Below are 57,671 nucleotides of genomic sequence, written 5' to 3' on the forward strand. Positions count from 1 at the left end.
GATAATGACCGTTTCTTGATTTTTTTGTGATGGCATAAAAAAGTGAGAATAACCAGCAAACCCAATTCCTATTAAAATAAGTATAAAAAAACCTTTAATGAAAGTTTTACCAAAAATAAAACTTTTTAAGGGAGGAGGAGCTGATGGATGCGTGGGAACCTCATCTGAGCTTGTGTATGATGAATTCTCGCTAAAAGAGGGAAAATTATATTCCATATTGGCAGAAGAAAAATAGTCGGAGTTTTGTTCTTTAGAGTTTATATAAACACCTTCTTTTGAATTTTGCATAGACTGATGAAAAATTTCACTAAAAACCTCATTTTGCTGTTGTTTTTGAGAAAAATTATCCGTTGGGACATTCCCTACATTGAGTACATCAGCAAATTCTTCTTCTAAACCACCATTAGTTGGCACATCATATTCTGGCGCTTCATACGGAACTTCTGGAACCATAATAGGGCCAGTTTTTTCTACGATTTCCTCTGAAAATTTATAAGTATCAACATTGGGAGGGGGAGTATCTCTGTGCGTATAGTTATGGGTAAAAAAGTCATCCGTTTGTTTTGTATTTAAAGAGGGGGATGAGGAAAGAAACTCATCTAAATTATTTTCATTATATGAAATTTCTCTATTTGGGTTAGACGCACCTTCGGCGTTATTGATGTATTGGGCTCGAGCCTCATCATATATCGGAACTTTTTCGCTATAAGTTTCTTGTTGTGAGGGGTTTTCTTCAAAAAAATGGGGATAATTGGTTTTATGATCTTCTTGTGAAGCTCCCTTTAAATAAGATTGTCTATCAACTGGTGGAGAATCTAAAGGTGAGGAGAAGGTACTTGTTGTTTGATTTCTTGTAGTGTTTTGTCTTTCTGACACAAGATTAGAAGATGAGAAAAACTCATTTTCCTCTGTAGAAGAGGAGGAATCAGGATAATCTTTTTTAATCCAATTTTCTTGATCAGCTGAAATTTTATAGGGATGGTTTATAGGAGTGTCATAGAGGTTTTGATTGTCATCATAAGTTTTTTGTATATTCGTAGCCTCAGGTTTTTGTGAATTTATTTGTGAAAAACGATTGGTTTGTTCAACATCTTCTGGTGTCTCTCTCTTATTTTCACGCCTTTCAGATTTATCAAAAAAGAAATTTTCTGATTCTGATTGTGACATAAAATTACTTTTTTCAAGAAAAGGATCAGCACTGGTTGCTGTTGTTTTCTGTTGATGTGATTGATTTTTGGGGATTGGTAATGGAGAAAGCGCATCTAAAATTTGTTCTTCATCATGATTGTTAGATGAAGAATATTTCTCTTCAGATAAATTATTTTGTTTTGAATGGTTGAAAGAAGCAGCTTGTGCAATATCTGAGGCTTTTGCGTTGCTGGTTGCATGCAAGCCCCATTGTTTTTTTTGATCATCAAACGGTAAGTCATGTGCTAAATTATTTTCAAGTTCCTCTTCTAGAAAGGACAAATCAAAATCATCATCATGGGATGATATTTCGGGGTGAGATGTTGATCGATCTGTTTTTAAAGAAGATTGCTCATTTTGGTTTCCGCTTTGTTTGTGCGGATTAAAAATGCGCGTAAGCCTTTCTAAAGGATCATGGTGTTCATGATCGTGTTTTGTTTCGTGTAGATTTTTGCGATCGTTATCGCTCATAGCTTTTCTCACATGATAGTTTGCACTTACGTGCAATCAATGGTTGATTTTGATTTGTTATATTAAAATTATAAATTTTCCCCCTTTCATGCAAGGATACATGAAAAAGTTTATCAATAGAGTACCTATTGTATGTATTTATAGAACTTTTTCAACGCATTTCTATGGGGGCCTCAACTCCTATGATGGTAAGCCCTGATGATAAAATATTGATAACAGCTTGTATCAATCCTAATCTTGCAAAGGATAACTCTTTATCATCGGGTTGAATAAAGCGTAAATTGAGATTTTCACTCCCTTTATTCCAATGGGTGTGAAAGCTGGAGGCAAGGTCATAAAGATAAAACGCTAATCGATGCGGTTCCTTATGAACTACGGCCTGTTCAATGATACGTGGATATTCAGAAAGTTTGCGTATTAACAATATTTCATGGTCATCTGTTAATCGATGAAGATAGGCAATCAATGTATCATTTGAAAAGCTTTCAATATGAAGCGCTTCTCGTGCTTGACGAAAGACTGAGTGACAACGTGCACTTGCATATTGTACATAAAAGATGGGGTTATCTTTTGATTGTTCTGTTACTTTTGCAAAATCAAAATCAAGAGGCGCTTCACACTTACGGTATAACATCATAAAACGCACAGGATCACGACCAACTTCTTCGACAACATCCCGTAGAGTGACAAATGATCCTGCTCTTTTTGACATGCGGACAGGTTGACCGTTGCGAAAGAGTTTTACCAATTGACATAAGAAAACACTTAATTTGGCTTTATCACCAGAAATCGCTTTTGCCATTGCCTCTAGTCGTTTTACATAGCCAGCATGGTCTGCGCCTAAAATATAAATCATTTCATCAAAATGACGATTAAATTTATCCCGAAAATAAGCAACATCAGCAGCAAAATAAGTGTAAGAACCGTCAGATTTGACTAAAACACGGTCTTGGTCATCACCGACATTTGTTGAACGGAACAAAGTTTGTTCGCTTGGTTCCCAGTCTTCTGTGTTTTGTCCTTTGGGAGGGGGGAGTTTTCCTTTGTAGATATAACCATTTAAAGTGAGGTCGTTGATAGTGTTACGAATGGCGCGTGCATTATCTGCATAAAGCATTCGCTCAGAGAAAAAGATATCATGATAAATATTAAGAGCAGCCAAATCTTCGCGAATCATGGACATCATTGCATGAATTGCACGTTCTTTCACAAGAGATAAGGCTTCATCTTTATCCATTGTGAGGAGTTGGTCACCAAACTCTTGAGCAAGCGATTGACCCAATGGTATCAAGTATTCTCCAGGATAGAGTCCTTCTGGAATTTCATTAATTTTTTGCCCAAGAGCTTCACGATAGCGCAATAGTACCGAATGGGCGAGGACTTCGATTTGTTGACCCGCATCATTGATATAATACTCTTTTGTAATGTTATAGCCCGTAAATTGTAGCAAATTGGAGAGAACATCCCCAACAACCGCTCCGCGGCAATGTCCTACATGCATTGGTCCTGTCGGATTTGCTGAGACATATTCAACATTGACGCATTTTCCTTGTCCCATTGGAATACGACCATAAGAAGTGCCTAATTCAAGCATAGATTTTATAGCATCTTGCCAAAATAATTTTGTAAGCTTTATGTTTATAAAACCAGGACCGGCAACATCTATATTTTCGATAGAGGAATCATTTTTAAGAAGTTCTATGATTTTATCTGCAAGTGCACGTGGATTGATTCCAATAGATTTTGCAAGCACCATAGCAGCATTGGTTGATAAATGACCATGGGAGGAATCACGCGGAGGATCAACAGTGATTTTTGATAAATCTAGATCTTCTCCATTTTTTCCTTTTATATCAGATAATTCAATTGATCTCTTAATTTTTTTTTCGAAGTTTTTAAAGATATTCATATTTAGCTTCCATGATGATGCCAAAAGCCATTAAACGAAATTATCTGTATGGTCAAATAAACGCTGATATTCACGTAGAGCGTAGTGATCCGTCATGCCTGAAAGAAAGTCAGCAATCAAACGTGCTAACTCTTGATTTTTTAAGTGCACTGCTTTGCTCTGCCAACTTTCAGGCATTGTATTTGGATTTTCATAATAACAATTGAATAATTTTTGTACAATGCATTTTGCTGCATTGCGACGACTAAGAACCTGTTCATGGTAGTAAAGATTTTTAAATAAAAAGTTTTTTAGTTCTTTTTCATAAACGGTCATTGTCGGTGAAAAGGTAACAATGGTTTGTTTTGCTTGGTGAATATCGTTTATGCTTGTTGGTTTGATGCGTGCTAAATTTTTTTGTGACTGTTTGATAACATCTTCAACCATGGTTGTTATTTGTCTTCGTACAAGTGTGTAACCGCGACGCGTTTGGTCGAGGTGGGGATGCTCATCTGTTATATCTTTTAATATTGCTGCTGTTAGTGAAACATGTTCAAATTGATCGAGTGTTAAAAATTGCGAACGTAGACCATCATCAATATCATGCGCATTGTATGCGATATCATCTGCAATAGCAGCACATTGCGCTTCTAATCCTGCAAAACAATCGAGTGCAAGATCTTGCTTTACATTGTATTGTAAAATATCGATAGGAACCTCCTTATTCTTCGCGTAAGGCCCTAAAAGGGGACCATTGTGCTTTACAAGTCCTTCGAGGGTTTCCCATGTAAGGTTAAGTCCATCAAAATTTGCATAGCGCTGTTCTAGTTTTGTTACAATGCGTAATGCTTGTGCATTATGATCAAAGCCGCCATAATATACCATGGCTTCATTAAGAGCATCTTCTCCAGCATGGCCAAAGGGTGTGTGTCCAAAGTCGTGAACAAGGGCAATGGCTTCGGCAAGGTCTTCATCAAGACACAGGGCACGGGCTAATGTTCTTGCAATTTGAGAAACCTCTATGGAATGGGTTAGGCGAGTACGATAATGATCGCTTTCATCAGCAATAAACACTTGCGTTTTATGTTTAAGACGTCGAAATGCATTAGAATGGATAATACGATCTCTATCTCGTTGAAAAGGTGAGCGTGTGGTGCTCATCGTTTCATGGTATAATCGACCACGGCTTGTTTGTGGATGAGCACTGTATACTGCTCGAGATTGGTAATTGAAGTCGATATTTCCTATATCCATTGCAAGCTGTCTATTATCATCTTAAAATTGAGAGTGGTTTATGACAAATAAACTGCTCTTTGAGTGTAGGATACTCTTTCTTGATGGTTTAATGCAAGGATATATAAAATGAATGTGAAAATTTCAGATGTTGCTGCCAAAAAAATTGCACAGATACTTTTGCGTGAACCCGATAAAATAGCATTACGTATTTCTGTTGAAGGTGGTGGGTGTTCTGGTTTTTCTTATAAATATGACTTGGTTTCTGAAATGTGTGAAGATGACCTCGTTCTCAAAAAAGACGGGGCAGTTGTGTTTATTGATTTACTATCACTTCCTTTTATGGAAGGAGCTGAGATTGATTTTGTTGATGATCTTATGGGGCAGTCTTTTCAAGTCCACAATCCCAATGCTGTTTCATCATGTGGTTGTGGTGTAAGTTTCTCAATTTAAAATGATGGCTGTGTGATATTGTTTCTTGAAAAAAAGATCATGTTGGTCAACAATGCAAAAATGGGTATTCTTATAAAAATAGTGCACCGATGTGTATGGTTGTGCGTGGTGCTTGCTTTATTGACTTGGAGTCACTGTGCTTTTTCTGAAGCAGGAGAAGGGCAAGATCAGCAGCAGAGACAATCAAGGAGTTTTATTGTAAAGACTCAAGAGCAGGAAAATGAAAACTTAGCATCTCAAACACAACTCATTTTGAATGCTCGATTAACAAATAGTCATCCGGATATTGAAAAAGGGCTTGTCTGGCGGGTTTATGCCCCTATTCTAGGGATTGATAATAAATTACCATTAGTGGCAACCTATAAGGGGGGAAGTGCACGTTTTAATCTCGAACCAGGAAATTATCTTGTTCATGTCTCATTTGGTCACACGAGTGCTGTGCGCCATATTCGTTTAGAAAATGGGCAAAGTCTTGTAAAAAACTTTAATCTTAAGGCTGGTGGTGTTATTTTAAATGCAACACTGCTCAATGGCGTAATGAATGAAAAGGAACTCCGTTTTACCATTTATGAGGATGAAAAAGAAAATGATGATACGGGAGTGATTATATCAAATGTTAAACCCCACTCAGTTGTGCGTTTAAAAGCTGGCCGCTACCATGTTGCTTCCCATTATGGTTCTATTAATGCGACGGCTCGTTCGGATATTCAAGTGGATGCTGGTAAAATAACAGAAGCTACTCTTGAACATCAGGCCGCTCAAATTGTCTTAAAGCTGGTCCGACAAGAAGGAGGAGAAGCACTTGCAGATACAAGTTGGTCTCTTGCCAATGATTCTGGTGATATCGTTTATGAAACAGTTGGTGCGTATGTTTCACTCGTGTTAGCGGAGGGAGAGTATATTGCAATTGCTAAAAATAAAGATAAAATTTATCAAAAAGTTTTTTCAGTCGTTTCTGGTCATGATGAAGATATAAGTGTGGTGGCGAATGAACAAAATATGCAACGAATTGATGAAGATGTGGATTGATCGTTGTTCATGGGGGTAAACTATGATGAGAGATGGGGTATGAATTTTGATTGAAGTTTCAACAGTTGGTGTGTTTTTTGCTGGGGCACTCTCTTTTTTGTCACCATGCGTTTTGCCGTTAGTTCCTCCCTATTTGTGTTATATGGCAGGGATTGGTATTGATGATTTTCGTTCAGAAAATCGTGATGAGAAAGTCTTTATACGGTGGACTTTATTGTCTTCTGTTATTGCTTTTGTTCTTGGGTTTACGACTGTTTTTGTTGCTTTAGGTGCCAGTGCTAGCACAATTGGGAAATTCATCGGTTATTATCGTGATTGGTTTGCACTTGCTGCTGGAATTGTCATTATTATTTTTGGTTTAAATTTTTTGGGGATTTTCAAGATCGCTTTTTTATTTCGTGAAGCGCGTTTTCAGACCCATAAAACACCTGCTGGTCCTTTAGGCGCGTATATTATTGGTTTAGCTTTTGCCTTTGGTTGGACACCGTGTATTGGCCCCATTTTAGGGCCTATTATAACGCTTGCTGGAACAAAAGAGACGGTGGGCGAGGGAGCTATTCTCTTAGCAGTTTATGCATTAGGTCTTGCTGTCCCTTTTGTGTTGGCAGCTTTATTTTCGAGCAGTTTTATGCGATTTTTAGGCGCTTTTCGTATTCATTTAGGAAAAGTTGAAAAAATTATTGGTATTTTTCTTCTTCTTACAGGGATTTTGTTTTTAACAGGTTCTATGCAGGATATTTCATTTTGGCTTTTAGAACATTATCCTTCGTTGAGTTATATTGAAGATATTCGTTGGCACAATATTATGAATTTTTTTGGATTTTCTCGTTAGTCTTATGTGTTTTTATGGTTAGAAGTTGTCTTTCTATTGTTCTTGCTGCAGGTGAGGGGACGCGCATGAAATCGTCTCTGCCTAAGGTACTTCATAAAATTGCTGGATTGCCTCTTATATGCCATGTTCTAAAACAAATAGAATTGGCAGGCTCTTCGCAATTAGCCGTTGTTGTGGGATGTGGTGCTAAGGAGGTTACGCACGTTGTTCAGTCATTTGTAAAAGATGTAATGATTTTTGAACAAAAAGAACGTTTAGGAACTGCCCATGCTGTTTTGTCTGCTCGTTTAGCTTTGCAAAAGGAAGTGGATGATGTTCTCATTGTTTTTGGGGATACGCCTCTCATTCAGCAAGATTCATTGCACCAAATGCGTGCACAGCTTGTTGATGGAGCAGATGTTGTTTTTGCAGGTTTTCATACCCAAAACCCAACAGGTTATGGGCGTCTTCTCGAGAAAAATGGTAAATTGATCGCAATTGTAGAAGAAAAAGACGCTAGCGATAAAGAAAAAAAGATTTCTTTTTGTAATGGTGGAATACTCGCTATGCGTGGAAAACATGCGCTTTCTCTTTTAGAGAAGGTTGATAATAACAATATAAAAAAAGAATATTACTTAACAGATGTTGCTTCTCTTGCAACACGTGAAGGATTAGATGTACGCGTTGTTGAAGTTCCTTTTGAAGATATTGTAGGAATTAATAATTGTTTTGAGCTATCGAGGGCTGATTCTTTATGGCAGAAACGTAAAGCACACGATTTAATGTTATCAGGTGTTACACTCTTAAAACCAGAAACAGTCTATTTTTCTTATGATACAGAAATTGAACCAGGCGTGGTGATAGAACCAAATGTTTATTTTGGGTTAGGCGTAAAAATACACTCTGGTGCTGTTGTTCACGCATTTAGTTATCTCGAAGGTGCTGTGGTTGGTAGAGATGCACAGATTGGTCCCTATGCACGTTTGCGTCCTGGAACAGAGTTGGCGAAGGCTGTAAAGGTTGGAAATTTTTGTGAAGTTAAACAAGCTAAGGTAGGAGAAGCTTCTAAAATTAATCATTTGAGTTATATTGGTGATGCCGAAATTGGTGCACATACCAATATTGGAGCCGGTACGATTACTTGCAATTATGATGGATTTAACAAATATAAAACGATGATTGGTGATCATGCTTTTGTTGGGTCTAATACGGCGCTTGTTTCTCCATTGGTGATAGGGGATGGTTCTTATGTTGCTTCAGGAAGTGTTATTACTGAAAATATTCCTATGAATAGTATGGCTTTTGGGCGTGCACGACAGGTTATAAAAGAGGGCTATGCGACAAAATTTCGTACGCGCTTGTTAGAGAAAAAATTGTCAGAAAACAAACAAAAAAAATGATCTTTTTCAGTCTATTTCTTTGTTTAGTGCTGATCGAACGATGGAGAGGCGGTTTATTTTTAAAGATTGCCGTACTCCATGTTTGAATTATTTTATTATTTACAGTTTTAAATAAAGGTTGTTGGATTGTTTTATAAGATTTAAATCTTAAGATGTGGGTTGGAGCTTTTTAATGTGTGGAATTATTGGAATTCTTGGAAAGAGGTGTGTTACGTCTTCTCTGGTTGAGGGTTTAAAACGTCTTGAATATAGAGGGTATGATTCATCTGGGGTGGCGACAGTCCATAATGGGCATCTTTATCGTGTACGTGCTGAAGGAAAACTTGTTCGTTTAGAAGAAAAATTAAAAAAAATACCTCTGGAGGGAAGTTTAGGGATTGGCCATACCCGTTGGGCTACGCATGGAATTGCTGTTGAACGCAATGCGCATCCCCATGTAACTAAAAAACTTGCAGTTGTTCATAATGGTATTATTGAAAATTTTATAGAATTACGAAAGGAACTCATTGAGGATGGTTATATCTTTGAAACAGAGACAGATACAGAAGTTATTGCACATTTAATAACGCGTGCATTAAAAAGTGGTCTTTCTCCGCAAGAAGCCATGCGTACAAGTTGGAAACGGTTGCAGGGGGCTTTTGCTATTGCTCTTATTTTTGAAGGTGAAGATAATCTTATGATTGCGGCTTGTTCTGGTCCACCGCTGGCAATCGGTTATGGAAAAGATGAATTTTTTGTGGGATCAGATGCCATTGCTTTAGCGCCATTCGTTGATCATATTAGCTATATGGAAGATGGGGATTGGGCTGTTATCACACGGGAGGGTGTCACAATTTACGATGCCAACAACCAACTGATAAAACGTCCTGTGACACCATTACTTGAAGGGGCTTTATTGATCTCTAAGGGTAATCATCGTCATTTTATGCACAAGGAAATGTTTGAACAACCTGAAGTGATTTCTCATAATTTGGCGCATTATCTTGATCTTGGGAATTATGCAGTTCGACCACTTGAGAATTTGATTGATTGGAAAAATATTCATCGGCTTCTTTTTGCGAGTTGTGGAACGGCTTATTACTCAACCTTAGTTGCGCGCTATTGGTTTGAAAAATTTGCCGCTTTAAGTGTTGATAATGATGTCGCTTCGGAATTTCGTTATCGCGAACCTCCTATAACGTCTGATGCGTTATCATTGTTTGTTTCTCAATCTGGTGAAACAGCGGATACATTGGCTTCTTTGCGTTATTGTCGTGAACGAGGTATAAAAACAGCCACAATTGTGAATGTTGAACAATCAACAATGGCAAGGGAGGCTGATTTTATTCTCCCAACACTTGCCGGACCAGAAATTGGTGTTGCTTCAACAAAAGCCTTTACCTGTCAATTGGCAACGCTTGCTTCACTTGCTCTTAGTGCTGCTAAACAACGTGGTTATCTTACAGTTCAAATGGAACAGCAATTGGTTCAGCAGTTGGCAGAAGTTCCTCGTATTTTAAATGAGGTCTTAAAATTAGAAGGCAAAATTGAATCTATTTGTCGTGATTTGGTGAATGCAAAAAGTGTTCTTTATTTAGGACGTGGAACTTCTTATCCGATTGCTTTGGAGGGAGCTCTTAAATTGAAAGAGCTTTCTTATATTCATGCTGAAGGTTATGCGGCGGGTGAGTTGAAGCATGGGCCAATTGCGTTGGTAGATGAGACAATACCCGTTATTGTTGTGGCGCCTTATGATCGATGGTTTGAAAAGACTTTTTCTAATATGCAAGAAGTAGTAGCGCGCAATGGTCGTATTATTTTAATAACCGATAAAAAAGGAGCAGAGGTAGCGTGTCTTAAGACTTTATCAACGATTACTTTGCCAGATGTTTCAGAATTTATTGCTCCTATTATTTATGCTCTCCCCATTCAGTTAATTGCTTATCATACGGCTGTTTTATTAGGAACAGATGTTGATCAACCCCGTAATTTAGCAAAATCAGTTACGGTTGAATAAAAGTATATTTCTGAATATTTTGGAGAATAATCAAATGTAAGAAATTGATTTATAATGAAATTTATTTTTTCATTTTTCTCTGTTGAACGAGAATACTGAAGAAAGTTTTTTCTTTCTCAATCTTTACAATAAAACAAAAAATATCTTCTTACCTATCAAAAAGAGATCAGTTATGTGAATATAATAGTAAAAAAAGACGCAATATTGCTTCTACTGTTTTAATACAAGAATAATTCAGATTGAGAGAGAAGATAGTGCTGTTGATTTATTATTCGTTCATGAAGCATAAAGATGGTAAGAGACTGCGTAGATCATTTATGGGTAATTCTAAGAGAAAAAACCATATTTGAGCAGAGAGATAGTTAAGTTTTTTATTAGAGGGTCTTTGTTATCCTGCTCGTAAGAGGCGTGTAGCGTCATTGTGTCCGAAAAGATAAAGTAGCAATCGTAAAGCTTGTCCTTGCTCAGAAGAAAGATGAGGATCGCGTTGTAAAAATAAATGAGCATCTTTTCTTGCCATTGACAAAAGATCGCTATGAATTGCAAGGTTTGCTATATGAAATTCAGGGACTCCTGATTGTTTTGTACCTAAAAGCTCTCCTTCGCCTCGTAGGCGCCAATCTTCTTCAGCGATTTCAAAACCATCTTCTGTATTGCGGATAATATTAAGGCGTGTTGCTGCTGTTTTAGTCAGTGGATCTTTATAGAGCAAAATGCAGGAAGATTTTTTATCGCCTCGTCCTACACGTCCACGTAATTGGTGCAATTGAGAAAGACCAAAATGTTCCGCGTGTTCGATGATAATGATCGAAGCATCTGGAATATCTACTCCCACTTCAATGACGGTGGTTGCAACTAAAATACGTGTATTTCCACATTTAAAAGATGCCATAGCGGCTTCTTTTTCTGCTGTAGACATTTTTCCATGGATCATACCAACGTGTGCTCCAAAGCGCTCATAAAGAAATACAAAGCGGTTTTCAATTGAAGTGAGATCAAGAGCTGTCGATTCCTCCACTAAAGGACAAATCCAATAGAGCTTTTCTCCTTTTTCTAATGCAAATGCGATTCGCTCTATAAGTTCATGAAGACGTTTTAAAGAAAGGGTTGCTGTTGTAATGGGTTGTCGCCCAATTGGTTTTTCTGTAATTTTAGAGACATCCATATCACCAAAAGCTGTTAAGACAAGTGTGCGCGGAATGGGCGTGGCGGTCATAACCAGCATATCAGCTTTATTGCCTTTTTCTGTAAGAGCGATACGTTGATGGACACCAAAACGGTGTTGTTCATCGATAATGGTTAAAGCGAGATTATTATAAGTAACGCTGTTTTGTATGAGAGCATGAGTTCCGATAACAATAGAAACTTGACCTGACAGAATATCATTTAAGATATTTGTCCGCAATTTTCCTTTTTCTCGTCCTGTTAAAAGCGTTGTTTGTAATCCGATTTTTTCGGCAAGAGGGGCAATAGTGGCAAAATGTTGCCTGGCAAGCACTTCGGTTGGTGCCATTAAAGCTGATTGTCCTGAATTTTCAGCAATTTGTGCCATTGCCATTAATGCAACGACAGTTTTTCCTGCGCCTACATCACCTTGGAGTAGTCTTAGCATCGGTTCTGGTGAAGCAAGATCATTTGCGATATCTTCTACTGCTTTTTTTTGTCCGGTTGTGAGTTGAAAGGGGAGGATATTGAGCAATTTGTTAGTATAAATTCCTGTTGCTGGTCGAGAAGTGCCAACAAGAGATTTAGTTTTCAAACGCACGAGTCCTAGCGCCAATTGACAAGCAAACAATTCATCATAGGCAAGGCGTTTGCGTGCTGTACTTTCTAAGGATAGATCATCGGGGATAATGGGCGCATGGATGCGGCGTAAAGCAACAGAAAAAGAAGGAAAATTTTGCTGCTTTTTTACATTTTCATCTATCCATTCCGGTAGAAGAGGAATAAAATCAAGAGCGTTTTGTATGGCGCGTCTTAGTGTCTTGGCCGCTAGTCCTGCAGTAGATGGATAAATCGGTTCGATGAGAGGTATCTGATTTGATTGTTCGCTTGGGGCAATATAGTCTGGATGCGCCATTGAAAGCTGTCCATTAAACCATTCAACTTTTCCTGATATAATGACTTTTTTTCCTTCGGGAAGTTGTTTTTTTAGCCAAAGAGGTTGAGCATGAAAAAAGACTAAATTTATTTTTCCTGTTTGATCATGCGCAATAACACGATAGGGAATTCGGTTATGACCACGTGGGGGTGGTTGATGTTTATCGATGACAATTTCAAGTGTAATAGTATCTCCTTCTTTTGCACAAGCAATGCTGGGACGCATTCTGCGGTCTATAACGGAATGGGGCATTAATTGAAGGAGATCAATAAGGGTTGCTTCCCGTTGTGTAGGATTAACATTTAAGAGTTTGGTCAGTAAGCCATAGACTTTAGGTGTAATACCAGAAAGGGTTCGAATAGAGTTGAAAAGAGGGGCAAGAAGACTTGGAGGCATGAGAAAATTTAACCTGCTCTTTTTGTTTTTTCTAGACCTTTAGAAGAGCTTTTTGGGGATAAAGTCATTAAAGAAGATGATATTTTATTTACACATTGCGTTGTAAAAAGAGAAATTATCTTTAAAAGAGAAATAAAATAAAAAAATGAAAGTGCTTATGGCATATTTTGCTTCTTTTTATTTTAGGTATTTATTTGCTGTGAATAGAGGTACTTTCTTGATAGAACTCTCTTATAAATATCAATAAAATTAGGGCATTTTTTCTATGTGGGATGATAAAATTTATAGCTTTAAAGTTATGCTAGCCTGAATTTTTTTCTTTAAGGGGGCTGTTTGGCATTTAGTTTATAGTAGGAAATTGTGAGAGTGGTTAAAGATAAAAATAAAATGCAAGAGTACAAAAATTCTCTTCCTCGCTTTATTCATTTGAGAGTGCATTCAGCTTATTCCTTGCTCGAAGGAGCTTTAAAAATCCCACAAATTATTCAACAGACGATTGTAGATCATGCTCCAGCGGTTGCTATTACCGATACCAATAATTTATTTGGTGCTTTGGAGTTTTCGCAGTATTGTCTTTCTCATGGGGTTCAACCCATTATTGGTTGTCAGCTTACCGTTGATTTTTGTGATGAAAATGATCATTCACATTTGGTTAAAGGACGTAATGCTTCTGATTTCTGCTCTATTGTTCTGTTCGCTTCTAGCGAAACCGGTTATGCTCATTTGGTTCGTCTTGTAAGCCGTGCTTATCTTGATAAATGTGATACTGATCCTCCTCATATTAAAGCTGATTGGTTGTCAGAACACAGTGAAGGTATAATCGCTTTAACGGGTGGAAAGGGAGGACCTATTAATCGTTCTTTGTTAGAAGAAAAAAAAGAACGCGCTGTTGAGCGCTTAATTTATTTAAAAAAAATTTTTTCTGATCGTCTTTATGTGGAATTACAGCGACATGGCTCTTATGACCGAAGAGTAGAAGCAGACCTTATTGAATTGGCTTATGCACATGAAATTCCTCTTGTTGCAACGAATGAAGCCTTTTTTCTGAAGAGAGAGGGGTATGAAGCGCATGATGCATTGATGGCTGTTTCAGAAGGACAAATCGTCTCTAATCCAGATCGCAAGCGAGTGACGCCAGATCATTACTTGAAGTCACAAGATGAAATGGTTGCGCTGTTTTTTGATCTTCCAGAAGCTTTAGAAAATAGTGTTGAAATTGCATTGCGTTGTCATATTGCCACGCCTCTTCGAAAACCGATATTGCCTCGTTTTATAGAACAATCTTCTAATTCAGAAAATACTTTAGAAGCAGAAGATAGTGAATTGTTAAATCAAGCTAAAGCTGGTTTGAAGATGCGCCTTGAAACAATTGGATTGGCTGAAGGGTATACGATTGCAGATTATGAGCAGCGATTAGATTATGAGATTTCAGTTATTACGCGTATGCAATTTTCTGGATATTTTCTTATCGTTTCAGATTTCATAAAATGGGCGAAGATTCATGATATTCCTGTTGGTCCAGGGCGGGGATCTGGTGCTGGTTCACTTGTTGCTTATGCATTAACGATTACCGATGTTGATCCATTGCGTTTTTCCCTTCTTTTTGAACGTTTTCTCAATCCAGATCGTGTTTCGATGCCAGATTTTGATATCGATTTTTGTCAAGAGCGGCGTGAAGAAGTTATTCAATATGTTCAAAAAAAATATGGACGTGATCAAGTTGCTCAAATTATTACCTTTGGTAAGTTACAGGCACGTGCAGTTTTGCGTGATGTGGGGCGTGTTTTAGAAGTTCCTTATCGTCAGGTGGATTATCTTACAAAATTAATTCCTGCCACCCCAGGAAGTCAGGTAGAATTAGCGGATGCTATTAAGGATGAACCTAAATTTGAAGAGGAAAAGAAAAAAGATCCCGTCATTGGACGCGCATTAGATATAGCACTTCAGTTGGAAGGGCTTTATCGTCACGCTTCAACGCATGCTGCTGGGATTGTTATCGGAGATCGGCCGCTTTGGGAGCTTGTCCCGATGTATCGTGATCCTCGTTCTGATATGCCTGTTACACAATTTAACATGAAATATGTAGAACAGGCAGGGTTGGTAAAATTTGATTTTCTTGGACTAAAAACACTGACTGTTTTGAAAATGGCTGTTGATTTTGTTGCCAGAAAGAAGATCAAAATAGATTTGTCAAATATCCCTCTAAATGATGAAGCAACCTACGCTATGATGGCATGTGGTGAAACGGTTGGTGTGTTTCAGGTGGAAAGTTCTGGTATGCGCAAGGCGCTGATTGGAATGAAGCCAGACCGTATTGAAGATATTATTGCGCTGGTTGCGCTTTATCGTCCTGGTCCAATGGAGAATATACCAACCTATAATGCACGTAAACACGGGGAAGAGGAGATAGCTTCTATTCATCCTAAAATAGATCATCTGATTAAAGAAACACAAGGTGTTATAGTCTATCAAGAACAGGTGATGCAGATTGCTCAGGTGCTGGCTGGTTACTCGCTTGGAGAAGCTGATTTATTACGGCGCGCTATGGGGAAAAAAATTCATGCAGAAATGCAAAAACAGCGTACACGTTTTGTCAATGGTGCTGTTGCTGGTGGTGTTGATAAAGAGCAAGCTGATATTATATTTGATCTTTTAGCAAAATTTGCCGATTACGGTTTTAATAAATCACACGCTGCTGCTTATGCGATTGTTTCTTATCAAACAGCGTATATGAAAGCCAATTATCCCGTTGAGTTTTTAGCTGCTTCAATGACGTATGATATGACGAATACCGATAAGCTCAATGATTTTCGGCGTGAAGCGTTAAGGCTGGGTATTGAAGTTATTGCACCTTCTATACAAACATCTCATCGTATTTTTGAGGTTGGTGATAACTGTATTTATTATTCTCTTGCGGCCATTAAAGGTGTGGGAGAAACGGTTGTAGATCATATTGTCACTTGTCGTGGAAATGAGATTTTTAAGGATTTGGAAGATTTTTGTGCGCGTGTTGATCCTCGTATTGTTAATAAGCGTGCGATGGAAAGTTTAGTTTGTGCTGGCGCTTTTGATTGTTTTAACATTGCACGCGAAGTTTTATTAGCGAATCTTGGAACCCTTCATGCGCGAGCGCTTCGTATTCTCGATGACAATTCTAGCGGGCAGGTTGACATATTTGGAATGGCAGGCGGATTAAAAGAGCCCTTGATTTTATCGCAAACGACCCCTTGGTTGTTGGCTGAAAAACTTTATCGAGAATTTCAAGCTATAGGTTTTTACTTTTCAGCTCATCCATTGGATGAGTATCAAGCCATTCTCGCTAAAAAACGCGTTCAGACTTGGGGTAATTTTTCCAATGCCGTTAAAGGAGGAGCAACGGCTGCACGGCTTGCTGGAACTGTTGTGGCAAAAAACGTGCGCAAAACAAAATCTGGTAAAAAAATGGGAATTATTCATTTTTCTGATACAAGTGGACAATATGAAGCAGTTCTCTTTTCTGAGGCACTCTCGGATTATGAAGAGATGCTAGAACCCGGAAAATCTTTTATTATTACGGTGAGCGCAGAAAATCGCTCTGAAGGAGTTAGTTTGCGAATTGAGACAATTCAGTCTTTGGAAAAAGAAGCGTTACAGCAGCATAAAATGATGCGTCTTTTTATAAAAACAGTTGATATGCTTCCACAAATTGAACAAAATTTAAATCTTGGGGGAAATGGAGAGGTTGGACTTATTTTAATTCAAGAGGATGGATTGCGAGAAGTTGAAATTGCGCTTCCTAAGCGATATAAGGTAAATTCACATGTCGCAAATGCTATGAAATTAATTCAGGGTGTTGTTGATGTAGAATTGAGTTAAAGAAAGATTAAAGATGGGAGCTGATTTTGAGTGGTGTTTTTGCTTTTAGGAGAGTTAAAAATTGAGCTTTTAAAATCGGATTGTAGGTTTAGAAAAATATTGCTTTTATTTGAGTAAATTATGATATTTTTTTAGTGTCATAGAGTCAAAAAATCTCTTTCTTTCATAATATTCAAAGTACGGGAAGAATTTTATAAGTTTTTATCACGATTTTTTATAGAATTCATCGCATCATACATATAAAGCCAATTGAGATTTGACATAATACTCTCTGGTGTACGAATTTTCATCATGAGATTACGTGCAATTGCTATGGGCCCCGTTGCATGATAGGTTAATCTATTGAAATCTCCGCGTTTTTTTACTGCTGCAATACGGGTGGTACGTGTTTTTTCGTAAAGCGAAAGTGCTTTCGTTAATGAAAGATTTTTCAATGAAAGTACTTCTGCTAATGTAGCAGCATCTTCGATTGCCATAGCGGCACCTTGTGCTGCAAAAGGTAAGGCAGCGTGTGCGCAATCGCCAACAAATACTTGTCTCTCTAGGCCTAGAAAACGATTTTGTTTCATCTGAAAGAGTGGCCAATATCTCCATTCATCAATATGATCAAAGATTTGTAAGATTTTTGAATTCCAAGCTTTAAAAAGAGATTTAAGTTTTTCTTTATCTCCTTTATAGGCCCATCCCTCTTTTGAATTATCCCCATGTGTAATAGCGACAAAATTTACAATTTTTTCTGACGATTTAATGGGATAAACAACAAGATGATTTTGAGGCCCCATCCAAGCCGTAATTGTCTTCATATTTTGCAATGAAGAACGAAAGTCTTGAGGAAGATTATCAAGTACTGTTGTTGCTCGCCAAGCAATAAAACCACTAAAATTTGCTCTTTCATGAAAAGGAAATTGTTGCCGTAGTGTTGACCAAACGCCATCACATCCGATCAGGAGAGGGGTTGAATAAAGCTGTTGTTGTGTTGCTGTATCTGTTTTTATTGTGGTTATTTTAATGTTGGTTGCCGATTGGGTAGAAGATACAATCGTTTCGCCTGCTTTGTATTTGATCAAAGGATTTGCAATCACTGCATTATATAAAATTTTTTGTAAAGCCGCGCGGTGAATCGTCATATAAGGGGCTTTCCAGTATTTTTCTGTTAGAGTGATAAGATGAGCACGTAGACGTATTTTTAAAGATATTCCATCTTTTAACTCAAGAAAATGTGGGATTGTCGCAACTTCAGTGAGTTTGTTAAGAAGTTCCCAGCGAGCAAGAATAGATGTTGCATTTGGTGTCAGTTGAATACCAGCGCCTATCGTTTCAAGTTTTTTACACTTTTCAATAATGATGCTTGCAATTCCTTTATGAGCGAGTGCTAAAGCGGTACTTAAACCAGCGATTCCTCCTCCAACGATGATGGGTGATTGTTCTACAAACGATTTCATATTAAACAAGCAGAATTAAAAGAGTAGTTATTTAAGAAAGCCCTAGAACACATTATAATAGCTTGTCTGGATGATATAAACATCCTGTTGGGTTTGTTTGATCGTACGATAACGAGGGAACATAACGATAAAGGGTTGAGCAGTAAGGGCAAATTTTCTCATCAGCAGCGCCCATATCAATAAAAATATGAGGGTGATCGAATGGTTGTGTAGCGCCTACACACATAAACTCTTTCACACCAATTTCGATTGTTTTATATCCAAGGTCATTTTGAAAATGGGGAATATTGTGATCAGCCATGGCGTACAAACTCCAGAATAAATTGTCTCATTAGTTATGATAAGGCTCTTCTATTTTATAAGTGTGAGTTTGTAATAAAGCGTATCATAATGCAAGATGCTTTTTAAGACAAACTACTCCTCTTTTATGCTATAATCAGAATAGTTGTCTTACTTTTAGCGCTTTGCGCATAGAACCTCGTTCCAAGTATTTTAAAATATTAAATGGAAACATGACAAGAAAAATGGGGCATTGATGTATTATTATGATGATAACATATTATAAAATATTATGTGAGATATTTCGTCAAGGATTTTAGAAAATATAAAAGAAGCTTAGTTAGAATATATGGAAAAGAGGGTGAAAGATAAAATTTCTATATCAAATATAACAATGAAAAATCCGGTACGGTTTATTAATCGAGAGTTTTCATGGCTACAATTTAATAATCGTGTTTTGATGGAAGCAGCTAATTCGAAACATCCTTTATTAGAACGTCTACAATTTCTTTCTATTTCAGCTGCAAATCTTGATGAGTTTTTTATGGTTCGTGTTGCAGGACTAGCAGCTCAAATTCGTGCTCGCGTTACAGCGTGCAGTGCAGATGGGCACACTCCACAGGAACAACTTGATATTGTGCTCGCTGAGATTTCAAAGCTGCAGGCTCACCAACTACGAGAATTGAATGTTTTACGTGATGAATTAAAAAAGAATGATATTGAAATTATTTGTTCTGATGATCTTTCAGAAATTGAAAAATCATGGCTTGAAAAATATTTTCTTGAGACAATTTTTCCTGTTTTAAAACCTTTGCCTGTTGATGCTACTCATCCTTTTCCATTTATTCCTAATTTAGGGCTTTCTATTGGGCTTCAATTGTCTGGAGAAGCTGATCAGAATTCACACACAGTGTTGTTGTCTATTTCAATGCTTTTAAGGCGTTTCATTCTTCTTCCTCAAGAAGGTAATCATTTTCGTTTTATCGCATCTGAAGATGTTATTTGCCTTTTTATTAAACATGTATTTCCTAACTATGAGATTAAAGGAATTGGTACATTTAGAATAATCCGAGATAGTGATATTGAAGTAGAAGAGGAAGCTGAAGATCTTGTTCATTTTTTTGAAACTGCTCTTAAAAGGCGGCGCCGTGGACAGGTTATTCGAATTGAATTTGACGCAAAAATGCCAGAGAGTTTACGCCAATTTATAGCGAATAGTCTTGCTGTTCCTGATCATTGTATTAATGTTCTTGATGGATTTTTGGCGCTTAATATGGTATCAGAGATTGTTTCTATTCCCCGTGATGATCTCAAATTTATTCCTTATATTTCTCGTGTTCCGAAATGTATTCGTGAACATCATGGGGATTGTTTTGCAGCTATTCGTGAAAATGATATTGTGATTCATCACCCCTATGAGACATTTGATGTTGTTGTCCAATTTTTACGTCAAGCTGCTTGCGATCCTGATGTTGTAGAAATAAAACAAACACTTTATCGTACATCAAATGATAGTCCAATTGTTGGCGCTTTGATTGAAGCAGCTGAACAGGGAAAGTCTGTGACTGCTTTGGTAGAACTTAAAGCACGTTTTGATGAGGAAGCAAATATTCGTTGGGCCCGGGATCTTGAATGTGCTGGGGTTCAAGTTATTTTTGGTTTTATTGCATTAAAAACACATGCTAAGATGTCATTGGTTGTGAGACGTGAGGGAAAACGTCTTCGCTCTTATGTTCATCTTGGAACAGGAAACTACCATCCCATTAACGCTAAAACTTATACCGATCTTTCTTTTTTTTCCACGGATGATGTTATTGCTCATGATGTTGCGTTATTGTTCAATTATATTGCGCAATATGAGCATCCAAATGAAACAATAAAGATTGCTTTTTCACCTTTAACATTGCGTGGTCGTATCTTAGAGCATATTGAGGGAGAAATTGTTCATGCACAACAGGGAAGATTTGCTGCTATTTGGATGAAAGTTAATGCATTGGTTGATCCTGAAATTATTGATGCTTTATATCGTGCCAGTCAAGCAGGGGTGCAAATTGATTTGGTTGTGCGGGGGATATGTTGTTTACGTCCTGGTATTCTAGGAATTTCGGATAATATTCGTGTAAAATCAATCGTCGGGCGTTTTCTTGAACATAGTCGCATTTTTTGTTTTGGGAATGGTCAAGATTTGCCTAATGAAAATGCACTCGTTTACTTAGGCTCTGCTGATATGATGCCTCGTAATTTGGACTATCGTATTGAAATATTGGTTCCAGTTTTTAATAAAATAGTGCGTCAAAAAATTCTTTTACAGATTATGTTAGCTAATATCATTGATAATCAACAAAGCTTTGATATACTTAAGGATGGAACATCAAAACGTATTACACCGCAGAGAGGTGAAAGTCTATTTAATGCGCAGGAGTATTTTATGGCCAATACAAGTTTTGCGGGGGAAAATGAGTCTTTTGAGTCTTCTGTTTCGCGCTTGGTTGCGTTGCATCGGCAACAAGCCGAAATACATAAAGACTAAAATCCAATGACATATAGAGATGCTCAAGGTCGGTTAAAAGGGCGTAAGCCTGTTGCTGTTATTGATATTGGCTCAAATTCTGTTCGGTTGGTTATTTATGAGGGGCTTGTTCGATCACCAACGGTTTTATTTAATGAAAAGATTCTTTGTGGTCTCGGGCATGGTGTGGCGAAAACGGGATTTTTAGAAGAAAAATCGATGAAAATGGCGTTGCAAACACTGAAACGGTTTCGTACGCTTTGTCGACAGATTGGGGCAGATGAGGTCTATACTTTAGCAACAGCAGCAGCACGAGATGCACAGAATGGCGTAGCATTTATTCAGCATGCTGAAGATATTTTGCAAAATAAAATATATCTTCTTTCAGGAAGTGAAGAAGCTATGTATTCAGCCTATGGAGTTGTGTCTACCTTTTATCAACCAAAAGGTATTTCTGGGGATCTTGGTGGTGGAAGTCTTGAGCTGATTGATATTGATCATTCTGATGTTGGTGAAGGGATAACGCTCCCATTGGGTGGTTTAAGGCTACAGTATATATCAAATAATGATAGTGCTGTAGCTACAAAAATTGTACATGAGCAATTTTATAAATCGTCTGTTGTTCGTGCTCGTAAAGGTATAGCACGTTATTTTTATGCAGTAGGGGGGACATGGCGTAATTTGGCAAAACTCCATATGGCAATGAAACACTATCGGCTTCCTGTTATGCATGGCTATGAAGTTGATGCTGTTGAAATGGAGAACTTTTTACGTCTTGTAGCGCGTGGCAATATTGATAATATGAGAGGGATTGCAGCGGTTTCTCAGAACCGTCGAAAACTTTTATCTTATGGGGCAATAGTTCTTATTGAACTCATTCAGTGTATGGAGTTTGAAAAGATAATCTTTTCTGGTGCTGGCGTTCGTGAAGGTTTTCTTTATTCACGATTGCCGCAGGCGATTCGACTTTCTGATCCTCTCATTGCAGCATGCACAGAAATGGCTATTTTACGGGCACGTTCACCAAAACAAGCAGAAGAACTCATTGATTTTACGACGAATGCTTTTGAAGTTTTTGGAATTTCAGAAACTGAAAATGAATGCCGTTATCGTCAAGCCGCTTGTCTTCTTGCGGATATTGGTTGGCGTATACATCCAGATTATCGAGGCAATGAAGCAGCAAATCAAATAGCTTTAGGATCTTATCCAGGAATTTCTCATGAAGGGCGCCTTTATGCGGCGCTTTCTGTTTTTTTTCGCAATACGAGTTTATTGGTTGATAAAGAATCTCTTCCCATTTTTCAATTAGCAACTCAAAATATAATTGATAAAGCACGTATTCTTGGTGAAACTATGCGTCTTGCTCATCTTTTTAGTGCTTCTGTTGCAGGAATTTTACCTCATTTATTGTGGCATAAAAAAGCAGATCATATTATCTTGCAGATCCCAAAGAATTACGCTGGATTATTAGGAGAACGTCCTCTTGGACGATTAAAGAAGTTATCAACAATAATAAAACAACCTCTCGCTTTTGAAATTTTTTGATTTTTTTCCTAATTTATTCGTGTTTTATGTCTTATAATAAAGCCATTGACGAGGGATAAGCTAGGTAGCCTGTCATCATGAGCTGAACAACTGGTTGTTTCATAATGCCTGATCCAGACTCTACGCAAGGCATTTTTAATGCCCTGAGCATTCATAAAAGAAAATATAATTTTTTATTCTGTTATTTGCGTCACAGGATGTGATTTGCATTTCATAAGCTTCATGTAAAAATAAAAGCCTTGTCCGTCTTTACGTGACAAGGTTTTCTTTTTATGCTGCGTCGTTATAACGTTTCTGTTTAGCTTTCTTGATTATATTGATAAGATTTGATTGTAGCCAACGCGATAAAAAAACAAATTTTAAAGATTTTTGGAGAGATCCATTGGTTATATGACGCCGGAATGTTGAACCACTTATATGAAGTAATTTTGCACTTTCACGGTTTGGCAAAAGAATATCATTTTCTGACTTTATAAAATCCTTTCACTATAAAAAATAGAAACAAATCATAACTATTTATTAATCATATTTTTGAATCCTTTGTAAGATGCTTAATCTATAAAAAACAGCGCTTTATCATATAATTTCTTATGTGATACTTTATGAGTCTTATTGAGATAAAATGAGAGAATCCTACGATATTCGGAGTTCTAATTCAATATAAATAACGCTAGATTATCTTTATAAATCAATATATTGCCTTTGTTAGGTATTTTAGTTGTTATGCTGGCTCGTTTTTGATTGTTAGATTGCAATCTCGGTAGTTTTTTTATACGATATGGTGACGTGAGGCATTATATCTTTGTTTTTTTCTATTGCTAGGCTGCTATTTTTGTAATGAATGCGCTTTTATTATCAGAGCTTTTTCTTTTTAAAGCTTTTAAATAAGGAGCGGTCTGTTTTTTTAGATTATTTTTAATAGGATTGCTATTTGATTGACCTGATAAAGATTTAGCTGTCATTTTTAATAAGAGTTCACTATTTAATTTTTTAACTTTATCAGAAGTAGGCTTTATTTATCCTGTTTGCATTGGCCTATAAGGCATACCAATTGATGTAGATAATGAGTAGCGTAATGGATTTTTTAAAATAAAAATGTAAATGTAAATTAAAGCTGTTTTGTGCTTATTTTCCCATCGTGAAAGTAAAAACCTATCTGGCCCTTTAGCAGTTGTTCGGCTTTTTGACCAAATATTTCATAGCGCCAGCCATTCATAGCGGGAATATTTTTCTTTATTCCTCCATTGGCAATTTTTTCTAAATCATTAGATGTTGCAATAATTTTAGGGGCAATGCTGTTTTCATTTGCAACAATTTTTAATAACACTTTGAGCAGATCGATAACAGCGGCTGTCGTATCATTGAGTGGATTATGTTTAGGAATGGGGGGTAAAGTGGAAAGATCCACCTCTAATCCTTCGTGGACAGCTTTGATTAATGATTGAGCAATTGAGAATTTATCCCAATTCTTATTAAGACTGCGCAACCGTTTTAATGCAGATTCATCTTTTGGTTGTTGGATTGCTATTTCTATAAGACATTCATCTTTTATAATATGACGACGTGGCATATTGTATTTTCGTGCTTCACGTTCACGCCAAGCTGCTATCTTTTGTAATACAGCAAGTTCACGTGGCTTTTTAATTTGTCCTTTCACTTTTTTCCATGCTTCATCTTCTGGCATGTCATAGGTTTTAGGATTTAAAAGGATTGTTATTTCATCGTCCATCCAGTGAGCACGTTGATTTTTTTCTAACCGTTTTTTCAATAACAGGTAAACATCTCTTAAGTAAGTTACATCGGCAAGTGCGTAGAGCAGTTGTTTTTCAGATAAAGGTCGGCAACTCCAGTCTGTAAAGCGGGAGGATTTATCAAGATGATGCCCTGTGCAGCGTTGTACAATTTGATCATAGGAGATAGAATCACCAAATCCACAAATTGATCCTGCTATTTGCGTATCAAAGAGAGGGGAGGGAATAACACCTCCAAGGTGATAAATTGTTTCAATATCTTGGCGCGCAGCATGAAAAACTTTTACAACTTTTTTATCGACCATAAGGTCAAAAAATGGTTGTAAATCGATATCTGGTGCTATGGGATCAATCAAAACTGTGACATCTGGTGATGCGAGCTGGATTAAACACAGTTGAGGCCAAAAAGTTGTTTCGCGGATAAACTCAGTATCGACAGTTACAAAATCAGAGGTACGTAGAGCGTTAAGTGCAATTTTAAGATCTGTTGTTTTTGTAATAAGATTCATCATTTTATTATAATTCGATAAATTAAATTTGTGCTTTATTGACTTTATTTCTGAGTTTTTATTCTCATATCTTGACAAATGGTTATTAAAAAGCGTTTGTAGCGCATGTGAATATTATAATCAAAGGCAAAAAACATGCACCGTTATCGCAGTCATCATTGTGCGGCTCTTCGTAGATGTGATGTAGGAACACAAGTTCGTCTTTCAGGATGGGTTCATCGTGTTCGTGATCATGGAGGGATTCTTTTTGTGGATTTACGTGATCATTTTGGAATCACACAAATTGTTGCTGACCCTGCTTCACCAGCTTTTAAAGTTATTGAAAAAGTGCGTTCTGAATGGGTTATTCGTGTGGATGGGGAGGTATGTGCTCGTTCTGATGAGGTTATTAATGCAACGCTTCCAACAGGTGAGATTGAAATTTTTGCACAAGAGGTAGAAATTCTTTCAAAATCTGATGAGCTTCCTTTACCGGTTTTTGGTGAGCCTGATTATCCAGAAGATATTCGATTAAAATATCGTTTTCTTGATTTGCGTCGGGAGACTATGCACAAAAATATCATGCGTCGGACTGAAATTATTGCAGCTATGAGACGGGCTATGCAAAATAATGGTTTTACGGAATTTACGACGCCACTTTTGACAGCTTCATCGCCGGAAGGGGCGCGTGATTTTTTAGTTCCAAGTCGTGTTCATCAGGGAAAATTTTATGCGTTACCGCAAGCGCCACAGCAATATAAACAATTGTTGATGATGTCAGGTTTTGATCGTTATTTTCAGATTGCTCCATGTTTTAGAGATGAAGATCCAAGGGCCGACCGTCTTCCTGGTGAATTTTATCAATTAGATGTTGAAATGAGTTTTGTTGAGCAAGAAGATGTTTTAGCAACTATGGAACCTATTATGCGTTCTATTTTTGAAGAATTTGCGGATGGAAAAACTGTGACACAAAGCTTTCCTCGCATTTCTTATGATGAAGCAATGCGAAAATATGGTTCTGATAAGCCTGACTTGCGTAATCCGATCATTATGGAAGATGTTTCTCAGCATTTTTATAATTCTGGTTTCAAAGTCTTTGCTCAAATTTTAGCGAATGATGAGAATGCACAAGTGTGGGCTATTCCAGCTAAAACGGGTGGAAGTCGTGCTTTTTGTGATCGTATGAATGTATGGGCACAAGGCGAGGGGCAACCAGGACTTGGCTATATTTTCTGGCGTGAAGAAGAAGGAAAATTTGAAGGAGCAGGGCCTATCGCCAAAAATATTGGTGAACAGAGGACTGAAGCAATCCGTATACAGCTTGGGCTTGAAAGTGGGGATGCCTGTTTTTTTGTAGCTGGAGACCCTAAAAAATTCGCATCTTTTGCTGGAGCAGCACGCACAAAGGTAGGGGAAGAATTAGATCTTCTTGATAGAGATAGTTTCTCTTTGGCGTGGATTGTTGATTTTCCATTTTTTGAATGGAATGAAGATGAAAAAAAGATTGATTTTGGACATAATCCTTTTTCCATGCCTCAAGGGGGAGAAAATGCCCTTGCCTGTCAAGATCCTCTTACTATTAAAGCTTTTCAATATGATCTTGTTTGCAATGGTTATGAAATTGCATCAGGTGGAATTCGTAATCACTTACCAGAAATGATGCTTAAAGTTTTTGAACTTGTAGGACTTTCTAAGGAAGTTGTGAAAGATCGTTTCGGTGGTCTTTATCGTGCATTCCATTATGGGGCTCCGCCACATGGTGGCATGGCTGCGGGAATCGACCGCATCATTATGCTGTTGCAAGGTGTTAAAAATTTGCGTGAAGTTGCTTTATTCCCTATGAATCAACAAGCACTTGATCTTTTGATGAGTGCTCCGTCTGAGGTTTCTCCTACACAATTACGTGATTTAGGAATCCGCATGGCTCCTACTCATAAAAATAGTTCATAAAGTTGGTTGTGGATTGTTGTCATCTTTCTACATAAAGTGAAGCGTTGATGCTTCTCTATGGGGTCAGTGTGTGTACTATTTGTAAAAATTGAGATAAACAAAAAATGCTGTTGTTTTGATTTTTTATGAGGGTATTATTTTTAAAAAAATATCTCTCAATGCTCTCAATTGTGTTTTACGATGCTTTTTCGTATGAAAGGTATAACTATAAAAGCCTCATGAGTGATATAAAAATCGTTGTGTAGCACTAATCACCGTTTTACTTTCTAGATTTCAATTATTGATAGTTCTTGTAAGCAAATGGGTTTATAAGAGGTATTTTTCTTCCTTTCTTCATATAGAAGCTTTTCCGCTTATGATAAGCGGGGAAATGTTTGTGATTGATTGATTGTAAGAAATGAGAGAATTCTACAATATTCTGGAGTTTCATTTAAGTTGTAAAAAAATTAATTATCTTTATATATCAATATATTATTTATTTTGAAAATGTCAGTTTCTCTATTTAACACTGAAAAAATGATTTACTTTCTTTGTTATTTATCACTTAAAGAGGATATTTAAAAAGTTTTCGATAATGTATGAAGTATTTTCATATACTGCTTAGGACAAGAGGGAAGAACATGTATAAATTTTTCAAATTGATATAATTTTCTGTTCATGTTTTAATTGCAGCACTTATTTTTATGTCGTTGACTTTTAATAAAAAAGTCGACTCATAAAGGGTTGTTTTAAATAAATCCTATAAAATAACTTTTTATTATTGTGGGAACTTTTGTTCTAATATTATGTCTGATAAAATGAATTTACCTTTTGATAAAGAACATATTGAGCCAATAGAATTACGTTCTGCTTTACAGGAACGTTATTTGGCTTATGCGCTTTCTACGATTACGCACCGTGCATTGCCTGATGTGCGTGATGGATTGAAGCCTGTCCATCGGCGGATTGTTCACGCGATGCGGCTTCTCAAACTAAATCCTGGACAGTCTTATGCGAAATGTGCGCGGATTGTCGGTGATGTCATGGGAAAATTTCATCCTCATGGGGATGCATCTATTTATGATGCTTTGGTGCGCTTGGCTCAAAGTTTTGCAGTTCGTTATCCGTTGGTTGATGGACAAGGCAATTTTGGCAATATTGATGGTGATAATGCTGCTGCTATGCGTTATACGGAAGCACGGATGACTGAAGTGGCAGCATTGTTGCTTGAAGGTATTAATGAAAACGCCATTGATTTTCGTTTAACTTATAATGAGGAAGATGAAGAGCCTGTTGTTTTGCCTGGGGCTTTTCCTAATCTTTTAGCAAATGGTTCATCAGGGATTGCTGTTGGTATGGCAACATCTATTCCACCCCATAATGTTGCTGAGCTTTGTGATGCGGCGCTACATTTAATTGCACATCCCGATGCACATGATGAGGAATTAAATCAGTTCGTTCTTGGTCCTGATTTTCCAACTGGTGGCATTTTAGTTGAGCCTAAAAAGAGTATTGAGGAATCTTATCGTATTGGTCGGGGTTTTTTTCGCTTGCGTTCACGTTGGCATCAGGAATCTGGTAGCCGTGGTTCTTATGTGATTGTGGTGACTGAAATTCCCTATCAGATTCAAAAGTCACGTCTTATTGAAAAAACAGCAGAGTTACTGCTTGCTCGGCGATTACCAATGCTTGAGGATATCCAAGATGAATCAGCAGAAGATATCAGAATCGTGCTGGTTCCTAAAAATCGGTCGGTTGATCCGGAGCTCCTTATGGAGTCTCTTTTTAAATTGACTGACTTTGAAGTAAGATTTCCCCTTAATCTGAATGTTTTGTCTTTGGGAAAAATACCCAATGTCCTTTCTTTGCGAGAAAGTTTGCATCAATGGCTTGAACATCGTCAAGAAGTGCTTATTCGTCGCTCTCATTATCGGCTTGATCAAATTGATAGCCGATTGGAAATTCTCCATGGATATCTTATTGCCTATTTAAATCTCGATGAGGTCATTAAGATTATTCGTGAAGAGGATGAACCTAAAAAGCAGCTTATCAGTCGTTTTGAATTAACAGAAAATCAAGCAGAAGCTATTCTTAATATGCGCTTGCGCTCTTTACGTAAGCTTGAGGAATTTGAAATTCGTAAGGAATTTGAAAGTTTGAAAGCTGAAAAAGAAAAGCTAAAGAATTTGTTAGCTTCTCCTATAAAACAGTGGAAAATAATTTCAGAAGAAATCAAAAAAGTTCGAAACACTTTTGGTCCTGAAACACTCTTGGGGAAAAGACGTACGACGTTTGAAGAGGCACCAAGACATGATCTTGATGATATTCAACAAGCAATGATCGAAAAAGAACCGGTTACTATTGTTATTTCTGAAAAGGGGTGGGTGCGTGCTTTAAAGGGGCATTTAAACGATTATAAAGCACTTTCTTTTAAAGAAGGAGACAGTTTAAAGTTAGCCTTTCCAGCATTTACGACCGACAAGATTGTGCTGATCAGTACGGGGGGAAAGTTTTTTGCTATTGGTGCAAATAGTTTACCTGGAGGGCGGGGACATGGTGAACCTATTCGTCTTTTAGTTGATATGGACGATGAGCACGATATTTTTACAGCTTTTGTGCATCATGCAGAGGGAAAATTGCTCTTGGTTTCGTCTCATGGAAATGGCTTTATTGTCCTTGCTTCAGAAGTGATCGCCAATACACGAAAAGGAAAGCAAGTGATGAATGTCAAATCTCCTGATAAGGTGAAACTTTGTGTTCCGGTAAATGGTGATCATGTTGCTGTGGTCGGTGAAAACCGTAAAATGCTTATTTTTTCTATTGAACAAATACCAGAAATGAATCGCGGTAAAGGTGTTCGTTTACAGCGTTACAAAGAGGGTGGCATTGTTGATGCCAAAACTTTTAATTTATCAGAAGGTTTAAGTTGGCAAGATACAGCTGATCGAATCTTTAACCGCCAAGCTGATGATCTCATTGAATGGATGGGAACGCGTGCGGGCGTCGGGCGTTTGGTTCCAAGGGGATTTCCAAAATCGGGAAAATTTATCAATTAAATTTATTTTATAAACGGGAAAGTGCCGTATGACTTTATGATATGCAATATATTGATTTATAAAGATAACGTATCACTTTTATAGTGAAAGAAAGGCCTAAAGTGTGAGTTTTTTTCTTAATTTTTGTCCTGTTTAGGTTAAATCAGTAAAAAATATTTGCATGTCATAAGATGAGGGGGGATTGTGTGCATAAAAACTATTGAGGAAAAGAATAAAAATATTTCTTATAGACTGTTTGAAATATAAGAGCTGTTGCAACAATAGGTATGTTTGTTTTTTGTTAGTGATTATATTTTTAAAAACTGGGAATAGTATTATGATGACGATTTGCGTCTTTATTAAGTAAAGATACTGCTATTCAATGATTTTTATACAGTTCACTGTTTTTTTAACCTTATATCATTCATGAATGTTGTCGTGAAATGATTTGAGAAGTTTATTTTTAAAACAAACATGTGAATGTTCAGCACAAGAGTGTCCTATTTTATATTATAGGCATTTCCTTATTGTTCAAGAGAGATATTATTAATTGTCTCATAAAGCAGTCTTTATTCGTTAGGGTTATTATGATATTGCCTAAAAAGATGACCACGTTCAGCCCATAAAACAAGAAGTATGGCAGTGAGGCTCAGAAAGAAAAATCCTGCTGAGTTTGGGATGGTTGTTTCATCAAATTGTTGGGCAATAAAAAAGCTAAGTCCTGCACCGATAGATGTTTGAAGAAAGCCGGATACAGAAGATGCTGTTCCAGCAATTTCGCCTACAGATTCGAGAGCGAGTGTATTGAAATTGGCCATAATGCCACCACAGGTAAACATTAATATACAATATAACGTCATATAAAAAGGAAAAGGGATAACACCACCTGCTAAGATGGAGCCAATAAACCAAATGCATGAAGTGGCACAAAAGAGCAAAAGCATAGTATGAGCAATACGTCTCATTCCAAGACGTCCGACAAGTCGAGAATTCATGAATGATGAGAAAGCCTGAAATGCAGCACCGATGGCAAATGCGATAGGAAACCAAAAGCCTAAGTTATAAATTCCTTCATAGGTTTGTTGTGATGTATTAACAGCAATAAAAATGCACCCTAAAATGATAGAAGTTGCAAGTGTATAGCAAAGTGTTGTACGATTTGTCACAACAATCCATAAATTGTGTTTGACTGAAGAAAAGGAAAGAGGGCGTTGTTCATGAAGTGTTTCAGGCAAGCGGAATTGAATCCAAATCATCAGCCCGAAACCAATCATTGCCATGAAAATAAAAATATATTGCCAATGTCCGAGTAGTAAAATGACCTGTCCTGTTGCGGGACCAACCATTGGTGCAACAAGAAAAACCATCATAACAATAGACATAACTTCTGCCATTTTTCGACCACTGTAAAGATCACGTACGACGGAAACTGTAAGAACCCGCATAGCAGCTCCTCCAATACCTTGCAAGATACGCAAAATAAGTAAGAGAGAAAAATCAGTTACAAAGGCACAGCCAATCGCCGTAAATGAATAAAAAGCAAGACCAATAAGGATAAGTTTACGTCGTCCATACCGATCGCTTATGGGACCGAAAAATATTTGAGCAATACCATAGCTAATAAGATAACTCGAAATGATATAATGTTGATCATTTTCATTAAGAACATTTAAGCCGTCCAAAATGTTGGGCATAGCTGGCAGCATAATATCAACAGCTATAGCGTTAATAGCCATGAGAGAAGCAATAAGAACAACAAATTCTTTATAGCCAATTTTTTTTCTAATCGCATCACTATGTGTTTGTTCATTGAGTGAATATGACATATGGCATCCTTGAAATAAAAATTTCGTCTAAAAACAGCTCTTTTTAAGAGTCTGAATAAAATGAAAGATACCTATGATTGATTGCAGGGAATATTTTTTTCTTTCAAAAGTTCCTGTAACTCATTGTTTTGAAACATCTCTTTAACAATATCACAGCCTCCGATAAATTCACCTTTGATATAAAGCTGTGGAATTGTTGGCCAATTCGAGTAATCTTTAATCCCTTGACGCAATTCGTTAGAAGTTAAGATATTAATCCCTTTATAATTCAATCCTAAATAATCAAGGATTTGAACAACTTGTCCTGAAAACCCGCATTGCGGAGCGTCAGGTGTTCCTTTCATGAATAAAATGACGTCGTTTGTTTTAATCTCGTTGTCAATAAAATCATGAACAGTGGTCATTTTTATCCCTCGATATTTCAGATTTTTATCAGTGTGTAATTTATATTCATACTATTTTTAATCGTATTAAATGTGTGAATGCAAGAAGAAATTTTAGATTATTTTGGAATATTTGTTTGCAACATTAAGGCATGAAGGTCATTTCCCATATTGCCTTTAAGGGCATCATAAACCATTTTATGTTGTTGAACACGGGTTTTACCACGAAAACTTTCAGAAATAACTTCTGCAGCATAATGTTCTCCATCTCCAGCAAGATCACGAACTATTACAATAGCATCAGGAATACTTTCACGAATAAGCGTTTCAATTGCATGGGCACTCATCGCCATCATTATTCTCCTATGTTATTCATTTTTTTATAAAGGCTGTTTAAGAGAAAAAACAATTTTTACTCTTCACCCATAAATTGTGGAAACCAGTTTTCATAGGCTTTTGTGAGTTTGTCTATAGAAAGTTTTAGTATTCCATCTATATCAAGTGCATCACCTGCAACGTTACCTAGCTCTATTAAAGAAACTGCATTTATTTGTGCGAGCTCTTTAAGGCTATTGAGTGCTTCAGGTTTGACTGCTAAAAGATAACGTCCTTGGTCTTCTCCAAAAAGTTCTGCATGTTCTGGTGATTGGTTGCTTAATTTTGTTTTGATCCCTTTACCTGCTTTAATGACCATTTCTGCAAGCGCAATCGCTAATCCTCCATCAGAAAGATCATGGGCGGCGTGAACAAAACCACGATGTATGACATCTCGAACAAATTGACCATGCTTTTTTTCAAGTTGTAAATCTACGTGAGGGGGGGCACCTGCATCAATATTTAAAATGTTTCGCGCATAGATTGATTGTCCTAAATGAGAACCGCAATCTCCCACTAAAACAATATAATCTCCATTTTGCATCCCCTTTATTGTTACCATTTTAGACCAATCACCAAGAAGTCCTACACCAGCAATTGTAGGGGTTGGAAGAATAGCTTCTCCATTTGTTTCGTTGTAAAGAGAAACATTGCCTGAAACGATAGGGAAATCGAGGATTCTACAAGCTTCCCCTATCCCTTTAATAGCCAAGACCAGTTGTCCCATAATTTCAGGTTTTTCAGGGTTACCAAAATTGAGATTATCTGTAGCAGCCAACGGCGTTGCACCTGTCGTACTAATATTTCGCCAACATTCTGCGACAGCTTGTTTTCCTCCCTCATAAGGGTCTGCTTCACAATAGCGAGGTGTTACATCAGAAGAAAAAGCAAGAGCACGTTTGCTATTGTTGCCTACACGGATAACGCCTGCATCGCCTCCTGGGCGGATAAGGCTATTTCCTTGGATAAGGGTATCATATTGTTCATAAATCCATCGTCGTGAACTTTGATCAGCAGAATTCAATAAGCTCAAAAGCGCATCACCAAGATTGTTAACTTTTTTGACGTCTTCTGTTTTCAGGAGTGTTTTTTTTGCAGGTTCACTCCAAGGACGGTCATAAACAGGTGCTTCATCACCAAGTTCTTTGATGGGAAGATTAACAACTTCTTTCCCTTGATGAAATACACGGAAACGTAGATCATTGGTTGTTTTTCCAATAATAGAAAAATGGAGCCCCCATTTATGAAAAATTGCTGCTGCTTTCTTTTCTAACTCTGGTTTAAGAACCATGAGCATACGCTCTTGGCTTTCAGAAAGCATCATTTCATAGGCTGTCATGTTTTCTTCACGAACGGGAACTGCATCAAGATTAAGCTGTATTCCTAGATTGCCTTTTGCACCCATTTCAACGGCAGAAGAGGTGAGACCTGCAGCTCCCATATCTTGAATAGCAACCACAGCTCCAAGTTCCATGAGCTCTAAACATGCTTCAAGAAGACACTTTTCTGTAAAAGGATCACCGACTTGAACGGTTGGACGTTTTTCACTGATTGAATCATCGAATTCAGCAGAAGCCATTGTTGCTCCACCGACACCATCTCGCCCTGTTTTTGCCCCAAGATAAACAACAGGGAGTCCGATGCCTTGCGCTTTAGAATAAAAAAGGGCGTCTGTCTTTGCAATACCGGCTACAAAGGCGTTAACAAGGATATTGCCATTATAACGCTCATCAAAATTTACTTCTCCACCAACCGTTGGAACGCCAAAAGCATTGCTGTAACCACCAATACCAGAAACAACACCGGAAACAAGATGGCGTGTTCGTGGATGATCAGGAGCGCCAAATCGCAATGCATTCATAGCGGCGACAGGACGGGCTCCCATTGTGAAGACATCACGTAAAATACCACCAACACCTGTTGCTGCACCTTGATAAGGTTCAATATAAGAAGGATGGTTATGGCTTTCCATTTTAAAAACCACACATTCCCCTTCACCAATATCAACAACGCCAGCATTTTCACCAGGCCCTTGAATGACACACTTTCCTTCTGTTGGAAGAGTTTTTAGCCATTTTTTAGAGGATTTATAAGAACAATGTTCGTTCCACATTGCAGAAAAAATTCCTAGTTCAGTAAATGTTGGCTCTCTACCGATTAACGTCAGGATACGTTGATATTCATCTTCTTTTAGCCCGTGTTGTGCAATGAGCTCTGGTGTAATAGTGATGTTATCGCAAGGCTTCATGAGTATTTATCCGTTAAATTAACTGAAATTTAGCATTTTAGTTTCTATCTAGCAGCTATTATAAGCAATAATGTTGTTTAATAATAAAAATATTCATAGACCGTAAGCTGAAGATTTTATTCGTTTGTTTGATGGGATTTAAGACCAAAAACGATCTTAAATAATTATGTATTTAGAAAATAATATCCATTGTTGTTTGTGAATAATTCCGTTCATGGATTTACGACGCAAGATATAGACCTTTGTTTTTTATAATTATGGAGCACAAGAATTTTGCGGCATCATCCATTTGCTAACTCTAAAGCACTTTGAAAAAGTAAACGACCGTCAACACCTCCATGAGCGGGTTCAATAAAGTTTTCAGGATGAGGCATCATACCAAGAATATTACCAGCTTTATTAACAATACCAGCAATATCTTTTATTGAGCCATTAGGATTTGTATTTTCTGTATAACGAAAAACAATTTGTTGATTATCTTCCATTTGTTTTAATGTTTCACTATCAACAAAATAATTCCCATCGTGATGGGCAACGGGACAACGAATAATTTGTCCTTTAGAATAATATCGAGAAAATTTTGTCTTGGCGTTGACGACTTCAAGTTTGATTTCACGACAAACAAATTTTAAAGAAGCGTTACGCATTAAAGTACCGGGTAATAATCCAGCTTCCAACAAAATTTGAAATCCATTACAGATCCCTATTATTGTAGTCCCTTCTTGTGCTTTTTCACGAATGGCCTTTAAGATAGGGGTTCGCGCTCCAATAGCGCCACACCTTAAGTAGTCGCCATAAGAAAAACCACCAGGAATAATAATAACATCTACATCTGGAATTGTTGTTTCTGTTTGCCAAATTTTTAGTGGTTCAACTCCCGTTATATGATGTAATGCTGCAATCATATCTCGGTCACGATTTAATCCAGGAAGTTGAATGATAGCAGTTTTCATGAGCGTTCCACTTAAAGAAGTTCGATTGTATAATTTTCAATGACAGTATTTACGAGTAACTCTTCACACATCTGGTTAAGTTTTTTCTTTGCGCTTTCAGAAGGTAGATCATCAAGAACAATATCAAAAACCTTTCCTTGACGAATGGAATGAACGCCCTCGAAAGCTAAACTTTTTAAAGCACCAACAATTGCTTCTCCTTGTGGATCAAGAACGCTTTCTCTTAAAGTAACTGTAATGCGTGCTTTCATTTTTTGCTTCCTGTTGTTAAAAGAACCTCTCCTTTGAAGAGGGGGTATTTATATAAGGTGATAATATTTTACCTTGTTTTTATTTTACGAGAACGGGACCACTTGGTCGTGTAGGTTCATTTTCATTCATAATACCAAGACGTTTGGCAACTTCTTGATAGGCATTAATAAGCCCACCCATATCACGACGAAAACGGTCTTTATCCATTTTTTCTTGTGTGTGCATATCCCATAGTCGTGCAGAATCAGGAGAGATTTCATCAGCAAGAACAATGCGCATTGTTTCATCTTCCCACAGGCGACCAAATTCCATTTTAAAATCAATTAATTGGATGTTAACACCGGCAAAAAGCCCAGAAAGAAAATCATTAATACGAATTGAAAGTTGCATGATATCTTCTATCTCTTGTGGGACAGCCCACCCAAAAGTTGTGATATGTTCTTCCGTTACCATAGGATCATCGAGAGAATCATTTTTATAGTAGAATTCAATGATGGATTGCGGAAGCGGGGTTCCTTCTTCCAGTCCTAAACGCTTAGCAAGAGAGCCGGCAGCAACATTGCGAACAACAACTTCCAACGGAATGATTTCCACCGCTTTAATAAGCTGTTCGCGCATGTTTATACGTTTGATAAAATGTGTTGGGATGCCCAAACGTCCAAGATGGCTAAAAATATGTTCCGAAATTCGGTTGTTTAAAACCCCCTTTCCATCGATAATTTCATGTTTTTTTGCATTAAAGGCAGTTGCATCATCTTTAAAAAACTGAATATAAGTCCCTGGTTCAGGTCCTTCATATAAAATTTTAGCCTTGCCTTCATAAATACGGTGGCGACGATTCATCATGATTCTCTATTTATCTTGAGAGGTTTTTAATAACATTGATAAATGATACTATCCTAATTGATAGAATTTCTCAATGATATTGCTATGATACTTTTATAATTTTTGTCATTACACGTTTATCCAAAGGTGAAGATACATAAGCGATGAGAAAGAAGATCATCTCTTTTGGATCAAATTTTTGCAAGAAAGTGAGAGAGGACCATAAGCCCTTCAGGCCAAGGTCCGTGTCCGGATTCTGCGTTAATATGGCCAGAATATCCAGCATCAACAAAGAGTGATCCCCAATCATTGGCAATTTTTTCTGCTACTGAAAATTGACAAAACTCATCGTTGCGACTGGCTATGACAATAGAAGGAAAAGAAAGCTTTTGGCGATGATAGGGGCCAAATGTCATTAAATGTTTGGGACGTATTTTTTCATTGGCGACATCTGGAGGTGCAACAAAGAAAGCGCCACAAATTTTTTCTGTATTTTGTACAGTTGCATGAATAACACTGGGAACTCCTAATGAATGAGCAATAAGCATAACAGGCCTTTGAGCTTTTGCGATGGCGGTTTTAACTTTGTTAACCCACTCTTCACAAACAGGCTTTGACCAATGGAGTTGTTCAATGCGGCGGGCTGTCGATAATTTTTTTTCCCAGCGTGTTTGCCAATGATCTGGACCAGATCCTTTGTAGCCAGGAACAATAAGAATATCGAGTTGATTTGCTTTCATGAATTGTTTTCTTTGTTACAACAGATTTTTGATCATAGGTGGAATGGATTTTGGTTTTCTATGTCGCTTTATTGTTCTTCAAAAACACGTTTAAAAATCGTATTTATATGTTTGGTGTGGTAAGAAAGATCAAATTTTTCGCGAAGTTCTTCTTCACTTAAAGCTTTGGTAACATCTTTGTCGTTGAGGAGTTCTTCTAAAAAATCTTTTCCTTGTTCCCAAACTTTCATCGCATTTCGTTGTACAATCCGATAAGAATCTTCACGACTAATCCCTGCTTGTGTGAGTGCTAAAAGAACCCGTTGTGAGTGAACAAGACCGCGGAATTTATTGAGATTTTTTTGCATATTTTCTGGATAGACAATGAGATTTTCAATGACAGATGTGAGGCGAGAAAGAGCAAAATCAAGTGTAATCGTCGCATCTGGAGCAATATAACGCTCAACAGATGAATGGGAAATATCACGTTCATGCCAAAGAGCTACATTTTCCATGGCCGGGAGTGCAAATGCACGTACCATACGGGCTAGTCCAGTTAAATTTTCTGTTAAAACTGGATTACGTTTATGAGGCATTGCCGATGAACCTTTTTGCCCAGGTGAGAAATGTTCCTCTGCTTCAAGAACTTCTGTTCGTTGTAAATGGCGTATTTCTATTGCTAGCCTTTCAATAGAGGAAGCAATAACACCAAGTGTTGCAAAAAACATAGCATGACGATCTCTTGGTATTACTTGGGTGGAAACCGGTTCAGCACGCATCCTCAAGGCTTTTGCTACATGTTCTTCAACGCGTGGATCGATATTAGCAAAAGTTCCTACAGCTCCTGAAATCGCGCAAGTAGAAATTTCTTCTCGTGCGGCAAGAAGACGTTTGCGACAACGGGAAAATTCAGCGTATGCAAGAGCAAACTTGATTCCAAAAGTTGTCGGTTCAGCATGAATGCCATGACTCCGCCCAATGGTGATTGTTTCTTTATGCTCAAAAGCACGTCTTTTTAATGCTTCAAGAAGTTGATCTATATCCTCTAGCAAAATATCACTCGCACGCATCAATTGAATGTTCAGCGTTGTATCGAGAACATCAGATGATGTCATACCTTGGTGGATAAAACGTGCTTCTGGTCCAATGAATTCAGCGAGGTGGGTTAGAAATGCGATAACATCATGTTTGGTAATTGCTTCAATTTCATCAATGCGATTGACATCAAATTTAGCTGCTGCCCCTTTTTCCCAAATGACTTTGGCGGCTTCTTTCGGAATAATCCCTAAGTGAGCAAGGGCATCACAGGCATGGGCTTCAATTTCAAACCAAATACGATATTTTGTTTCGGGAGACCAAATTGTTACCATTGCAGGGCGGGAATAACGTGCGATCATCATTTTTTTCCTTGTTGTGAGAGGATTGCGGCTTGGCGCAATGCACTAATACGTGTTTTGTAAAGCTCTTTATTTCCATCTTTATAAATTGCAGAGCCTGCGACAAATACATTTGCACCAGCTTTTGCAGCTATCCCAATTGTATCAACGGTGATACCACCATCAACTTCAAGGTCAATAGGGCGGTTTGCAATCATGCTTTTAACGCGCTTAATTTTATCTTTTATTTCTGGAATAAAACTTTGTCCACCAAAACCGGGATTGACCGTCATGATGAGAATGAGATCTAATTGATCAAGCAAATATTCAAGCATATGTTCAGGGGTGCTTGGATTGAGTGCGATTCCTGCTTTTTTCCCCATTTTTTTGATTGTTTGGAGTGAACGATGAAGATGTGGACCTGCTTCAGCATGAATAGTTATAATATCTGAACCTGCTTTTGCAAAAGCTTCTAAATAAGGGTCTACTGGTGCGATCATCAGGTGGACATCAAATATTGCTTTTGTTAATGGGCGCAGAACTTTGACGATTTCAGGACCAAAGGTGATGTTAGGAACAAAGTGCCCATCCATAATATCAAGATGAAGCCAATCTGCACCAGCATCAACAACATCTAACATTTCTTGTCCAAGTTTAGAAAAATCAGAAGCCAAGAGAGAAGGCGAAATGAGATGAGCATGGGGCATTAAAATCTCCTTAGATTGGCAGTTTTTATCATATCGCTGTGTATACACAAATATTTTTTGTGTTATGACGGAAAAGAAAAAATATGTATTATAGGTCTTTTTATGGAAAGATCGCTTGAAATTTTAAAGCTTTATAAGTGAAAGATATGTCGAATCATAAAACATATTTGATGCCTGAACTTCAACATAAACATACTATTGCGGTTTCTTCCCAAGAATATCGAGACGCCATGAGTCTTTTTGCAGGAGCTGTGCATATTGTGACAACAAATGGTATTAAGGGAAGACGCGGGGTGACTGTTTCGGCGTGTTGTTCTTTATCTGATAATCCTCCAACCCTTCTTGTTTGTCTTATGCGTCATAATTTAAAGAATCAGGTATTTATGGAGAATGGAAATTTTTGTGTTAATAGCTTGGCAGGAAAACATCGCTCATTAGCGGATGTTTTTTCGAGGCGTTGCAATTCTACACAAAATGAGCGTTTTGATGTTGCTCAATGGGGAGCTTTGCAAACGGGGGCGCCTAGTCTTTCAGATGCTCTAGCGTCGTTTGATTGTCGTTTGATTTGTTGGCACGAACACGCAACTCATTGTGTTTTGATTGGTGAGGTTGTTGCAATTAACTGTAATAAAGAAAAAGATGCTTTGATGTATTTGAAACGTGAATATCACACTTTGCCTTTATAAAGATTTTATTTTTTGCATTGATGAAATGATTTATTGTTGCTTCATTTAGATTTTAAACAATGTAGAGAGTAGGGGAGGGATGACTCTGATATCTGATTTCCTTCTTTTTAAGGTTTTTCAATAAGCGAGAAAAATGATTCTGGATGAGATTTAATCAAGAGTTCAATCTACATAAATAAAGTGATCAAATCTAAACAGTACATTTAAATATATTCGTCGATTGTTATGAAAAAACATTTTACTCTTGTGTTGATGGGTATTGCACAATATATAGACCGCACATAGCATATGTGGAGGTTTTTTATTGCATGAGCGAAGAGATTTATGGTCAATATCGCCCTAGTGAAGATGAGCCTTTTATGAATGAGCGGCAAAAGGCGTATTTTCGTGCTAAATTGGTTTCTTGGAAGAATGATATATTAAAAGAAGCTCGTGAGACTTTGGAAAATTTGCAGGAAGAGAATGTTGGTCAACCCGATTTGACTGATCGGGCTTCTTGTGAAACTGATCGTACAATCGAATTACGTGCTCGTGATCGTCAGAGGAAACTTATTTCAAAAATAGATGCTGCTTTAGAGCGCATTGATAATGGGACATACGGTTTTTGTGAAGAAACCGGCGAACCCATTAGTATAAAGCGTCTTGAGGCTCGGCCGATAGCCGTTTTGTCATTGGAAGCGCAAGAACGTCACGAACGACGTGAAAGAGTTTATCGCGATGATTAAGGTAAGGTTATTAAGATGATAAACAAACGAAATTCGTGGTGATAAAATTGTATATTTTTATTTTTGAGGGGTAGGAATGAATAAAGATGGTTCTTGCCGCCCCTCAATTTCGGCGGTGATGGTTGAATCTTTTACCGCTTGATTCGTAAAAGGAGAGGGACTTTTATCCGATATATCGTTTCTTTCTGTAGGGGTGGAATTTAGATGTGTGTGTGTTTCTCTCTTTTGTATTTTGGATGTACCGGTAATATCGGATTCTACAACCATATCTGTTAATCCACCAATAAGGAGCAAATGTTCTTTATTATCGCAACGGATTAAAACAAGGCGGCGTGCTCGATCTATAGAAATTACTTCACATAATGCTAATCGCGATAGGCTTTTTTTTCTATTAATGTTGAATCTTCTTGTATTTAAACGGCGTAAAAATACGATAATTATGGTAATAGCTGCGATTGTTATTAAAAAAATCAAAAAGCTTATCGTTATGTTTGCCGCAGATACACCTATTTGCTCTGATAACCAGATATACATAGATTTTCTCCCATTTTGTATGGAAATATTATTTTTTATTGAGATAAATTTATAAACATACCCTCAAAAGGTTCACTTATAACTTAAGAAATAAACTTTTGAATATTAAGCGATCTTATCTTAGATAATATCATAGTATATACTTTATAACAACATAACAACGAATATAAAGGAAGTTTTGTGACATAAGAAATAGCTATAAGCTAAGGCAAAGAGAGATGGATAAAGATTTTGAGAATAATGAAAGATCAGCGTCTTCGTTTCATCGGAGAGTTGTTATTTTTGGAGTTGTTTTTGTATTAGGTTTTCTTTTCATTGTGGGTATTTTAGGTTTTTTTTATACACAAAACTATTTGCAACAGGCGATATCAATATCTTTTTTGATTCTAGCAATGATCGGTGTTGCAACACTCGTTTTGTATGGAATGGGAATTTTAAGATATCATGTGTGGTCGCATGAAGATTTTGATTTTAGCATCTTTAATAGGAGCGATGATGCAATTGTAATTTCTGATCTTTCTGGTTTTGTTTATTATTCTAATCAAAACTATCGAAAAATTCTGACCTATAGGCCTGAAGTGTCTTGTTATAGGGTTATTGCGGATCTTCCAGGAGCTGGTGCCCTCTCGTACCGTTTAAAGGTTGCAGCCTGTAATAATCTTGCAGCGCAAGAGGAATTAAGAGTAGAACAGCCAATTTTTACCGATTCTACACCAAAAAAGTCTGTTTGGTATAATATTTCCATTCAACCTATCACAAAACAGAAAAAAAAGCTTTTATTTTGGCGTATTACTGATATTTCGCACTTACAACAAACGCGAGAAGTTTTTTTCTCGAACCTTCAAGAGGCTATCAATCACTTGGATCAAGCTTCTATTGGTTTTGTATCCGTTAATAGACAAGGAACTATTCTTTATGCCAATGCGACTTTTGCAGAATGGTTTTCAATTGATTTAGCTAATTTCTCAATTGGTCAATATAATTTTGATTCGTTATTTGATAGCGTTGGCGCTAAGAGCTCATGGAGTGATATCTGTTTACAAACCAACAGATATCAAAGTTCAGGTTACTCTTTACCTTATAGGCTTTCGTTATGTTTAAATTCACACACGACTTGTGAGAAAATATTCCATTGTCTTATATCTGTTTCTTCTCTCTTAGAAGAGGAGGCTATTTATCGTATTGTGATCATTCCACAACAAATACAAAAAGAAGAGGACGATCAATTAAAATTACCCCGTATATTAGGAGAATATTTTGATGCGAGTCCTTTTGCAATAGCCGTGGTGGATCATGCAGGGCAATTGGTTCATATGAATAAAGCTTTTTCATCACTCACGGGATGTATGGACAAAGCTGTCAATTTTTATGATGTTATTTCTCGTCGTGATTGTGTGCAGTTAGAGCGTTCTTTTCAGAGAATTGCAACAAATAAAAATTATTTTGTTTCTCTAGAAACTGTTTTAGAAAAAAATGAAGAATGCCATTTACGGCTCCATATTATGTCTGTACCGCCCTATCATGGTGATGTATTGCAAGATTTGCTTATTATCTCTGTGATTGAAACAACCGAACAAAAAACTCTTGAAGATAAAATGATGCAAAGTCAGAAGATGCAAGCTGTAGGACAATTGGCTGGCGGTATTGCTCATGATTTTAATAATGTTTTAACAGCAATTTTAATGTCGTGTGATCTTCTTTTAAATACGCATCGTAGTTCTGATCCTGCTCATGCTGATCTGATCAATATTAAAAATAATGCTAATCGTGCAGCTGCTCTTGTACAGCAATTATTAGCTTTTTCTAGAAAGCAAACACTTCGACCTGAAGAAGTTGATTTTACAGAGTTTTTATCAGACATTCGCAATCTTATTTTACCACTTTTGGGTAATAATATTCAGTTAAAAATTATTCATGGAAGAGATTTGTGGAGCGTTGAAGTTGATCAAGCATCTTTTCAGCGTGTTATTATGAATTTGGTTATTAATGCGCGTGATGCCATGTTAGATGGAGGTATTGTTACGATTGCGACAAATAATATTACAAAGCAACAAAGTGCTGAATTTAATCATCTTGGATTAGCAATTGGCGAGTATGTGCAATTGACTATTTCAGATACAGGAGCTGGTATATCTGCTGCTATACAAGAAAAAATGTTTGAGCCATTTTTTACAACAAAAGAAGTTGGAAAAGGAACAGGACTTGGTTTATCAATGGTTTATGGAATTATCAAGCAGAGCGGTGGGTATATTTATTGTGAAAGTAAAGAAGGTGAAGGAGCAACATTTCATATTTTTCTTCCCCGTTATATCCCCAATATAAAAGGAGAAATTTCTCAAAAGGTTGAAAAAGATGAAGAGAAAGATAAAAATATAGACTTAACAGGATCTGCGACTGTTTTATTGGTTGAAGATGAAGATGCGGTCAGAATGGGGGGGGTAAGAGCTCTTCAAATGAGAGGATATACGGTTTTAGAGGCTGCAAGTGGGGTGGAAGCACTCTCTATTCTTGAGGAACAAAAAGGAGATGTTGATATTATTGTTTCCGATGTGGTGATGCCAGAAATGGATGGGCCCACTTTATTGAAGGAAGTCCGTAAAAACTATCCTGGTATCAAATTTCTTTTCGTTTCTGGATATGCAAAAGATGCTTTTGCTAAAAATCTTCCACAAGATGCTGTTTTTGGTTTTTTATCTAAACCTTTTACACTCAAACAGTTAGCTGTAACAGTTAAAGAAACACTTTCGTCATGAGCAAAAATTTATGCAATAGAAAAAGTGCGTATTTTAAGATTTTTTAGGCTAAATACGAGAGCATTTTGATAAATAGAGCTTATGATAATGTCATAGAATTAAATAAAGAAGAAGAATTTTGAAAATGAAATAAAATTCAAAAAAATCACATGTTTTGTGCAAAAATTTATTGAAGAGATGGGCTCTATTATGTCAACATTTCATAGAGATTTTCAATTGTAGATACTGAGCAGAAACTATGTGTAAAGCATTGAAATATGCTGATTAATAGATTGTTGATACACTCAAAAAGATAAAAGCTGTTGTTGCGTATCTATCATTTTGCTCTTTCCTTCAATAAATGCTTTTAAGGCTTCGGGGTAGAGTTTATGCTCTACTTTAAGAACTCTTTCTGCTAAGCGCTCAGCAGTATCATGGGGATAGACTGGAACGGCTGCTTGAGCAAGGATTTTTCCTGCATCCACGTCTTCTGTAACAAGATGAACAGTGCAACCCGTAATTTTTACACCTGCTTGTAAAGCTTTTTCATGTGTGTTTAAGCCTTTAAATGAAGGCAAAAGAGAAGGATGAATGTTTAAAATTCGTCCTTCATAAAGTTTTACAAAACGTGGTGAGATAAGGCGCATATACCCTGCAAAGCAGAGAAAATCTGGTTTATATTGATCTAAAATCGTAAAAATATTTTCTTCATGCTCTTCTTTTGTTTTGTAAACTTTACGATCAACAATATGAATGGGTAAGTTATGATTTTGTGCCTTTTCAATACCATTTGCACGCGGATTATCGCAAATAACAGCGACAATTTCAGCAGGATATTCCGTTTGTTGGCTTGCTTGAGCAAGGGCGACCATATTCGAACCATTACCAGAAATAAAAACGACAATTTTTTTTTTCATAAATTCAGTACCCCTTTATAAAGTATTCCTTTATTTTGATCTTGGCGTTTTATTAAAATGCCAAGTGGAGTTACAGTTTCTCCTTTTCTTTCAAGAGCTTGTGTAATTGCTTCAGCTGCATGCTGTGCTACGATAATGATCATGCCAATACCACAATTGAATGTTCTTAACATTTCTGTTTCTTCTATTTTACCTTGTTTGGCAATCCATGAAAATACTGCTGGAACATTGATGGTAGAAAGATTAATTTCAGCGCAGAGAGAAGATGGAAGGACACGTGGAATATTTTCAGGAAAGCCTCCACCCGTAATATGAGCAAGAGCTTTAATCCCTTCATATTTTCGCATGATGGGAAGAAGCGATTTTACATAAATGCGTGTTGGTGTAAGAAGTGCTATACCAAGGCTGTTTTCAGGGGAAAAAGGGGCAGGGTCATTCCATTTGAGATAATTTTGCTGGATGATTCGTCGAACAAGCGAAAAGCCATTGGAATGAATTCCAGAGGAGCTTAGACCTAATATAACATCACCTTCTATCAAATCTTTTGAAGGGAGTAGCTTGCTGCGTTCGCATGCTCCTACAGCAAAACCGGCTAGATCATAATCTCCCTCTGCATACATTCCTGGCATTTCTGCAGTTTCTCCTCCAATAAGAGCAGCACCGGCTTGTTTACATCCTTCTGCAATACCAGAAACAATCGCAGCCCCTTGTTCAGGGTCGAGCTTTCCAGTTGCAAAATAATCCAGAAAAAAAAGCGGTTCAGCTCCTTGTACAAGTAAATCATTGACACACATAGCAACGAGATCAATACCTACAGTATTATGGTGACCTACTTCGATAGCAATTTTTAATTTTGTTCCCACTCCATCATTGGCTGCTACGAGGATAGGATCTGTAAAGCCAGCGGCTTTTAAATCAAAAAGGCCACCAAACCCACCAATTTCTGCATCTGCTCCGGCTCGTTTTGTAGCGCGTATAAAGGGTTTGATTTTTTCTACCATGGCATTACCCATATCGATGTTTACACCGGCTTTTGCGTAGGTAAGGCCGACTTTGGATTTATTCTTTATAAGATCTTGATTGCTCATTGGAGCCTTCCTTTAATGGAAAATCAGGTTTTGATATTATGCAATGCCATGATAGAGTTCTCTCTGCAAGAGATATTGATAAGAAAATAAGCAACTTTTCTTGTAGCTTATTTTGAAGTTGTTTATAATTCTTTGTGAAGTTTTTTTTAGGATATTTTATGAGCAAGATATCAGATAATCACGGACAGTCTTCTTGGAAACTTATGAGAAAGAAAGTGAGTGAGAATACATCTCGTGATCGTTATAAGACTTATGTGCCAGCGTATACTCAATTACCGTTGCCGAATAATATGAAAAGACAAATCTTTTTTTGGCTGGGTACGCTGATTTTTTTCATTCTTTTTATGTTTGTTTTTGGATCGATTTTGCTTCCTTTTGTGGCAGGGATTGTGTTGGCTTATTTTCTCAATCCCATTGTTCAATTACTTGAAAAATTTGGTATTCGTCGTGTGTTTGGGACTGTCCTTATTACCTTATTTATTGTTATTATCTTTGTTGCTGCTTTAGTTATTTTGATTCCTGTTATTAGTTGGCAAATACAGCAGTTTATGAGTGATGGTTTACCTGTTTATATTAATCGTATTCAAACCTTTTTTGTTGAGCATGATTTTGATTGGTTAAGGCGCTATTTTGGAAGTGATCCAAATGAATTACGGAATAATATTAAAGGATTTTTGGGCGAAGGTTCGGATTTTATTACGTCTCTTTTGAATTCACTTTTAAAGTCAGGAAAATCTATCGTTAATATCGTTAGCCTATTTGTTGTGGCACCTGTGGTGGCATTTTATATGTTATTAGATTGGCCACGTATGGTAACAGCAATCGATTCGTTAATACCGCGTGATCATCTTGAAACCGTCCGTAGTATTTTTCATGAAATGGATAGAGCTATTGCAGGCTTTGTTCGTGGACAAGGAACAGTTTGTCTCATATTGGGAGGCTATTATGCTATTGGTTTAACGATTGCAGGACTCAATTTTAGTCTTTTGATTGGTATGTTTATTGGTCTTATTAGCTTTGTTCCTTATATTGGCACAATGAGTGGTTTGCTCCTTTCTGTTGGTATTGCATGGGTCCAGTTTTATCCCAATAATTGGGGGGGAATCATTGTTGTGATGGCACTTTTTTTAATTGGTCAATTTATTGAAGGGTATATTCTTCAACCCAAGCTTGTAGGTTCATCAGTGGGATTACATCCCGTATGGTTGATGTTTTCACTTTTTGCTTTTTCTTCACTCTTTGGTTTTACTGGTATGCTTGTTGCTGTTCCAGCGGCAGCGGCTGTTGGCGTTTTAGTTCGTTTTGCTCTTCATACTTATCTGAGTTCTCAGATGTATTCGCGAAGCGGAAATTCGGAGCCGCTAAAATGAATGGGCGTGAAACGCAATTATCTTTAAATTTTCCTTATGATCCGATTTTTCAATTTGAGGATTTAGTGGTAACGGAAAGTAATCGTATGGCTTTTCAGCTTATTGATCACTGGCCCAATTGGAGCTTACCTATTGCAGTTTTAGTTGGTAAAGAAGGATCTGGAAAAACGCACTTTTCTAATATATGGCTCCAAAAAGCAGATGCTTTCAGGATTCAGTACAATGAACTTGATCAGGCTGTTACTATGGCTTCTTTAGGAAGATCATTTTTAATAGAGGATATTGATACAGGTGAAATCAATGAGACAGAACTTTTTCATTTAATTAACAGTATTAAGCAAACAAATCTTGATGCACGACAAGCTACTTTATTGATGACGGCACGAACACTTCCTTCCGCTTGGAATTTAACGTTAAATGATCTAAAAAGTCGTCTTAATTCGGTGATGTTCGTTGAAATTAATCAGCCTGATGATGCATTGTTAACAGCTGTTGCTTTTAAGCTTTTTTCCGATAGGCAACTTATTGTACATCCAGATACGGTTTATTACCTTGTAAGTCGTTGTGAACGTTCTTTATTTTCATTGAAGCGTGTTATTGATTCTGTTGATCAGTTGGCATTACAAAGAAAAAGAAAAATAACACGTGCTGTTATTGCTGAAGTTTTGAATAGAAGAAATCCGTAAATACTCTTTATCGCGGCTTACCTATTCTGACCTTTTATTATCGTTTCAATATGTGAAAAGACAAGTCATTTAAATTTTTTCTTTTTTGGATATCTATATAAGAGAGAAAAATAGTGTTTTTTACTTTTGTCATGTCATTATTTTAAATAACTTTGAGATTTTATTGTATGATATTGAATTTTTTTCATCTTCGCATTTGAAAATTTTTCTAAAAAGAGCGCTTTATTTTATTTATAATGAAACCTTTGTGCTTTGAAAAAATGTTTGTTGTTTATGAATATGAATTGTCGCAGATTCTAGAGTTTTTAATAAAAGAGTCCTTGGGAAGATAGAAAAAGAGGAGAAAAAAGCTTAATACAGCTGAATTCTTTGGCTTATGTTCTCTTTGGGAAAATTTTTCTATGATATTTAAGTTGTTTTTTTCTAAAACTGTATCTGTGAAATGCGTTTTGATACAGTGAGAGCTTGCTTAAAACAGGATAAAAATTATGAAGTCTTTATAGAGAAATTCATTCTTTTTTAATATAGATTGGATTTTTTACGGAGGTTATTTTCTACTATTTGTCAATAAATTTGTTATTGAGTAGGGGAAAAAATTAAAAAATGTGCTTTTTTGTAAAGAAATGCAACAAAATTTAAAAAAAGTGTGTTTTTCTCTTGCACTTCTGTTGTGAAAATTTTAGGAAATGTGCATCAAGTAAATGTAAATGGCGGAGCGTAGCGCAGCCTGGTAGCGCACCTGATTTGGGATCAGGGGGTCGTAGGTTCGAATCCTATCGCTCCGACCATATTTGATTGAGTGTGTGAAAATGACCAAATTGGGTACGTGTGATGAGAAACTATCATTCAAGCGTTGTTTAATCTGAAGGAAAAAGACATGATCGCACGTATTTATAGTCCTGCTAAGACAGCTATGCAGTCAGGTAAGGGGAATACAAGTTTTTGGGTTCTAGAGTATGAGCCGATGAAAGAAAAAATGCTTGAACCTCTTATGGGATACACGGCAACGTCTGATATGAATAATCAGGTAAGGATCCGATTTAATAGGAAAGAAGAAGCGATTGCTTTTGCACGTAAGAATGCTATCTCTTACCGTGTAGAAAAGAAACATACATCGATTCGACGTGCTATTTCTTATTCTGATAATTTTCGCAGTGATCGGCAGCAACCTTGGACACATTGAATTAAAAATGCTATTTTGAATTGAGAAAATAATCAGTTGGGTCCCGTAGCTCAGCTGGATAGAGCAACGGCCTTCTAAGCCGTGGGTCACAGGTTCGAATCCTGTCGGGATCACCATGTTTAAATAATATCAATAGGCTATAAAGAGAGTTTTCCTCTTATTGTATTAGCTTATTTTTCTGTATAATCCCGAACCTTTTTGATGTTTTTTGGTTGATTTTGTTGCTAAACGTTTTTCTATTGACTGTTTTAGTATAAAATAATGCTGTTTTACCTTTTTTCAGTAAAAATTCTTTTTTAAGAGCTTCTTTTCATCTTTCTGAAAATGAATATTTTATTTCTTAGATTAGATTTAAGCATTGCTGCTAATGCTGGTGAAATTGCAAAAAAAAACATCTATTGTAATTTTTTTATTTTTTATGAATAATATTATTATATTTTTCAGCATGACCTTTAGTAAGATCGACTTTGATTATATACAAGGCATGATGGATGTGATTTAGAACAGTTTATGAAACATTGAAGAATAAAAACGATATCTGTTTATGATGAGAATTTACAGGCGGCACAAGAGGTGGAGAATATCTTCTTGTCTTGGAAGCAGTGGATTCATAACGAATTGCTTTTTTATAGTTTTTTCGTATAAGAAGATGTTATATGTGCCGCCCAGATAAGATATTGTTTTTTTCAATGAGAGGCATTTGCGGACAATTTGATTTAACGTGATTATCACTGTTTCTCAGGTATGGTTATAGATATTCATCAATATTTAGGTTTTCTTAGTCTTATCGGTTTAAGAATATATGCTGTGTATTTATATGAATGGAGATAGATTGTATCTCAGAATTAAGTTTTTAGATTTCATATTTAAATTTTCAAATGTTTTTTCTTATTTCTTTATAGTTTGTACATCATATTAGAGGTATTTTAATATTGGATAACAATCACATTAAAATGTTATGCAGATGAGATCTGAAGATCTAAATTCACACGATTCAAGGTGATCATTATTTCAATAGAAATACAGTGTGAGGAGAATGCCATTTTATGCGCTTGTTTTAAGAGATATCTCTTAAAGCTCACTTCACGCTAGCGCTCGTGAATAGTACAATGATAAATCCATTGAGCGCCTCCATCTTTACGCTTATGAAGTAACAAGCCGGCACTATCATACACTTTGCCTATTTTTTAGCCCCCGATGTTGCGATAAATCTTAGCATTTGAGGTAGTTATCGGCATTTTTGTGCTTTTTTATACAATTTTTACTTAATATTAATTCCTCTTATGACGTGTAAAAGAGACGGTTTTGATTAATTCAATATAAATAGGTTTGAAATGAGAAAACATTACGATATCTAGATTTCTCATTTAACATGGCAAACAATAAAACATGATTATGAATCAATATATTTTTAGAATGAAAAAATTTGCTTTTATCGTATTTTTTTACTCTTTTTAATATTTTATTATAATCTGTAATTGGTAAATTCAAAATACAGCTCTAAGGCTAAGTGTTTTATATCTATCGAAGTGACTGTTGTTATATCTAACTGTTTGGACAACAAGTGTATACCAATAGACATGAAAGAATTAAGAAAAACAGGGGATAGATCAGGAAATAAACAATGTTTTTTTGAACAGAAGCCTATGCTTGTGGAAAGAGTTTTAAAATCAAATTTCTAATCTGTTTCAAAATGAGGCTGTTATTACGTTTTTGATACTTTTTAGATGGCTTCCCCAAAGAGGCGCTATCAGAACGTAAAAAAATATTAGAAACACTCTGTAAAGTATGTCCTTTGTAGAGGCATGTTGCAAAATCTTATTTCCGAATCTTTATTTACGCATCCCGTACATTGGAAGAATACGATAATTCAATAATTTATTTATACTATAAAATTGAATGGTGGGCGTGACAGGAATTGTCCATATATCCCCGTCAATCTGATCTTTATGGATATAACGTAAAGGGCGTGTACGAACCCCTGTAAGGATAAGTAAACGCAAAGCCAGTCGTGTTATGTTTTGTGTTTTACAGAGTGACTGATAAAAAGCTGGTATATCTTTCCAATTCATCGCTGATCTATTCGTGATCTTATGGCGTTGTTTACCTAAAAGAGCGCGTGCTTTTGTTGTTTCTTGTAAATCAACATCCAGACCCAAAGCAGCCGCATGTTTGAGACAAAGATTAAGACGATTAAGAGCTCTATAAGCAGTTCCAGCTTTTGTATGCCAAATAGGAGCAATAACATTGCGTATTTCTGTTTGCGTAATCTCAGAAACGGGTAAACACCCTAATTTAGGGAGAATATGAAGTTGTAAAGGCGAAAACCAACGCCCATCTTTACCATCTCCTTTTAATTCAGCTTTCCGACTTTCAAAAGCATCTAGAGCAATATCTTTTAAATAATGGAGATTGCTTATTGCTTCACGCTTTTGTTTCTCACGTTCTTTAATAGGATCACGACCTTCGTGCAAAACAGAACGCCATTGGTTTGCCAATTCACGGGCTTGTTTTAAAGAGACATCTCGCAACGCTCCCAATCCCATTTCACGATGACGTCCGTGAAGGGTATACCGTAAAATCCATTGAGCACCTCCATCTTTACGCTTATGAAGTAACAAGCCAGCACCATCATTATATTTGCCAGCCCCCAATGTTGCGACAGATCTTGCATTAAGACGGTTCATAAGAGCCATTTTTTACTCCTTTCTTATACAAATTTGATCCACACACTCATCCCGCTTGTGACGTGCAAATGAGTGGTTTTGATTGATTCAAGATAAGCAGATTTAAAATGAGAGAATCTTGCATTATTCGAGGGGCTAATTCAATACGAATAACGATAGATTATCATTATAAATCAATATGTTGTATCTTTAAGGAGAAAATTAGTTCCTTTATATGAAGTGATCAATGATCGTTCAGGTGATGTGGTGAATTTTTTTCGGGTGTTGCAACGCCATTATTACCCTTTCATGGATCTGTTGGAATTCCAGGTGAGTAGCCGTGAGGCGTTTGAACGGTTACGCACCCAAGATCCCAAGACCCTGACAGATTTAGAGCGGGCATTGCGGTTTTTATATCTGCAGCGGTTGAGTTTTGGTGGCAAAGTGGCAAAACAGACGTTTGGAGTTGATCCACACCGTGGTGCACGGTTTAATAGTCTCAAACTTGAAGCCTCCTTAAAGCTTATTTACCGTCGTTTAGCAGGTGTGACCATTGAACATTTAGATTGGTTTGAGTTTATTAGGCGCTATGATCGTCCCAACATCTTGTTTTACCTTGATCCGCCTTATTGGGGTGTTGAGGATTACTATGGCAAGGATTTGTTTAAGCGAGAGGATTATCAGAGGATGTCCACACTGCTTGCACAATTAAAGGGAAAGTTTCTTCTGTTACTCAATGATGTGCCGGAGATTCGCAAAAGCTTTAGCCCATTTAAGATAAAAGAGGTCACCATATCTTATACATGCAGTTCAAATAATCCAATTCCAGCTCAAGAGCTCATCATCTCAAATTGCGACTTTTAGCAAAGGAGAAAAAGCTGCCTTAAAGGGTCTTTAAATGATCTTTGAAAGGTCTTTGAAGCCCCTTTGAAAACCCCTTTAATTTTTTAAAAAAGACGTGAATTTTAAAAATGAATTGCTGCAAAACCTGCTGTCAAATTCTGCAAAACCTGCTGACAAGCTACATACAAGACATATAGAATCAATAATTTATAGCACGACAAAAGTGCTGTGGCGGAGGGGGTAGGAATGCTATATTTATATAAAATCAATAGATTATATAGAAGTTCGGGAATTTTGATTCCGTTGATTCTTTTAACTTATTTTCTGCCTATCCCGAACCTTTTTAGAGCTTATTCTCGATCATTTAGTTCTAAATTTATCTTTTATTTTCTCTTCTTTCAGATATTAAGAAAGATGGCTGTGAGAGAAGGAATTGTGTTAGAGATCTGCTAGGGTTATTGTGTTTCAAAGGTTGCTTTTTAACACCTTTTGAACTATATTACCACCTTATTGTAAGGTAGGAGTATAGTCATGGCTACAACTGTTAAACTGTCTGATGATCTCATTAATGAGGCTAAGCGTTACGCGTCTGTTTATAGCCGCTCGGTTCCTAAGCAAATTGAATATTGGTCGCGTATGGGCAAAATAGCCGAAGAAAATCCAGATCTCTCCTTTCAATTTATTCAAGCAATCTTACTTGGACAACAAGAAAATGCAGATGGCGATGTAACAGCATTCGAATTTGGCTGAATCTATGCAAGTTTTACAAACCCATTCATTTAAAAAAACTGTCAAAAAACTGCATGCCAACCAAAAACAAGATCTAGATCAAGCTGTTCGCGTCATTATGAAAACGCCCACCATTGGTCAAGCCAAAACAGGTGATCTTTCTGGTGTTTTTGTCTATAAATTTAAAATGGCCAAGCAATTGACGCTGCTTGCTTACAGCTATGAAGATCACACGATTACTTTGACCTTATTAGCACTTGGCTCTCATGAAAATTTTTACCGAGATCTTAAAGCATAATATATTTTACAACTTAATAGAGGCACACAGCATTAATTTTACTAAAGTTCTCCAGTGCTAGAGGTATTAAACCAAAATTTATAGACATGATCAAGCTATATTGGGCACCTAATTGCGGCATAATATTTTTAGCTAAACCGATTGGAGGACTTTGCAGCAAAGGAGTACAGCGCTCATCTGCTATTACATACCTCTAACTTGAGTTAAAAACAAAGCTCTTCCGTACACCCCAACAAATGGCTTTGTCATGATAGAACTTTATTAGATTAGAGGTAAGTCAGTAGCATCTGTTATAAATTTAACGCTTCGCACTTTCCTCGGTAAATTCAAGCCGCAAAATACTAAATACAACTAAGTCCTATAGCTCAATGCGTACATAATCATGCATGGTGTTTCTACGCTCAACAAGTTACACCTCAGTTCTCTTGCGCAAATACGAATAAGAAGGGTTTAATTTGCTAATTTTAGCTCAGTCTTAAGTACAACGTCTGGAAAGGCTACACGTGCCTGCTGCATCAACGTAATATTAATGCCATAGAAAAATCCCTTACTATCTGCTATAGCTTCATAAGGATTGCCTATAATGTAAAAAATGAAAAATAATATAAAATAAATTTACAAAAATGATTGACTAGGATATTAAAGCACGATAACGATTCATGCAATGCAAGTCCGCAAGAGGAGATAAGGTATTGCATTTTAATTGAAGGTTTAGTTTTTAAGGAAAGTAAAAGCCTTATCAAACTAAAGCTCCGTGGGGAGGGGGCCATTACATGCAAGAACAAACATTTGTAAATTATAAGAAAAATGCTTATGAATTGGGCGTGGAGCGTTTACGCTCTATGGAATTGGTCTAGACCCCTTCAATTCTTGAAGAAATGGCCGATATTGCCCCTGATCTCGCAAAATTCATCATCTCTTTTGTGTATGGAGAAATTTATGAGCGACCTCACTTAACAAGCCGTATTCGGCAGCTTGCCACCGTTGCCATCTTTGCAACTCTCGGTAATGCAAGACGGCAACTCAAATTCCACCTTACCAGTGCTCTTAATATTGGGTGTAGTCCTGCTGAGCTGATTGAAGTAATGATACAATTGGCACTTTATGCAGGGTTTCCAGCAGCCTTAAATAGTGTTTTTGCTGCAAAAGAGGTCTTTGATGAAAAGCAACTAGACTTCATATCTAGTTGCGGCTCGCCATTAGTATGCGAGGATCGCTACGAATCTGGACTGAAGGCACTAGAACGTATTGATGGCCCCGATGGACAAATGATTATTAAGACACTGGGTAGCATTGCTCCAGACTTAGCTCGTTTTGTTGTTGAGTTTGGGTTTGGTGATATCTACACACGGCCTATCCTCAACTTCTTTGAACGGGAAATTATAACGGTGGCAGCGTTAGGAACTGCGATTCCACAGCTGAAGCTGCATATACAGGGTCTGCTTAATGTAGGTGGCACGCCCGAACAGGTGATTGAATTAGCAATTCACATTGCTCCTTATGCAGGCTTTCCTGCAGCGATTAATGTCGTTGAAATTGCTAAAGAAGTTTTTGCCTCACGCAAGGAGACATAGAGAAATTTATTTGCCAGCAACATCATTATTATCAAAAGCGTGATACTTACGAATTTAATTTTTTTCTTAATTTCAAGGAGAATTTAATGTCTACACCGTATCTTTTAATTACAGAAATATATCCTAAAGAAAACCAAACTCTTACAGTAGCTAAGAAATGGAGGCAGATCACAGCAGAAAAATCTGAGCAGCAGGCTACGGTGTTTGTATCTCTTTGATAATAGGACTGTTCTGCAGTTGAGAGCCTTGCCCTCATTAAAACAGATTGAGAGCTTGCCGGGGATATGGGAGCTTGAATTAAAATTATTGGGAGAAGATCTTGTGAACGACTTTCGTCGTCAACTTTTGACCTATGTTGAATCGGTAAAAGTGCTCAAGCAGTCTTTGCCTAGCACACCGTATCTGCAGCTGCGTCATATTGAGGTTCCTCCAAGCCGTTTTACTTCCTACCGCCAATGGCGAGACAAAACCATTTTTGACCTTAGTACGCAAGGTATCTGAGGTTGAAGAGTTTATTGCTTATCATTCCATCATTAGTACAGAGCTGGGTGTTATGTTTCTCTCCGGTTTTTCTGTTGATCCTGAGATCTATAAGAGCCTTTTTTCTTCTCCGCGCTATCAAGAGATAATTAAAAAGGCCGGAGACAATTTTATCACGGGTGGAGAAGGTGGACTTTATACAAAAATTTACAAACGCTTTATTAATTAACAACGAACTACGGCGACAGCTGTAAAACTAAGCTACAGCTTTTGGTTTGAGTGGAGGGTAGTGATTGCTAAAAATGAGCGCTTACTCTTCTATAATATTACCGAAAAGCCATGTATGTTTTAAGTAATGTAATTATTTTGGTAAATTTTTGCTTATATTTGATCAATAACGTAGTTACCGATTTTTAAAGCCATATAATAATTTTATGAAGAGTATGTTTTTATTTCAAATAAATCAAAGAGATATAAAAAGAGAGTTAAAATTAGTTATAATTTTGAGGCAGGGAGCACAATGAAAAATACATCTAATAAGAAAATTTTTATAGTTGGCAATAAATTTCATGAATTTAGTATACATGAAAACGTTAAGACTTTTGGGGAAATTTTAGAGATGATACGTACAAATTCCTTTGCCAATTTACCTAGTAATAGTCAACTTGTTAGCGGTCAAGGGTTAACAGAAGTTCAAGCTCAAGCTCTTTATGACCAAGGACTATATCCACTCGCAGCCCACGGGATTGATATTTCTCCTCTACTACAGCGTCCACTTCGCGTTAGCCGCCTGCAAAGTCATAAGCACTACATCAGAAATGCGATTATCTCTCACCCGAAACGTTTAGATGAGCATAATTTTGAATCTCACTTAATATTGGATGAACGGTCAGAACTAATGAATGATCATCAAACTGGACAACATATACAAGGTATGGTGTTGATTGAAGCAGCTCGTCAAATGTTTTTAGCAGTTACTGAGGAATATTTTATCGGAGATAACTGGACGGAGCTGTATTACTTTGTGTTAAATAGCCTGGCTGCCAATTTTACAGGGTTTGTATTCCCTCTTGACGTTGTTTTTAACTATCGAATTAACTCTAGCGATATATCCAGATTATCTCGCCTTCACTTCGATATAACTATATCAGTTAACCAAGGCGACACGAGCGTCGCTACTCTTTCCTTTCAGTTTACTGCTTATCATGCAGAAAAACTAAAGAAGAATGAACACAAACAAGCGATTAAATTTCTTAACAAGCAAACAGGTAGGGACTCTGTCTCGCGGAAAGCTGAGAACCTTGAAAATGTTTATCTTGCGTAGAGGCATTATCTATGAAAACAATAATGTACGAACTAAGTTTGACTACACAAGGACCGACTTATTCCCCGAGCGAAGTAATGGATGAAAAGGGAAATTTTATTGTTATTGGACAAATCAATCGCATGAATTCCCATGGAGAACTTACCTCAGAGTGGGGAAGAGCTTTGGTATAAACCTCTACTGTAACTCCTGAATTCGGCAAGAATGCTCCCTACGATATCATAAAAGAACTTTCAGATCCTCTTTCTAGTAGTGATGCCTCTCTTGTATTACATACTCTGCCCTTACCATTACCATGCAATAATTATCCAGTAATATTTGCACCAGCGCAATGCCCCAATGCGAAAAATATTTATCTGCCAAGCTATGGCTT

47 protein-coding genes, 2 tRNA genes and 2 pseudogenes (1 of these 51 only partly in view) are annotated in these 57,671 nt (G+C 37.0%); 27 read left to right on the forward strand and 24 right to left on the reverse strand.

Annotated elements, in window-relative coordinates:
* The 3 genes from ACFINA_RS04075 to ACFINA_RS04085 form a co-directional block, all read right to left on the reverse strand.
* Positions 1-1,659, reverse strand: the 5' portion of a protein-coding gene (locus ACFINA_RS04075) for an SPOR domain-containing protein (RefSeq protein ID WP_375615120.1). Its footprint begins 846 nt before the window's first position; 1,659 of the gene's 2,505 nt are visible here — the first part of the coding sequence; it begins with the start codon at positions 1,657-1,659; its stop codon lies off the left edge, out of view.
* A gap of 151 nt (positions 1,660-1,810) precedes the next feature.
* Positions 1,811-3,568: an arginine--tRNA ligase gene (gene argS, locus ACFINA_RS04080; protein WP_375609364.1), complete on the reverse strand. Its 1,758-nt coding sequence runs from the start codon at positions 3,566-3,568 to the stop codon at positions 1,811-1,813.
* A 30-nt stretch (positions 3,569-3,598) separates the two neighbouring features.
* Entirely contained in the window at positions 3,599-4,801 is a 1,203-nt protein-coding gene (locus ACFINA_RS04085; protein ID WP_375608325.1) for a deoxyguanosinetriphosphate triphosphohydrolase, read from the reverse strand.
* 108 nt (positions 4,802-4,909) lie between these two features.
* Between ACFINA_RS04085 and ACFINA_RS04090 the strand changes: the two genes are divergently transcribed.
* The 5 genes from ACFINA_RS04090 to glmS all read left to right on the forward strand — a co-directional run bounded on the left by ACFINA_RS04090 (position 4,910) and on the right by glmS (position 10,469).
* On the forward strand, positions 4,910-5,233 hold the full coding sequence (locus ACFINA_RS04090) for a HesB/IscA family protein (RefSeq protein WP_375606652.1): 324 nt from the start codon (positions 4,910-4,912) through the stop codon (positions 5,231-5,233).
* Positions 5,234-5,272: 39 nt separating this feature from the next.
* Complete coding sequence (locus ACFINA_RS04095; RefSeq protein WP_375608338.1) at positions 5,273-6,262, forward strand: carboxypeptidase regulatory-like domain-containing protein; 990 nt, start codon at positions 5,273-5,275, stop codon at positions 6,260-6,262.
* Between the two features lie 43 nt (positions 6,263-6,305).
* Entirely contained in the window at positions 6,306-7,094 is a 789-nt protein-coding gene (locus ACFINA_RS04100) for a cytochrome c biogenesis CcdA family protein (RefSeq protein ID WP_375606726.1), read from the forward strand.
* A 14-nt stretch (positions 7,095-7,108) separates the two neighbouring features.
* Positions 7,109-8,473, forward strand: a complete 1,365-nt coding sequence (gene glmU, locus ACFINA_RS04105; protein WP_375615121.1) for a bifunctional UDP-N-acetylglucosamine diphosphorylase/glucosamine-1-phosphate N-acetyltransferase GlmU — start codon at positions 7,109-7,111, stop codon at positions 8,471-8,473.
* Positions 8,474-8,645: 172 nt separating this feature from the next.
* Positions 8,646-10,469: a glutamine--fructose-6-phosphate transaminase (isomerizing) gene (gene glmS, locus ACFINA_RS04110; RefSeq protein WP_375615122.1), complete on the forward strand. Its 1,824-nt coding sequence runs from the start codon at positions 8,646-8,648 to the stop codon at positions 10,467-10,469.
* Positions 10,470-10,857: 388 nt separating this feature from the next.
* Here glmS and recG read toward each other — a convergent pair whose 3' ends face one another.
* The gene (gene recG / locus ACFINA_RS04115; RefSeq protein ID WP_375609368.1) at positions 10,858-12,966 is read right to left on the reverse strand and encodes an ATP-dependent DNA helicase RecG; all 2,109 of its coding nucleotides are present in this window, start codon (positions 12,964-12,966) and stop codon (positions 10,858-10,860) included.
* 366 nt (positions 12,967-13,332) lie between these two features.
* Between recG and dnaE the strand changes: the two genes are divergently transcribed.
* Entirely contained in the window at positions 13,333-16,821 is a 3,489-nt protein-coding gene (gene dnaE / locus ACFINA_RS04120; protein WP_375615123.1) for a DNA polymerase III subunit alpha, read from the forward strand.
* Between the two features lie 191 nt (positions 16,822-17,012).
* Here the strand turns inward: dnaE and ACFINA_RS04125 are convergent, their stop codons facing one another.
* Both ACFINA_RS04125 and ACFINA_RS04130 read right to left on the reverse strand, forming a co-directional pair.
* Positions 17,013-18,263, reverse strand: coding sequence for an FAD-binding protein (locus tag ACFINA_RS04125; RefSeq protein ID WP_375606647.1), 1,251 nt, complete (start codon positions 18,261-18,263; stop codon positions 17,013-17,015).
* 52 nt (positions 18,264-18,315) lie between these two features.
* Positions 18,316-18,564, reverse strand: a complete 249-nt coding sequence (locus ACFINA_RS04130) for a zinc-finger domain-containing protein (RefSeq protein WP_375606646.1) — start codon at positions 18,562-18,564, stop codon at positions 18,316-18,318.
* A 327-nt stretch (positions 18,565-18,891) separates the two neighbouring features.
* Here ACFINA_RS04130 and ACFINA_RS04135 point away from each other — a divergent pair, with 327 nt between their 5' ends.
* Positions 18,892-21,072, forward strand: a complete 2,181-nt coding sequence (locus tag ACFINA_RS04135; RefSeq protein WP_375606645.1) for an RNA degradosome polyphosphate kinase — start codon at positions 18,892-18,894, stop codon at positions 21,070-21,072.
* Between the two features lie 6 nt (positions 21,073-21,078).
* A complete protein-coding gene (gene ppx, locus ACFINA_RS04140) occupies positions 21,079-22,596 on the forward strand; it encodes an exopolyphosphatase (protein WP_375606644.1) in 1,518 nt (505 codons plus the stop codon).
* A 270-nt stretch (positions 22,597-22,866) separates the two neighbouring features.
* Here ppx and ACFINA_RS04145 read toward each other — a convergent pair whose 3' ends face one another.
* The 3 genes from ACFINA_RS04145 to rnd form a co-directional block, all read right to left on the reverse strand.
* Positions 22,867-23,070, reverse strand: a complete 204-nt coding sequence (locus ACFINA_RS04145; protein WP_375608337.1) for a DNA-binding protein — start codon at positions 23,068-23,070, stop codon at positions 22,867-22,869.
* Positions 23,071-23,414: 344 nt separating this feature from the next.
* Entirely contained in the window at positions 23,415-23,558 is a 144-nt protein-coding gene (locus ACFINA_RS04150; RefSeq protein ID WP_375608318.1) for a hypothetical protein, read from the reverse strand.
* A gap of 146 nt (positions 23,559-23,704) precedes the next feature.
* Positions 23,705-24,859, reverse strand: a complete 1,155-nt coding sequence (rnd, locus tag ACFINA_RS04155; RefSeq protein WP_375606642.1) for a ribonuclease D — start codon at positions 24,857-24,859, stop codon at positions 23,705-23,707.
* A 132-nt stretch (positions 24,860-24,991) separates the two neighbouring features.
* On the opposite strand from rnd, the gene aspS reads away from it, so the two are divergent.
* Positions 24,992-26,785 carry an aspartate--tRNA ligase gene (gene aspS / locus ACFINA_RS04160; RefSeq protein WP_375608317.1) on the forward strand — a complete coding sequence of 598 codons (1,794 nt, stop codon included), beginning with the start codon at positions 24,992-24,994 and terminating at the stop codon, positions 26,783-26,785.
* Positions 26,786-27,570: 785 nt separating this feature from the next.
* Positions 27,571-29,820, forward strand: coding sequence for a DNA topoisomerase IV subunit A (parC, locus tag ACFINA_RS04165; RefSeq protein WP_375608316.1), 2,250 nt, complete (start codon positions 27,571-27,573; stop codon positions 29,818-29,820).
* Positions 29,821-30,368: 548 nt separating this feature from the next.
* Here parC and ACFINA_RS04170 read toward each other — a convergent pair.
* From ACFINA_RS04170 to rpe, 10 genes are all read right to left on the reverse strand, one after another.
* On the reverse strand, positions 30,369-31,625 hold the full coding sequence (locus ACFINA_RS04170; RefSeq protein WP_375609375.1) for a multidrug effflux MFS transporter: 1,257 nt from the start codon (positions 31,623-31,625) through the stop codon (positions 30,369-30,371).
* A gap of 71 nt (positions 31,626-31,696) precedes the next feature.
* Complete coding sequence (gene grxD / locus ACFINA_RS04175) at positions 31,697-32,029, reverse strand: Grx4 family monothiol glutaredoxin (protein WP_375606638.1); 333 nt, start codon at positions 32,027-32,029, stop codon at positions 31,697-31,699.
* Between the two features lie 98 nt (positions 32,030-32,127).
* The gene (locus tag ACFINA_RS04180) at positions 32,128-32,361 is read right to left on the reverse strand and encodes a BolA/IbaG family iron-sulfur metabolism protein (protein WP_375606724.1); all 234 of its coding nucleotides are present in this window, start codon (positions 32,359-32,361) and stop codon (positions 32,128-32,130) included.
* A 59-nt stretch (positions 32,362-32,420) separates the two neighbouring features.
* Entirely contained in the window at positions 32,421-34,631 is a 2,211-nt protein-coding gene (gene purL, locus ACFINA_RS04185) for a phosphoribosylformylglycinamidine synthase subunit PurL (protein ID WP_375615124.1), read from the reverse strand.
* A gap of 281 nt (positions 34,632-34,912) precedes the next feature.
* Positions 34,913-35,584, reverse strand: coding sequence for a phosphoribosylformylglycinamidine synthase subunit PurQ (purQ, locus tag ACFINA_RS04190; protein WP_375615125.1), 672 nt, complete (start codon positions 35,582-35,584; stop codon positions 34,913-34,915).
* An 11-nt stretch (positions 35,585-35,595) separates the two neighbouring features.
* Complete coding sequence (gene purS / locus ACFINA_RS04195; RefSeq protein WP_375615126.1) at positions 35,596-35,835, reverse strand: phosphoribosylformylglycinamidine synthase subunit PurS; 240 nt, start codon at positions 35,833-35,835, stop codon at positions 35,596-35,598.
* Between the two features lie 79 nt (positions 35,836-35,914).
* A complete protein-coding gene (gene purC / locus ACFINA_RS04200) occupies positions 35,915-36,679 on the reverse strand; it encodes a phosphoribosylaminoimidazolesuccinocarboxamide synthase (RefSeq protein ID WP_375606723.1) in 765 nt (254 codons plus the stop codon).
* Positions 36,680-36,852: 173 nt separating this feature from the next.
* Positions 36,853-37,401 (reverse strand): RBBP9/YdeN family alpha/beta hydrolase, encoded by a 549-nt coding sequence (locus ACFINA_RS04205; RefSeq protein ID WP_375606634.1) that lies wholly within the window; start codon positions 37,399-37,401, stop codon positions 36,853-36,855.
* 68 nt (positions 37,402-37,469) lie between these two features.
* Positions 37,470-38,777 carry an adenylosuccinate lyase gene (gene purB / locus ACFINA_RS04210; protein WP_375606722.1) on the reverse strand — a complete coding sequence of 436 codons (1,308 nt, stop codon included), beginning with the start codon at positions 38,775-38,777 and terminating at the stop codon, positions 37,470-37,472.
* Positions 38,777-39,463 carry a ribulose-phosphate 3-epimerase gene (rpe, locus tag ACFINA_RS04215; RefSeq protein WP_375615127.1) on the reverse strand — a complete coding sequence of 229 codons (687 nt, stop codon included), beginning with the start codon at positions 39,461-39,463 and terminating at the stop codon, positions 38,777-38,779. Before rpe ends, purB begins: the two co-directional genes overlap by 1 nt.
* A gap of 146 nt (positions 39,464-39,609) precedes the next feature.
* On the opposite strand from rpe, the gene ACFINA_RS04220 reads away from it, so the two are divergent.
* On the forward strand, positions 39,610-40,149 hold the full coding sequence (locus ACFINA_RS04220; protein WP_375606632.1) for a flavin reductase: 540 nt from the start codon (positions 39,610-39,612) through the stop codon (positions 40,147-40,149).
* 308 nt (positions 40,150-40,457) lie between these two features.
* Positions 40,458-40,874 carry an RNA polymerase-binding protein DksA gene (dksA, locus tag ACFINA_RS04225; protein ID WP_375606631.1) on the forward strand — a complete coding sequence of 139 codons (417 nt, stop codon included), beginning with the start codon at positions 40,458-40,460 and terminating at the stop codon, positions 40,872-40,874.
* 57 nt (positions 40,875-40,931) lie between these two features.
* On the opposite strand, the gene ACFINA_RS04230 is transcribed toward dksA, so the two are convergent.
* On the reverse strand, positions 40,932-41,408 hold the full coding sequence (locus tag ACFINA_RS04230; RefSeq protein WP_375615128.1) for a hypothetical protein: 477 nt from the start codon (positions 41,406-41,408) through the stop codon (positions 40,932-40,934).
* A gap of 218 nt (positions 41,409-41,626) precedes the next feature.
* Here ACFINA_RS04230 and ACFINA_RS04235 point away from each other — a divergent pair, with 218 nt between their 5' ends.
* Complete coding sequence (locus ACFINA_RS04235; protein WP_375615129.1) at positions 41,627-44,161, forward strand: response regulator; 2,535 nt, start codon at positions 41,627-41,629, stop codon at positions 44,159-44,161.
* 284 nt (positions 44,162-44,445) lie between these two features.
* Here the strand turns inward: ACFINA_RS04235 and purN are convergent, their stop codons facing one another.
* On the reverse strand, positions 44,446-45,057 hold the full coding sequence (purN, locus tag ACFINA_RS04240) for a phosphoribosylglycinamide formyltransferase (RefSeq protein WP_375606628.1): 612 nt from the start codon (positions 45,055-45,057) through the stop codon (positions 44,446-44,448).
* Positions 45,054-46,145, reverse strand: a complete 1,092-nt coding sequence (gene purM, locus ACFINA_RS04245) for a phosphoribosylformylglycinamidine cyclo-ligase (RefSeq protein WP_375606627.1) — start codon at positions 46,143-46,145, stop codon at positions 45,054-45,056. Before purM ends, purN begins: the two co-directional genes overlap by 4 nt.
* Before the next feature lie 158 nt (positions 46,146-46,303).
* Here purM and ACFINA_RS04250 point away from each other — a divergent pair, with 158 nt between their 5' ends.
* The 5 genes from ACFINA_RS04250 (at position 46,304) to ACFINA_RS04270 (ending at position 49,500) form a co-directional block, all read left to right on the forward strand.
* Positions 46,304-47,515, forward strand: a complete 1,212-nt coding sequence (locus ACFINA_RS04250; RefSeq protein WP_375606626.1) for an AI-2E family transporter — start codon at positions 46,304-46,306, stop codon at positions 47,513-47,515.
* Complete coding sequence (gene hdaA / locus ACFINA_RS04255; protein WP_375608309.1) at positions 47,512-48,201, forward strand: DnaA regulatory inactivator HdaA; 690 nt, start codon at positions 47,512-47,514, stop codon at positions 48,199-48,201. Before ACFINA_RS04250 ends, hdaA begins: the two co-directional genes overlap by 4 nt.
* A gap of 711 nt (positions 48,202-48,912) precedes the next feature.
* Positions 48,913-48,989 (forward strand) — tRNA-Pro (locus tag ACFINA_RS04260).
* A gap of 89 nt (positions 48,990-49,078) precedes the next feature.
* Positions 49,079-49,384: an ETC complex I subunit gene (locus tag ACFINA_RS04265; protein ID WP_375606624.1), complete on the forward strand. Its 306-nt coding sequence runs from the start codon at positions 49,079-49,081 to the stop codon at positions 49,382-49,384.
* Between the two features lie 39 nt (positions 49,385-49,423).
* Positions 49,424-49,500: transfer RNA gene (locus ACFINA_RS04270), tRNA-Arg, on the forward strand.
* Between the two features lie 975 nt (positions 49,501-50,475).
* Here ACFINA_RS04270 and ACFINA_RS04275 read toward each other — a convergent pair.
* Both ACFINA_RS04275 and ACFINA_RS04280 read right to left on the reverse strand, forming a co-directional pair.
* Positions 50,476-50,568 (reverse strand): annotated as a pseudogene (locus ACFINA_RS04275) (DUF4102 domain-containing protein); the annotation flags it as partial.
* Between the two features lie 729 nt (positions 50,569-51,297).
* Positions 51,298-52,080 (reverse strand): annotated as a pseudogene (locus tag ACFINA_RS04280) (tyrosine-type recombinase/integrase); the annotation flags it as partial.
* 150 nt (positions 52,081-52,230) lie between these two features.
* On the opposite strand from ACFINA_RS04280, the gene ACFINA_RS04285 reads away from it, so the two are divergent.
* The 9 genes from ACFINA_RS04285 (at position 52,231) to ACFINA_RS04325 (ending at position 57,471) form a co-directional block, all read left to right on the forward strand.
* On the forward strand, positions 52,231-52,914 hold the full coding sequence (locus ACFINA_RS04285) for a DNA adenine methylase (protein WP_375615141.1): 684 nt from the start codon (positions 52,231-52,233) through the stop codon (positions 52,912-52,914).
* 510 nt (positions 52,915-53,424) lie between these two features.
* Positions 53,425-53,643: a TA system antitoxin ParD family protein gene (locus tag ACFINA_RS04290; protein ID WP_005773872.1), complete on the forward strand. Its 219-nt coding sequence runs from the start codon at positions 53,425-53,427 to the stop codon at positions 53,641-53,643.
* Positions 53,636-53,920 carry a type II toxin-antitoxin system RelE/ParE family toxin gene (locus ACFINA_RS04295; RefSeq protein ID WP_246054788.1) on the forward strand — a complete coding sequence of 95 codons (285 nt, stop codon included), beginning with the start codon at positions 53,636-53,638 and terminating at the stop codon, positions 53,918-53,920. Before ACFINA_RS04290 ends, ACFINA_RS04295 begins: the two co-directional genes overlap by 8 nt.
* An 878-nt stretch (positions 53,921-54,798) precedes the next feature.
* Entirely contained in the window at positions 54,799-55,494 is a 696-nt protein-coding gene (locus tag ACFINA_RS04300; protein WP_375615130.1) for a carboxymuconolactone decarboxylase family protein, read from the forward strand.
* A gap of 86 nt (positions 55,495-55,580) precedes the next feature.
* On the forward strand, positions 55,581-55,712 hold the full coding sequence (locus tag ACFINA_RS04305; RefSeq protein WP_375615131.1) for a hypothetical protein: 132 nt from the start codon (positions 55,581-55,583) through the stop codon (positions 55,710-55,712).
* A 103-nt stretch (positions 55,713-55,815) separates the two neighbouring features.
* Complete coding sequence (locus ACFINA_RS04310) at positions 55,816-55,995, forward strand: hypothetical protein (protein ID WP_375615132.1); 180 nt, start codon at positions 55,816-55,818, stop codon at positions 55,993-55,995.
* Entirely contained in the window at positions 55,970-56,203 is a 234-nt protein-coding gene (locus tag ACFINA_RS04315; protein WP_375607427.1) for a hypothetical protein, read from the forward strand. The genes ACFINA_RS04310 and ACFINA_RS04315 overlap by 26 nt, the downstream gene beginning before the upstream one ends.
* Before the next feature lie 291 nt (positions 56,204-56,494).
* Positions 56,495-57,298, forward strand: coding sequence for an AfsA-related hotdog domain-containing protein (locus ACFINA_RS04320; protein ID WP_375615133.1), 804 nt, complete (start codon positions 56,495-56,497; stop codon positions 57,296-57,298).
* 11 nt (positions 57,299-57,309) lie between these two features.
* Complete coding sequence (locus ACFINA_RS04325; RefSeq protein ID WP_375615134.1) at positions 57,310-57,471, forward strand: hypothetical protein; 162 nt, start codon at positions 57,310-57,312, stop codon at positions 57,469-57,471.
* The last annotated feature ends 200 nt before the right edge of the window (positions 57,472-57,671 follow it).

Source organism: Bartonella sp. AC10YNML (assembly GCF_042196825.1).
Classification (GTDB): Bacteria; Pseudomonadota; Alphaproteobacteria; order Rhizobiales; family Rhizobiaceae; genus Bartonella.

Bases quoted from the DNA above. Each gene is read 5' to 3' on its own strand.
- argS (WP_375609364.1), bottom strand. From the start codon at position 3,568: ATGAATATCTTTAAAAACTTCGAAAAAAAAATTAAGAGATCAATTGAA.
- ACFINA_RS04085 (WP_375608325.1), bottom strand. From the start codon at position 4,801: ATGGATATAGGAAATATCGACTTCAATTACCAATCTCGAGCAGTATAC.
- ACFINA_RS04090 (WP_375606652.1), top strand. From the start codon at position 4,910: ATGAATGTGAAAATTTCAGATGTTGCTGCCAAAAAAATTGCACAGATA.
- ACFINA_RS04095 (WP_375608338.1), top strand. From the start codon at position 5,273: ATGTTGGTCAACAATGCAAAAATGGGTATTCTTATAAAAATAGTGCAC.
- glmU (WP_375615121.1), top strand. From the start codon at position 7,109: ATGGTTAGAAGTTGTCTTTCTATTGTTCTTGCTGCAGGTGAGGGGACG.
- glmS (WP_375615122.1), top strand. From the start codon at position 8,646: ATGTGTGGAATTATTGGAATTCTTGGAAAGAGGTGTGTTACGTCTTCT.
- recG (WP_375609368.1), bottom strand. From the start codon at position 12,966: ATGCCTCCAAGTCTTCTTGCCCCTCTTTTCAACTCTATTCGAACCCTT.
- ACFINA_RS04125 (WP_375606647.1), bottom strand. From the start codon at position 18,263: ATGAAATCGTTTGTAGAACAATCACCCATCATCGTTGGAGGAGGAATC.
- ACFINA_RS04130 (WP_375606646.1), bottom strand. From the start codon at position 18,564: ATGGCTGATCACAATATTCCCCATTTTCAAAATGACCTTGGATATAAA.
- ACFINA_RS04135 (WP_375606645.1), top strand. From the start codon at position 18,892: ATGGAAAAGAGGGTGAAAGATAAAATTTCTATATCAAATATAACAATG.
- ppx (WP_375606644.1), top strand. From the start codon at position 21,079: ATGACATATAGAGATGCTCAAGGTCGGTTAAAAGGGCGTAAGCCTGTT.
- ACFINA_RS04150 (WP_375608318.1), bottom strand. From the start codon at position 23,558: ATGACAGCTAAATCTTTATCAGGTCAATCAAATAGCAATCCTATTAAA.
- rnd (WP_375606642.1), bottom strand. From the start codon at position 24,859: ATGATGAATCTTATTACAAAAACAACAGATCTTAAAATTGCACTTAAC.
- aspS (WP_375608317.1), top strand. From the start codon at position 24,992: ATGCACCGTTATCGCAGTCATCATTGTGCGGCTCTTCGTAGATGTGAT.
- parC (WP_375608316.1), top strand. From the start codon at position 27,571: ATGTCTGATAAAATGAATTTACCTTTTGATAAAGAACATATTGAGCCA.
- ACFINA_RS04170 (WP_375609375.1), bottom strand. From the start codon at position 31,625: ATGTCATATTCACTCAATGAACAAACACATAGTGATGCGATTAGAAAA.
- grxD (WP_375606638.1), bottom strand. From the start codon at position 32,029: ATGACCACTGTTCATGATTTTATTGACAACGAGATTAAAACAAACGAC.
- ACFINA_RS04180 (WP_375606724.1), bottom strand. From the start codon at position 32,361: ATGGCGATGAGTGCCCATGCAATTGAAACGCTTATTCGTGAAAGTATT.
- purL (WP_375615124.1), bottom strand. From the start codon at position 34,631: ATGAAGCCTTGCGATAACATCACTATTACACCAGAGCTCATTGCACAA.
- purQ (WP_375615125.1), bottom strand. From the start codon at position 35,584: ATGAAAACTGCTATCATTCAACTTCCTGGATTAAATCGTGACCGAGAT.
- purS (WP_375615126.1), bottom strand. From the start codon at position 35,835: ATGAAAGCACGCATTACAGTTACTTTAAGAGAAAGCGTTCTTGATCCA.
- purC (WP_375606723.1), bottom strand. From the start codon at position 36,679: ATGAATCGTCGCCACCGTATTTATGAAGGCAAGGCTAAAATTTTATAT.
- ACFINA_RS04205 (WP_375606634.1), bottom strand. From the start codon at position 37,401: ATGAAAGCAAATCAACTCGATATTCTTATTGTTCCTGGCTACAAAGGA.
- purB (WP_375606722.1), bottom strand. From the start codon at position 38,777: ATGATCGCACGTTATTCCCGCCCTGCAATGGTAACAATTTGGTCTCCC.
- rpe (WP_375615127.1), bottom strand. From the start codon at position 39,463: ATGCCCCATGCTCATCTCATTTCGCCTTCTCTCTTGGCTTCTGATTTT.
- ACFINA_RS04220 (WP_375606632.1), top strand. From the start codon at position 39,610: ATGTCGAATCATAAAACATATTTGATGCCTGAACTTCAACATAAACAT.
- dksA (WP_375606631.1), top strand. From the start codon at position 40,458: ATGAGCGAAGAGATTTATGGTCAATATCGCCCTAGTGAAGATGAGCCT.
- ACFINA_RS04230 (WP_375615128.1), bottom strand. From the start codon at position 41,408: ATGTATATCTGGTTATCAGAGCAAATAGGTGTATCTGCGGCAAACATA.
- ACFINA_RS04235 (WP_375615129.1), top strand. From the start codon at position 41,627: ATGGATAAAGATTTTGAGAATAATGAAAGATCAGCGTCTTCGTTTCAT.
- purN (WP_375606628.1), bottom strand. From the start codon at position 45,057: ATGAAAAAAAAAATTGTCGTTTTTATTTCTGGTAATGGTTCGAATATG.
- purM (WP_375606627.1), bottom strand. From the start codon at position 46,145: ATGAGCAATCAAGATCTTATAAAGAATAAATCCAAAGTCGGCCTTACC.
- ACFINA_RS04250 (WP_375606626.1), top strand. From the start codon at position 46,304: ATGAGCAAGATATCAGATAATCACGGACAGTCTTCTTGGAAACTTATG.
- hdaA (WP_375608309.1), top strand. From the start codon at position 47,512: ATGAATGGGCGTGAAACGCAATTATCTTTAAATTTTCCTTATGATCCG.
- ACFINA_RS04265 (WP_375606624.1), top strand. From the start codon at position 49,079: ATGATCGCACGTATTTATAGTCCTGCTAAGACAGCTATGCAGTCAGGT.
- ACFINA_RS04290 (WP_005773872.1), top strand. From the start codon at position 53,425: ATGGCTACAACTGTTAAACTGTCTGATGATCTCATTAATGAGGCTAAG.
- ACFINA_RS04300 (WP_375615130.1), top strand. From the start codon at position 54,799: ATGGCCGATATTGCCCCTGATCTCGCAAAATTCATCATCTCTTTTGTG.
- ACFINA_RS04305 (WP_375615131.1), top strand. From the start codon at position 55,581: ATGTCTACACCGTATCTTTTAATTACAGAAATATATCCTAAAGAAAAC.
- ACFINA_RS04320 (WP_375615133.1), top strand. From the start codon at position 56,495: ATGAAAAATACATCTAATAAGAAAATTTTTATAGTTGGCAATAAATTT.
- ACFINA_RS04325 (WP_375615134.1), top strand. From the start codon at position 57,310: ATGAAAACAATAATGTACGAACTAAGTTTGACTACACAAGGACCGACT.